At 45.1% G+C, this 49753-nt stretch carries 30 protein-coding genes, 1 pseudogene and 4 riboswitches; of the genes and pseudogenes, 15 read left to right on the plus strand and 16 right to left on the minus strand.

Going from position 1 to position 49753, the window contains the following annotated elements; genetic code table 11:
* The first annotated feature begins 47 nt into the window (after positions 1–47).
* Entirely contained in the window at positions 48–3011 is a 2964-nt protein-coding gene (locus DWY79_RS13820) for a glycoside hydrolase family 2 TIM barrel-domain containing protein (protein WP_122369548.1), read from the plus strand.
* 43 nt (positions 3012–3054) lie between these two features.
* Here DWY79_RS13820 and DWY79_RS13825 read toward each other — a convergent pair whose 3' ends face one another.
* The 6 genes from DWY79_RS13825 to DWY79_RS13850 all read right to left on the minus strand — a co-directional run bounded on the left by DWY79_RS13825 (position 3055) and on the right by DWY79_RS13850 (position 16565).
* Positions 3055–4050, minus strand: coding sequence for a GSCFA domain-containing protein (locus DWY79_RS13825; RefSeq protein WP_122369517.1), 996 nt, complete (start codon positions 4048–4050; stop codon positions 3055–3057).
* Positions 4051–4288: 238 nt separating this feature from the next.
* Entirely contained in the window at positions 4289–5086 is a 798-nt protein-coding gene (locus DWY79_RS13830; RefSeq protein WP_122369518.1) for a basic secretory protein-like protein, read from the minus strand.
* Positions 5087–5116: 30 nt separating this feature from the next.
* Positions 5117–7453: a GH92 family glycosyl hydrolase gene (locus DWY79_RS13835; RefSeq protein ID WP_122369519.1), complete on the minus strand. Its 2337-nt coding sequence runs from the start codon at positions 7451–7453 to the stop codon at positions 5117–5119.
* A gap of 181 nt (positions 7454–7634) precedes the next feature.
* On the minus strand, positions 7635–9230 hold the full coding sequence (locus DWY79_RS13840) for a RagB/SusD family nutrient uptake outer membrane protein (RefSeq protein WP_005867390.1): 1596 nt from the start codon (positions 9228–9230) through the stop codon (positions 7635–7637).
* A 29-nt stretch (positions 9231–9259) separates the two neighbouring features.
* Positions 9260–12322, minus strand: coding sequence for a TonB-dependent receptor (locus DWY79_RS13845; RefSeq protein WP_122369520.1), 3063 nt, complete (start codon positions 12320–12322; stop codon positions 9260–9262).
* Between the two features lie 202 nt (positions 12323–12524).
* Complete coding sequence (locus DWY79_RS13850) at positions 12525–16565, minus strand: response regulator (RefSeq protein WP_122369521.1); 4041 nt, start codon at positions 16563–16565, stop codon at positions 12525–12527.
* A gap of 217 nt (positions 16566–16782) precedes the next feature.
* On the opposite strand from DWY79_RS13850, the gene pflB reads away from it, so the two are divergent.
* The 8 genes from pflB (at position 16783) to DWY79_RS13890 (ending at position 27075) form a co-directional block, all read left to right on the plus strand.
* Complete coding sequence (gene pflB / locus DWY79_RS13855; RefSeq protein WP_122369522.1) at positions 16783–19023, plus strand: formate C-acetyltransferase; 2241 nt, start codon at positions 16783–16785, stop codon at positions 19021–19023.
* A complete protein-coding gene (gene pflA / locus DWY79_RS13860) occupies positions 19024–19758 on the plus strand; it encodes a pyruvate formate-lyase-activating protein (protein ID WP_005867396.1) in 735 nt (244 codons plus the stop codon).
* Between the two features lie 186 nt (positions 19759–19944).
* Entirely contained in the window at positions 19945–20535 is a 591-nt protein-coding gene (locus DWY79_RS13865) for a Crp/Fnr family transcriptional regulator (RefSeq protein WP_011967301.1), read from the plus strand.
* 107 nt (positions 20536–20642) lie between these two features.
* Positions 20643–21923, plus strand: a complete 1281-nt coding sequence (eno, locus tag DWY79_RS13870; RefSeq protein ID WP_005867398.1) for a phosphopyruvate hydratase — start codon at positions 20643–20645, stop codon at positions 21921–21923.
* A 220-nt stretch (positions 21924–22143) separates the two neighbouring features.
* A complete protein-coding gene (gene ahpC / locus DWY79_RS13875; protein ID WP_005867400.1) occupies positions 22144–22710 on the plus strand; it encodes an alkyl hydroperoxide reductase subunit C in 567 nt (188 codons plus the stop codon).
* 19 nt (positions 22711–22729) lie between these two features.
* Positions 22730–24283, plus strand: coding sequence for an alkyl hydroperoxide reductase subunit F (ahpF, locus tag DWY79_RS13880; RefSeq protein WP_121961575.1), 1554 nt, complete (start codon positions 22730–22732; stop codon positions 24281–24283).
* A gap of 85 nt (positions 24284–24368) precedes the next feature.
* A complete protein-coding gene (locus DWY79_RS13885; RefSeq protein WP_005867403.1) occupies positions 24369–24719 on the plus strand; it encodes a hypothetical protein in 351 nt (116 codons plus the stop codon).
* A gap of 46 nt (positions 24720–24765) precedes the next feature.
* Positions 24766–27075: a TonB-dependent receptor gene (locus DWY79_RS13890; RefSeq protein WP_122369523.1), complete on the plus strand. Its 2310-nt coding sequence runs from the start codon at positions 24766–24768 to the stop codon at positions 27073–27075.
* Between the two features lie 173 nt (positions 27076–27248).
* Here DWY79_RS13890 and DWY79_RS13895 read toward each other — a convergent pair whose 3' ends face one another.
* A complete protein-coding gene (locus tag DWY79_RS13895; RefSeq protein WP_009275330.1) occupies positions 27249–28241 on the minus strand; it encodes a sugar phosphate isomerase/epimerase in 993 nt (330 codons plus the stop codon).
* Between the two features lie 287 nt (positions 28242–28528).
* Between DWY79_RS13895 and DWY79_RS13900 the strand changes: the two genes are divergently transcribed.
* The 4 genes from DWY79_RS13900 (at position 28529) to DWY79_RS13915 (ending at position 34329) form a co-directional block, all read left to right on the plus strand.
* Entirely contained in the window at positions 28529–30910 is a 2382-nt protein-coding gene (locus DWY79_RS13900; RefSeq protein ID WP_122145071.1) for a TonB-dependent receptor, read from the plus strand.
* 63 nt (positions 30911–30973) lie between these two features.
* Complete coding sequence (locus DWY79_RS13905) at positions 30974–32389, plus strand: DUF4374 domain-containing protein (protein WP_044545610.1); 1416 nt, start codon at positions 30974–30976, stop codon at positions 32387–32389.
* Positions 32390–32398: 9 nt separating this feature from the next.
* Positions 32399–33229, plus strand: coding sequence for an alpha/beta hydrolase (locus DWY79_RS13910; protein WP_122145070.1), 831 nt, complete (start codon positions 32399–32401; stop codon positions 33227–33229).
* Positions 33226–34329, plus strand: a complete 1104-nt coding sequence (locus DWY79_RS13915) for a PepSY domain-containing protein (protein WP_057326156.1) — start codon at positions 33226–33228, stop codon at positions 34327–34329. The genes DWY79_RS13910 and DWY79_RS13915 overlap by 4 nt, the downstream gene beginning before the upstream one ends.
* Before the next feature lie 114 nt (positions 34330–34443).
* On the opposite strand, the gene fldA is transcribed toward DWY79_RS13915, so the two are convergent.
* The 4 genes from fldA to DWY79_RS13935 form a co-directional block, all read right to left on the minus strand.
* A complete protein-coding gene (gene fldA, locus DWY79_RS13920; RefSeq protein WP_005859688.1) occupies positions 34444–34953 on the minus strand; it encodes a flavodoxin FldA in 510 nt (169 codons plus the stop codon).
* Positions 34954–35071: 118 nt separating this feature from the next.
* Positions 35072–36409, minus strand: a complete 1338-nt coding sequence (locus DWY79_RS13925; RefSeq protein WP_008779144.1) for a threonine/serine exporter ThrE family protein — start codon at positions 36407–36409, stop codon at positions 35072–35074.
* Between the two features lie 49 nt (positions 36410–36458).
* Positions 36459–36656: riboswitch (cobalamin riboswitch) on the minus strand.
* A gap of 266 nt (positions 36657–36922) precedes the next feature.
* A complete protein-coding gene (nrdG, locus tag DWY79_RS13930) occupies positions 36923–37423 on the minus strand; it encodes an anaerobic ribonucleoside-triphosphate reductase activating protein (RefSeq protein WP_008772872.1) in 501 nt (166 codons plus the stop codon).
* Positions 37424–37456: 33 nt separating this feature from the next.
* Positions 37457–39664: an anaerobic ribonucleoside triphosphate reductase gene (locus tag DWY79_RS13935; protein WP_122145069.1), complete on the minus strand. Its 2208-nt coding sequence runs from the start codon at positions 39662–39664 to the stop codon at positions 37457–37459.
* Between the two features lie 262 nt (positions 39665–39926).
* Positions 39927–40129: riboswitch (cobalamin riboswitch) on the plus strand.
* A gap of 48 nt (positions 40130–40177) precedes the next feature.
* On the opposite strand from DWY79_RS13935, the gene DWY79_RS13940 reads away from it, so the two are divergent.
* Together DWY79_RS13940 and DWY79_RS13945 are read left to right on the plus strand one after the other, a co-directional pair.
* Entirely contained in the window at positions 40178–42361 is a 2184-nt protein-coding gene (locus tag DWY79_RS13940; protein ID WP_009275336.1) for a TonB-dependent receptor, read from the plus strand.
* 33 nt (positions 42362–42394) lie between these two features.
* Positions 42395–43324 carry a sirohydrochlorin cobaltochelatase gene (locus tag DWY79_RS13945; RefSeq protein WP_122145068.1) on the plus strand — a complete coding sequence of 310 codons (930 nt, stop codon included), beginning with the start codon at positions 42395–42397 and terminating at the stop codon, positions 43322–43324.
* 73 nt (positions 43325–43397) lie between these two features.
* Here DWY79_RS13945 and DWY79_RS13950 read toward each other — a convergent pair whose 3' ends face one another.
* From DWY79_RS13950 to DWY79_RS13970, 5 genes and pseudogenes are all read right to left on the minus strand, one after another.
* Positions 43398–44495, minus strand: coding sequence for a sirohydrochlorin cobaltochelatase (locus DWY79_RS13950; RefSeq protein WP_122145067.1), 1098 nt, complete (start codon positions 44493–44495; stop codon positions 43398–43400).
* A 22-nt stretch (positions 44496–44517) separates the two neighbouring features.
* Positions 44518–46581: pseudogene (locus DWY79_RS13955) on the minus strand (TonB-dependent receptor plug domain-containing protein).
* Between the two features lie 111 nt (positions 46582–46692).
* Positions 46693–46890: riboswitch (cobalamin riboswitch) on the minus strand.
* A 54-nt stretch (positions 46891–46944) separates the two neighbouring features.
* A complete protein-coding gene (locus tag DWY79_RS13960) occupies positions 46945–47742 on the minus strand; it encodes a TerB family tellurite resistance protein (RefSeq protein ID WP_008779150.1) in 798 nt (265 codons plus the stop codon).
* A 90-nt stretch (positions 47743–47832) separates the two neighbouring features.
* A complete protein-coding gene (locus DWY79_RS13965) occupies positions 47833–48450 on the minus strand; it encodes an HAD family phosphatase (protein WP_121961568.1) in 618 nt (205 codons plus the stop codon).
* Positions 48443–49036, minus strand: coding sequence for a sugar O-acetyltransferase (locus tag DWY79_RS13970; protein ID WP_121961567.1), 594 nt, complete (start codon positions 49034–49036; stop codon positions 48443–48445). The genes DWY79_RS13965 and DWY79_RS13970 overlap by 8 nt, the downstream gene beginning before the upstream one ends.
* Before the next feature lie 489 nt (positions 49037–49525).
* Positions 49526–49727: riboswitch (cobalamin riboswitch) on the plus strand.
* The last annotated feature ends 26 nt before the right edge of the window (positions 49728–49753 follow it).

A 49753-nucleotide genomic window follows, 5' to 3' on the forward strand; every position in this document is an offset into this window, starting at 1 on the left:
TTGATGTTGAATGTTTATGCAAATTTATAACGATAAATTATTATACAATGAAAGTACTTTATATGATTGGTTGTATATGCCTATCCTTGCTGGGGAACGTGTCCCAAGCGGTCGAGACAAAGGCGTATATTATACCGAAGACAGTCGCCGGGGTAGAGCGGCATCAAATGTCATTAAACGGGGATTGGTCGTTCCAATTTAGCCCGAAGTCTAAATGGAGCCCGATACAGGTACCGGGCGAGGCGGCCATGCAGGGATATGCCATTGAGCATGACAAGCCTGTGCTGTACAAGAAACAATTCGTGCTTCCCGCCGATTATAAGGGGCAACGTACCATCCTTCGTTTTGACGGGGTTTATAGCTACGCTCGTTTATGGGTGAATGGAACCTATGTGCGGGAACACTTCGGCGGATTTAGTCGTTGGGAGGCTGATATTACTTCACTGGTTAAGCCCGGCAAGAAAAATGAGATAAAGCTGGAGGTGACAGACCGGCTGGATGATATCTCGTATGCGTCCGGTTACGCGCATCACCCGATCGGAGGAATCCTCCGGGATGTTACGGTGTATGCCCTCCCACAGACGAATGTATCCGACTTGATGATAGAAACGGATCTGGATGATACGTATACGGATGCTTCTTTGAAGGTATCGTTCGATATCTCCCGGGACGCGCGGGTTCGTTATTCTTTGAGAGACCCGAAAGGCGAGAACGTGAATCTGCCGGTAGCGGTAAAGGAGGTGAAAGCCGGCCGGGTCAACCATGATTTTGCGGTAACCGCTCCTTTGAAATGGGATGCCGAGCATCCGCGTTTGTATACCTTGGATATTCATCTGGAAGAGGCGGGTAAAGAGGTTTGCCGCATCAGCCGGAAGGTTGGGTTCAGGGAGATTAAGATGGATGGCAATAGGATGTTGGTGAATGGTCTGCCCGTAAAGCTTCGCGGAGCATGTCGCCATGATATCCATCCAACCTTGGGCAGGACGATCACGGCTGAGCTGGATAGCTTGGATGCGGCTATATTCAAGCATACGAATATGAACTTTGTCCGTACTTCCCATTACCCCCCGACAGAGCGTTTCTTGGACTATTGCGACAAGATGGGATTGTATGTGGAATGTGAGACGGCTATTTGCTTCGTGAATACGCATCGGCAGAAGAACTATGCGCCGGCTGCCAACCAAGAGGATCCCCTTTTTACGGATCGCTATATGGGACAGTTGAAGGAGATGGTGAACAGCTTGCGTACGCATGCCTCTATCTTGTTTTGGTCGATCGGTAATGAGAGCGTATATGGTACCAATTTCCAGCAATCGTATGATTGGGTGAAAAAACAGGATACCACACGTCCTGCCATCTTCAGTTATCCGGGCTCGGTCGCTAAGGACGTTGCTTGCTACGATATATTGAGCATGCACTATCCCGGGGTGGATGGAACGATGAACCAATGGGGCGTGCAGACTTTTGGATTCCAAGTCGCTTCCATGCCTACAATCTACGATGAATGGGCGCATGTGCCTTGTTACACGTATACGACTTTGCAGGATGACCCTAATATTCGTGAGTTCTGGGGGGCCTCGCTGGATAAGATGTGGAGCAAGCTGTTCGACGCACAAGGAGGACTAGGCGGTGCCATCTGGGGGTATATCGATGAGACGTTCATGCTTCCCGAGCCTAAAAAAGGCGAGGCTTTCTGGATTGATTTCGCACGTACCGCCAAGCCGTTGGATTTTCAAGGCAAATGTGTAGGTTACGGTGAATGGGGTATCGTAGATGTTTGGCGTAGAGAGAAGCCGGAGTATTGGGGGACGAAGAAAGCGTACTCTCCGATTCGCCTGCTCCAGACGGATGCCAAGGAGCTCATCTCCGGCATGCCTTTGAGCCTGCCGGTCTATAACCGCTTTGACCATACGAACCTGGATGAGGTGAGTATTCGATATACGTACAAAGGAAAGGAATATACATTGGAAGCTCCGTCTGTCTCTCCGCATCGAAAAGGGATGTTGAAGATTCCGGCTCAGGAATGGATGGCGGGAGAGACGATACTTTTGTCGTTTTATGCGTCTGATGGAATGTTGATCGACGCGGAGGAGATTGCGTTGGGCAATGTGAACCCGGATCTGGCAGTCGTCCCTGCGGCGAAGTCCGCTCTGTCTTTGGAGGAGACTCCGGATCAGATCCTTATCAAGGGAGATGGCTTTACGGTTCCTTTCGATAAATCGACTGGTCTGATCCATAACGCCACCTCTCGCGGTAAGGTCGTTATCGAGAAAGGACCGTTCTTGAACCTTGATTTGAACGTGAACCATAATACGGGACCTGAGGTGCGCGAGAAAGCGAAGAATTATATAGTGGATGATGCGGATTGGAAAAAAGGATCGTTGGTATACCGCCGGGATTCCGAGGGAGCGATCCTCCTGGATTTATCCGGCACCTATAAGGGTATTGGCATGACGATGAATTTTATCTTGCGGCCGAATGGGGAATTGGATATTTATTACCAGACAGAGGGAGAACCGAACGGATGGCTCCGGGAATCTGGCGTCAAGTTCTATCTGCCCGAGGCCGTATCGCATCTTGAATGGACACGTAAAGGATACTGGAGTTATTATCCGGAGAATAGTTTCGCCGGGAATAAAGGAGCCGCGGCTTTGTATAACCCGAAAACAGTCGCCTATGGAGCCAACCCTGAGCAATCGTGGAATCTGGATACCCATAATTATTATTATTTCGCTGATCCGGGTGCTATCGGTGACCGTCCGTTGACGCAGATGGCTAAAGGCATGAAAGAGAATATTTTCAGTTACAAATTGTTGATAGAGAATAAGGAGGCGTTTAATATCGTCTCTCCGTCAGCATCATTGGCTTGCCGGCTTAACAAGCCGACCGGCGAGCAACTGATACTCTATGTAAATACTCGTTGGGACTATCCCGAAATTGCTTGGGGTGATTATTGTAAGGCATTAGACGTAATCCCCAATTATGGAAATATCAAGCTTCGATTGAAGTAAACCTGTATCCCGTGAGGATATGTCAATGCGGATAAATTGTCCGCTACTGGCATATCCTCATTTTTGCCTTCACGTATTCAATCTCTTTCGCTATATCGAACGAAGGGTTTTTCTCGCTAATTCGTTCCATTTTTAACAAAGTTTGAAGAATAAACCGCTTATATGCCTCGCTATCCGGTTGAAAGGGCTTATGGTTAATAGCTTTTTGAATATCACCCCATTCTTTAAGGATTGCCGAAGTGTCTGTGGATAAGAAATTTTCGATAAAACGTTGCCAAATATAATCAATGGCCAATGGGGAGGGATGGAGCATATCGTCCGCATAGAAACGATAATCCCGGAGCTCGTCCATAAGGATCTCATAAGCGGGGAAGTAGGCGATTCGGTCGGGATAATCTTTCTGTAAGGCGTCCGTGGCTAGCAATAGGGTGGCTTTGCTGAGTTGGTTCTCGTGCGCCCCGTCTTTCCAGTGGCGGATCGGACTTACGGTAAATAAGATTTTCAAGGCGGGGTTTTGTTCCCAAAGGGCTAGTAACAGAGGTTTCCAGTCCTCGACGATCTCTTGCGTGGATAATCGTTGCCGATCGAACATCTTTTCCGGTAGCTTATGGCAATTCGACACGATTCGCCCGTCGCTCTTGAGGCGGTAGACGAAAGCGGTTCCCAACGTGATTACCAACCGGGTCGCTTTTCGCAGGAAATCGGAGGATTCGGATAAGCGGCTGTTTATATGGCCTAGGCATTCTTCTTCCGAGGGAGCGGAGAAACGGCTATGATGGGTAAAACTATGGTATATGCCCTCATGCTGGAATAAATCGCCGGGAGTGAAACGCTCCGGGCGTAGTAGCATCCGCAATCCTTCCGCTACGGAAGCCGGGTTATACAGAGTACCGAATGGGTTTATATCTACGGAGAATTTATTCTCTTCCAGCTTCCGCCCGATATTCTCGGCGAAGCAGGAGCCCATCATCACGACCCGGTCCTCATATGAGAAAGAGAATCGTGCTTTCGGCAACAGGATTCGGGTATAAAGTTCCATATTTACTTTTTCGCAAAAGTAGATATATGTTTACGGAAATGCAAATAAGGAAGGTGTTTTAGGGGAATAATGTAACAATGCCCATTGTAAGGTTGTTAGGATGGGCAGTATAAGGAGCTTACGATGGGCATTGTCGCGACCTTATAATGCCTATTGGCGGAAGGTCGGGAGTGATACTATAAAAGAACGGCGGTAACTTGTTGAGTGTTACCGCCGTTGGTCGTAGCCTTTGCCGGGGCTACGCTTCATCTCCCATCGTTGCCATATATTCTTTCCATAAGGAGTCTATATCATGATCATTGCCGAGCGCATATTTCACGCCACCATCGAACGACCAAGGAATAACCTCTAATGTGCTTCGGTTGAACTTCCGCAGGAAATCCGGGCTCTTGGTTTGAGTAAGCCATGCGAGGAAGAAGCCTGTCGTGCGGTAACCATCCATATAATGGCCGCCTTTGGGACGATCTTCCAAGGTAAAACCGCCGTTTAGGTATCTTACGGCATCCGCCACACCTTCTATCATGGCCCAGAAAGTCTTATTAGTCCCATAGCTACCTATGCCTTGAGGCTCCAATTGGAAACCATGCGTCAGCTCATGGTATAATACGCCACGGGTCTCGTAATCCACTTTCGCGGTGTCGTTATTGGCAAAACTTTTCTCGATCCATTTCGTGCTGTATACGATACTGATGGAAGGGGGCGCTCCGTCTTTTGCGGATACCCCGTCGTATTCCTTTAATGTATAGTGGATCTCCTCGATGCCCGGGATACTATCTTCCGGAGTGAAATAAAGCGTCTCTACGACCTTGCGGGCGTGCTTGGTAATATAAGCTTCCGGATCTGGGATAACGGCGGCATAGATCGCCGAGCCCTTAGTCTCGGGGGAAAGATTCTCGAAACCGATCTTTCCGATGTAATAATTATCCCAAGGACTTGAGGTGGCTTCCGCTACCGTAGCCGCCTGTTCCTTTTTGCTGGAGCAAGCGATGCAAGTCCACAGCAGGAAAGCACCGCTGATTAATTGTTTATATCTCATAAGTCTCATCTGTTTTTAGGTGAAAATGGGCTAATCTGTCAGTGAATAAGGACGATCCTCTCCGTTGAACAATCGCTTTTTGTTCGGGCTGGAAGTCATCTCGAAAGTGAGCGTTCCACCGTTCATGATGTCATCCTGCGTGATGTATCCTTTGGTATAGGGTTTTCCGTTTAGCTTTACCGCTTTTACATAACGGTTCTTGTCGCTGACTTTATCGGCTTTTACCTCGAAAGTCTTACCATTCTCCAAGCGAACCTTCATATATGGAAGGTAGGGAGCGCCTAATACGTATTGATCCGTACCCGGGCAAACCGGATAGAATCCCATGGCGGAAAGGATATACCAAGCGGACATCTGGCCGCAGTCGTCGTTACCGCAAAGGCCGTCGATATTGTTGCGATACATCTTATTCATGATCTCACGTTGCCAGTATTGGGTTTTCCAAGGCTGGCTGGTCCATGTGTATAAGAATGGGATGTGATGGCTGGGTTCGTTGCCGTGTACATAACCTCCTAGTAATCCTTCTTTGGTTACGTCTTCGGTCTCGGCAAAGAACTCATCAGGAAGATGCATCGTGAATAAGGAATCCATTTTAGTGATGAATGCTTGCTCGCCTCCCATCAACTGAATCATACCATTGACATCTTGAGGGACATAGAAGGAATAATTCAAGGCATTTCCCTCGATAAACCCTTCACCGTGCGTGCTTAACAAACTGAAGTCCTCTTTGAATTTACCATTCGTATAACGGGGACGGGCATATCCGATCGAGGTATCGAATACATTCGCGTAATTGGACGCACGCTTTTTATAGGTATCGGCCACGGATCGGTTTCCCGCTAATAAAGCTGTATTATAGATTGTCCAATCATCATAAGCATACTCCAAAGTCAAGGAGCCTGCGCTACCGTTGCGATCTAAAGGAACATAACCTAATTCCATAAACTCTTTGGTTCCCTCATAATACGGAATCGTAGAACTGCTGATCATCGCTTTTAACGCGGCGTCTTTATCAATCGGTAATCCTTTGGCGATAGCATCCGCCAAGACAGAGACGGAGTGATAACCGATCATGCACCAGTTCTCATTTGCCATATGGCTCCAGATCGGCAAGGCATGATGAACGCTTTGCTCGCAATGTTTCAACATGGATTTGGCGATATCCGTGTTAACTTGTCGGTTGATGATATTGAACAGGGGATGTAGGGCACGATACGTATCCCATACGGAGAATACGGTATAGTTCGTGAATCCGTCCGCTTGATGGATATTATGGTCGAGTCCGCGGTATTGACCGTCAACGTCTGTGTATACGCAAGGATTGATCATCGTGTGATACAAGGAGGTGTAAAGCATAGCCAATTGGTCATCGCTTCCTTTTGCGTCGATGACGGAGAGCGCTTTATTCCAAGTATCGGAGGCTTTGGCGGCTAATTGGTCGAAGTCCGCTCCGGAAGCCTCGGCACGTAGATTTTTTAAGGCTCCCTCGGTGCTGACTCCGGAAAGGGCGACTTTCACTTCCAACTCATCAGATGTTTTCGGATCGAAATCAAAATAAGCGACGATCTTGCGTCCTCCGATATCCGGGAAGTCCTCTTTCATGTTGAACTTGGCATAACCGCCCCGATAATTAACTTTCGCTTTCTCTTCGCATCCGTAATGCGTGATCGGTTTGGAGAAAGACATGGCGAAATAAGTATAGTTGGTACGTGCCCAACCGTTTGTAATACGATAGCCGGTTACCAGCGTATCGTTCTCTACACGAATATTGGTCCAAAGAACTTTGCCGTCATAGTTATAGATCCCGTGAATCATATCAAGGATAATGCGTTGGTTCTCACTGTTCGTAGGGTATGTGTATTTGTGGATGCCGACCCGTTGGGTGGTGGTCAGTTGCGCCTTTACGCCATAATCGGCGAGCATCACCTCATAGTATCCGGGACGGGATATCTCGGTGTCATGCGAGAAGCGGGAACGGTAACCGCCATCGGGATTCGTGGCTGTACCGGGATTTAGCTTCAACGTTCCGGTGGTAGGCATAATCAAGATGTCTCCTAGGTCGGAGTGGCCGGTACCGCTGAAGTGGGTGTGACTGAAACCTACGATGCTACTATCCTTATGTTGGTAGCCGGCGCAATACTCGTAGGAACGTGGCTGGTATTTACCGTCTACGTTGTGCGGTATGGTATCCGTATCCGGACTGAGTTGCACGAGTCCGAAGGGTACGCAAGCGCCCGGGAACGTATGTCCCATTCCATTTGTCCCGATGATCGGGTTTACAAGATCAACTACATTGGTCTGTGCGATCGCTACTGTTGAGCTGGCTGCCAGAAAAAGGCAACACATCGATTTCTTGAGATTTATCATGTCGTATCAATTAGTTAGAAAAGGATGAAACATAAAAGGCCACCTTTGATAGTTCCAAGGATAACCTTTGATAGTGACAAAGGTAACCTTTTATATTTTCAGATCAATAAGTATAGTAGTCCTCTATCATTGTCAAGTGCTAATTTGTTAATAATGGATTTCTACTATACTTAGTTGATATTTAGAACAATGAGTTAGCCTCGTTCGGAGATAAGTTTGCGTTAGCATCCAATTGTCTTTGCGGAATAGGGAAGATATTACGCTTTGGTTCGTTGGATGCAGTCTTGTCCCACCAAGAAGTGGTTACGAACTTGTTGAAACGAACCAAGTCTGTACGGCGGATTCCTTCGAAAGCAAACTCTCTACCTTTTTCGGCCAAGAACTCATCCATGGTCAGAGTAGCGGTCGTATATTTCGCTTTCTCCCAATCCTCTGCCTTGAAAGAACGTTGACGAACGCTGTTGATCATATCTACCACTTCTTGCGTTGCTTTGCCCCCGTTCTTACGCATCAAGGCCTCCGCTTTGTTATAGATAACCTCGGAATAACGGAACATCACCCAGTCGTTGTTCATATCGCCGGTAGTACCCGGTTGGATCTCATACTTGATAGAGCGAGCGCCGCTGTTTTCTTCGCCCTCGGTCATGGACTTAATGTAGTTTACGAATACCAAATCCTGCCCATTGTACTCCTCTGAACCTTTCAAAGGCTCTGCGGTCGTGTCGTAGTAGTAATTACCGTTTTCATCCACTTTGCGAGGATATTGCTTACCGATCAAGAAGCCTTCCACCTTTCTCAAGTCGTTATCAGCAAATGAGTCATAGAAGGTAGGTTGTGTCACCAGACCGTTCCAAGGCCCGGATTGCAAATCCCAGCCAGTTTGGTGTGCGTAATGCAACCAACGTTGATACCAGCCCATTCCTTTGGCATATACTTCATCATACACGATTGACCAGATGATCTCGGTAGATCGCTTGTCGTTATCCGCACGGAAAGTGTCATTCCACTTCTTATCCAATGCGAAACCTCCCTTAGCTAATTCATCGCAAGCAGCGATACAATCATCCCAGCGTGCTTGTCCAGTATAAATTTCCGCATTCAAATAGAGACGAGCCAATAATGCGTAAGCCCCCCATTTGGATACACGTCCGTAGGTCTCTGTTTTACTCTCTGACAAAGAAGGAATACTCTCGTTTAACTCTTTTTCGATCCAAGCGAATAACTCTGCGCGAGATTTGGAGGAAGGATTGATTTCACCGATTTTCTCGCAAATTGGAGCCGTACCGAACATATCCATCACATACCAATAACAGTAAGCGCGATATACACGCATCTCCGCTTGTGCTTGTGCTTTAGACATTGGAACTTGGAGTGCTTCAAAATCTATATTCTCTGTATCTGTAAGGAAGTTGTTAGCATATCCGATACCTTCAAATAATTTTTTCCAAGCATCCACTACTTGACCATCCGTAGGAATCCATTGATGGCGGTGTAGGCGAATCCAGTCTCCATTGTCATAGCCGTGGCGACCTTTTTGAGGCCATGCGGCACCGTCGGAAGATAACTCGTTACATGACCAAGGCGATTGGGCTACTTGCATGGTTCCACAGAAGTGCCCCCATGGACGCATCATGGCGGCCATTACCTCGCCTGCATTGTTGTAATAATTTTCAGCGATTACCGAGCTATGTATTTCCTCTGTCAGGTCCGTACAAGAGGTAAATGCGGTAGCTCCCAGCAATAATGAAATTGCGCATATATTTTTTAAAGCTTTCATTGTATTGTCTTAAATCTATTGTTACTTAATTAGAATCCAAAATTAACGCCAAACGTGAAGGTACGGGTGGTGGGATAAGATCCGCGCTTCTCTATACCTGCTTGTAGTCCTGTTACGTTTACGTCAGGGGTTAAACCTGAGTATCCTGTAATAGTCGCAAGATTGGTGACATTACCATAAATACGTAAGTTGCGCACATATTTATTATTTTTGAAGTTGAATGTATAACCTAGTGTCACGTTATCGATCTTCAAGAAGTTCCCTTTCTCTAGATAATAAGAAGAGAACAATGGTTGCTCTGTTACCTTGTTCTTCAAGGCATCCTTATATACGTTTGTGCCAGACTGATCGATATTGACAGTCGTTCCGAAATAAATAGCACCCTCGTTCAATACGTCATAATCAAACATACCGCGCAGGAAGAAGCTGAAGTCAAAGTTCTTATAGGTAAACGTGTTCTGCAAACCAGCCTTGAATTTCGGCAAACCGTTACCGATAAAGGTACGGTCAGCGTCAGACAGACCTTCCTTTCCGTCTATGTCGCGAAGATTCCAAGTTCCGTCCGGGTTGATGCCATCGCATACATAACCGAAGAATGATGCGATCGGCTGTCCTTCTTGTAGGCGGTAAGCCTTGCCCGGGTTACCCGGAGAGGGCAGGTCATATTGATCCTCGTAAGAAGATTTGTACACGTCGTTAGACAAAGATGTCAATTTATTATTCTCGTATGAGAACGTGAAATTAGCCGTGTAAGAGAAATCCTTAGTCTTTACGACCTCTGCGTTTAATGCTAATTCTATACCTCTATTTCTCATCGTGCCTACGTTGGTGGTGATCGTGTTGTAGATCAAAGATGGCTGTTGGGCATTGTAGCTACTGATCAAGTCGCGAGTCGTACGACTATACCAATCGATCGTACCATTTAGGCGTCCACCTAGCAAGCCGAAGTCGAAACCTACGTTCAAGGATTCATTCTTCTCCCATTTCAAATCTGGATTCGGGTTGATATTCGGACCGTAAGTGGCGGTTAGCCATGAACCGGTGTAAGCGTTCCAAGCTCCAGCGCCTGTACCGTAGGTAGCGAGAGACATATACGGATCGGTAGGCAAACTACCCGTGATACCGAAACCGGCACGGAATTTCAATACGTCGAACACTTCTTGGCTCTCCATGAAGTCCTCACGAGAGATCATCCAGCCTGCGCTGACAGAGGGGAACCAAGCCCATTTGTTGTTCGCTCCGAACTTCGTGGAACCCTCACGGCGGATAGAGGCGCTGGCCATGTATTTACCGTCGTAATTATAGTTGGCGCGGGCGAAGAAGGCGATCAGTTTGCTGGTCTCTTTTTTACTCTTCATCTCGGCCTTACCATCTTTTAGGTAACCGCCGGCTTCTAGGTTATTGGTACCGAATACGTCCGTCAAGAAGTTCTTGTTCTCGGCGCTGAATTGCTCGTATTCAAAATCTTGGTAACTGTATCCCAGCAAACCGGTAATATTGTGTACGCCGTTGATGGAAGTATTGTAGTTTGCTGTCCATTCAGTGGTACGGTTGGTATTCTGATAATATTCTTTTTTGGCGCGTCCGTTTGTACCGTCTTTATGTTGGCTATATTCCTCACGCATACTATAATCGTTAGTTAACGCGTCGTTCTTCTCCATAGCGAAGAAAGCGGCGGCTGTCAAACCGGGGATAATCTCATATTGAGCCTTGAAGTTCGCCAATAAATTCTTGAATTCCTTTTTCTTGGTACGCTGGTATATGCGGGCTACCGGGTTGAAATCTTCGTAACCGCTGTAAGTTTCCCAGAAGGAGCCGTCTTCCTTATAAATAGGCATCGTCGGGTTGATACGGATCGCCTGGTATAATATGCCGTAATTAGGGATATCTCCTACCTTATCCACATCATCGGAAACTGCGTCCACTTTCACGAAAGAGTTTGCTAGATTGAAAGAAAGCTGTAGTTTATCATCAAACGCACGGTGGTTCACGGCGATAGAGCCATTGATCGTTTCACGGCTGGTGTTACGGATCATACCATCATTCTTTTTGTAATTTAAAGAAGCGCGATAGTTTGTCTTACCATTACCACCTGTAGCGGTCAAGTTGTGTACATGGGTGAAATTACTCTTATTCAATAAAGCGTCGTAATGGTTATCCCGTCCACCAAAGTCGCGGATATTGGCGTTGTTAGTTTCTTTGCCATAAGCGACGAACTCGTCTCCATTTAAGATTTCCGGTCGTTTATAAACCGCCTCGTGCATGATATATCCTGAGTAATCCACTTGAGTAGTTCCGGCTTGCGGACGTCTCGTGGAGACGATGATCACACCGTTATTACCCCGGGTTCCGTAGATAGCGGCTGCGGAACCGTCTTTCAATACGTCGATCGCCTCGATATCCTCGGGTGCGATAGCGTTCAAAGAAGTCATATTACCCGGCATACCGTCAATAATAACCAGAGGCTCATTGCTCCCTTTCAAAGAAGAGGCGCCACGCATCTGCACTTTTACCTCGCCATTCGGGTCGGTGCTACCACGTGATACAGTCAGACCAGCTACACGTCCTTCCACCAATTGCATCGGGTTCACTACCGGTGCCTTGTTAAAGTCGGAGGCTTTTACGCTGGTTACGGATGAGGTGATCTCACCTTTCTTTTGGGAACCGTAACCTACGACTACGACCTCGTCTAGTGTCTCAGAGTCTTCAGCTAAGACTATGTTCAATGTTTTTTGCCCGGTATAACGAACTTCTTGGGATTTGAAGCCGATGAAGGAAAATACCAATGTGCTGTTATCCGGCACATCCAAGGTGAAATTTCCGTCAAAGTCCGAAGCTGTTCCGTTCGTGGTTCCTTTCACAACAATACTAACGCCAATCAGAGGTTCACCCTTTTGGTCTTTTACTACACCTTTAATGGTTGAACTTTGCTGTGCGATCTGATGAATCTCCATGTTTCCCATTTCAGGAACAGTAGAATCTTCGGCCGCATAAGAGGACTGAAACATTAAAGATAAACAAAGTAACAAAGAGGTTCGTCCACCTAATAAAGTCAGGCATTTCCTCGTCTTACCTTCACTCTTTTTTTTCATAAAAACATTAAATTAAAAGTTAATAATGTGCTTCCCGAAGGAAGAATACACACAAGCGGTTTGCTTTGTTATTCGACAGCAATATTAATAGGTCTTAACGAATTGAAGAGTGCTTTGAAATACCGAAGAAGTGTCATGAAATGCATATGGCAGATTATGATACTCTTTTGGTTGATTATGACACTATTTAGGAATCAATGATTTATGCCTCTTTTGTGCGGTATTCTTTAGGAGTCATGTTATATTTACGGGCAAACTCCCTATAGAAGTATGATTTGTTAGAAATCCCTACATTATAAATAATTTCCTGAACGCTCATGTTGGTATTTACGAGTAATTGCGCTGCATAGTTTAACCTATAATCCTTTATAAAATCACTCGGCGTCATGGTAGATATTTTCTTGAAACGGCGATATAAGATGCGGGTGTTTATATTCAGTGCGTCCGCTACCAGCTCGGGACCGAGTCCTTCCTTGCTGACATTTTCTTTGATGATAGCGGTTACGGCGTCAAGGAATTCCTTGTCTTCTTGATGTAATAATTGCCCTTCCGTATATTGATAAGCACTTTCCGGAGAATAGAAATACTCTTTTAATTCTCTTTGATTTGTCATCAATCGGTTCACGACGGATAGGAGAACTGTTGGCGAGAAAGGCTTGGTTAGATAGGCATCCGCTCCTATATTAAGTCCTGCCGCTTGCTCTTGGTCTGATATTTTGGCAGATACGATAATAAGCGGGATATGACGGGTATATCTATTTTCCTTGATAAGAGAGATCAATTCCAATCCGTCGATATTAGGCATCATGATATCGGTGATGATAAGGGAGGGAGTGTATTGCTTGAGGAATTCCAGAGCCTCCTCCGCATTATAAGCTTCCTGAACCTGATATTCGGAAGAGAGGGTTTCCGTGATTAGCCAGACGATGTCTTTATGATCGTCGATAACGAGTATCATCGGTTTATCTTCCGTCTCTTTTTGTGCCGTATGTGAGATTTGCGGCTTTTGTATATCCGTGTTTGGGGAAGGAAGCGATACGGGAATATCTTCGTCTATCGTGTCGTCTGAGCTCTCCTCTACGATGCCAAAAGGTAAGGTAACTGTAAATTCAGCATATTGGCCGACCTCACTCTCTATGTCGATTTTACCACCTAAGGATTGTACGAGGCTGTGGCAGATAAATAAGCCGAGGCCATTCCGTGCCGTATTTTGCCTGTTATCGTCGTTATCCATCGTGCCAAGGATACGATATCGGTCGAAAATATTTTGCATGTCTGCCTCCTCGATTCCTTTGCCGGTGTTGTAAACTTTAAGGACGAGGAAGTTCTCCTCCTCATGTAAGGAGATACGAACCGTGCCCCCGTCTTCCGTATACTTAAATGCGTTGGAAATCAGATTTGCTAGGATCTTCTTGAAATAGACGGAATCCGTATTCCAATAAAGCTCTTTGGGAGCATCGATCTTGAATTGGATTTGGTGTTGCTCGGATAGTGGGTAAAACCATTCGAATTGAGTTCGCAAAAGAGAGGATACGGATACTCTCCGGATGTGCGTATGACTGAATCCTGCGTCTTCTGCTTTCCGGAAATCAAGGATTTCTTGGATAAGTCCGTTCAGTTCCTCTACATTTTCCCGGAGGACTGAAGTGTATTTTTCTAATGTCTTGTCTTTTGAGGTGGCGGCATAGGCTTGGATATAATTCTCCACGCCATTGATCAAGGTAAGCGGGGTGCATAGCTCATGCGTAATGTGGGTAAAGAAATTCAGCTTGGACTCGTATAGCTTCTCTTTTTGCTCCTCCTTGATCTTGTCTGCGATCTGCTTCTGTTTCTTTAGTATTTGGTGATGGATACGATAGGTGGCGATGATGAGCAAAACTGTACCGATAAAAAGATACGTGAAAATGGCTAACGAGCTTAGATAAATAGGAGGTAATACCTTGATAGGTAGAGTGTATTCTTTTGCCGACGAATCAATGACATCGTTGCGATAACGGACTTTCAGCAAATATTCCCCGTACGGTAGGTTCATGAAAGTTACCTTGTTTGTCTTTTGCAATTTTTCCCAAGAGGAATTATAGTTGACCAACTGATACGAATACTCGTAATTCTCCCCGTTGATGTAATCCGGAGCGACGAACGCAATCGTTAACGATTGCACATCAGCCGGAACCGTTACACCGTTCCGGCTGATGTCCTTATATAATGGAAGGATTTGTTTATCCATTTGCAACTCGAAGAAACTTAATTCGGGTTGATAGGTATGCTCCGGCTCCGTTTGTTTATTTACCCAGACTAATCCGTTGATGCCTCCAAAGAATAAACGCTCGGAGTATGGGCATTTCCAATAAGCGTCATCAGAGAATTCCGTGACGCTAAAGTAAGGCTGATGATAATTATGGAAAAAGTTGTTCCGGGGATTATATTTGGTGAGACCTTTATTGGTACTAAGCCAGATACAGCTATCGTTCCCCTCATGGATACCATGGATCATGTCGTTTACGATCCCGTCGCTTTTATCGAATTGGCGTAAACGTATCTTTCCCCCTCTGAATTTAATCCGGGTGAGACCGGAGCTGGCGCCTGCATAAAACGTGGAATCTTTGGTCTGGCATACGGAAAGCACATCTCCAATGGCCGGGTTTCTTAAATTGTTGGTTTGCAGGAATTCATATCCTTGATTGAAAATATTGAAACGAATGACTCCGTAACCGCCACGGCTCCCGAGGAACAGGGTAGAGTCGTTGTCATATACCATCGATTGGATTTCTTTACAGATGTTCTTTCCGTTTTTTAACGGGAAGGTTTGTACCTTCCCGATTGTAGGTACGGCTTTATCTATATGTAAGGTAACCTTTTGCAATCCGTTACCCGTTGTCGCTAGCCATAATGTGGAATCATCTACCTCGCAAATAGAGTGGACATAGCGTAGAGGGGTGGTGCCTTCTCGTTGCGGTATCGTTTTTATTCGTTTCTCTTTATACGAATAATAGGTCAGTCCCGGGCCTTCCGTGCCAATCCAGATACATGGATGGTACTCGCTTTTTTGGAAGCAATACACCCGGTTGCTGGATAGGCCGTCGGCGGTGGTAAAATGCGTGATAGCACTTTGTGGGATCATCTTTTTGTTATGGTAAGTGTCATACGCTTGTATCCGGACAATACCGTCTCCTTTTGTCCCGAGCCAAAGGGATTGATCGTCATCTGTATATAAAGAACGTATGGGGTTCTGTATATTAATCGGTAAATCCTTGAGTAAGATAGAGCCGAAAAGATCGGGTTTGTCATAAAACATCCGTATACCTTGCCCGTCTGTTCCCAACCAGAGAATCTCCTGCCTTTTATCGTTCATTAGGCAAAAGATACCGATGCCCATATTTATCGTGTTTTCCGGTTGGCTTAGGTCTAGAATATTGCCGTTACGGAAAACGATATACACATTGGATTGGAAGGTGCATATCTTGATGATGTTACCATATTGTTTTGTCATTTCAGGCAGATCGAACAGGAATTCTTTCCCCTTTCCGTCTACATGCTGTCGATATAATTTATTGTCGGTATCTACTATGAAAATATGATTATTCTCGTAAAATGCGGATAAGATCGGTTTATTATGGAATTGGCGTTCTTCCGATAGCAAATTAAAAGTAGTATCGGAGAAATCCGGAGTCAACTTTTTCAGTATGCCCGAGGCTAATAATAAATAAAAATGTCCGTCCGTCCCGGCGAATAAGGTACGTACGGTTTGAGGGCCTACTCCTTCTCTCGGCAGGTCCCGGAACCCATCGCTAGATGGGGTGTAGCAAGAGATTCTGTTTTCCTTACAAATAGCGAGCGTGATGCCGGATGAATCGGAGGCCAATAGATCGCATTCCATGTATCCGGGGAAAGACTCGGTGACTTTCCGTTCTTTTAGTGAGAATTTATTGATACCTAAAGAGGTTGATATCCATAAAAAGCCGGGTTCTGCGTCGGATATTTTGTGAATGATATTACTACAAAGAGAGTTTTTGTTATTTAATTCGAAACGATATACATACGTATCTTTTCCGTTGTATAAGTTAAGTCCGTCGTAAGTCCCGATCCACAAATAGCCATCCGGATCTTGATGCATGCAAATAATGGCATTGTTCGACAAATTAATCATATTTGCCTTATGCAAAGATTTAGACGCGAGTGAGATAGGAGATGCGATTAAAGATAGTATTCCTATAAATAAAACGGTAAACAGGATATTTCTCATGTGTTTGATCCAGATTAACTTTTACGTTCTGTAGGCAAAGATAGTGAATAAAATGGAGACTTCGTGCAAAGCATCGCATTACTATCCCGTTTCTTCTTGTATATTTTTAATACCTATTTATAGGGATTTTAGAGGGGTGTCGCAAATGTTACAGGAACATGAGGATAAAAGTTTTACCTTTGCGGCGGTAAAAATGTGGTATTAGATAAGATTGTTTATGAAATTTGAGAATGAGTGCTGGGATCACTTTAAGGGTGAGACCTGGAAAAGAGAGATCAATGTAAGAGATTTTATCCAGAGTAACTATACGCCTTATGAAGGGGATGATTCCTTTTTAGTCGCTTCTTCCGAGAAGACCCGTAAGGTCTGGAACAAGCTGACCGAGATGTTTAAGGTCGAGAGGGAAAAGGGAGTTTATGACGCCGAGACAAAATTACCTCAAGGGATCGATGTATATGGCCCGGGCTATATTGATAAGGAGAATGAGGTTATCGTTGGGTTACAAACCGATGCTCCGCTGAAACGTGGTATCTTCCCGAAGGGCGGTATCCGTATGGTCGAGAATAGCTTGGAAGCTTATGGTTATCATTTGGACCCGATGACGAAAGAGATCTTCACGAAGTACCGTAAAACTCATAACGAGGGCGTTTTCTCCGCATATACGGAAGAGATGATTGCCGCACGTCGTTCGGCTATTATCACCGGTCTGCCCGATGCGTATGGCAGAGGACGTATTATCGGTGACTATCGTCGTGTCGCTCTGTATGGTACGGCAATCTTGATCGAGGAGAAAAAGCGTTTCTTGAATCGTTTGGATATCCAAGAGATCACGGAAGAGATCATCCAGAGCCGTGAGGAGATTTCTGAACAGATCAAGGCTTTGAAAGCGTTCGAGAAAATGTGCGCTAGCTATGGCTTTGATGTGACTCGTCCGGCACAAAACGCTCGTGAGGCAGTTCAGTTTGTGTACTTAGCTTATCTGGCGGCGGTAAAAGACCAAGATGGCGCGGCGATGTCTATCGGACGTACTTCTACGTTTTTGGATATTTATATCGAGAAAGACATCCGTGAGGGTAAGTTGACCGAAGAGGAGGCGCAAGAATTGGTAGACCAGCTGATCATCAAGTTGCGTATCGTTCGTTTCTTACGTACGCCGGAATACAATGATTTGTTCTCCGGTGATCCGGTTTGGGTAACAGAGTCCTTGGGCGGCCAAGGAGTGGATGGCCGTTCTTTGGTAACAAGAACTTCCTATCGTTATCTCCATACATTATATAATCTAGGTCCGGCACCAGAACCCAATTTGACAGTTCTGTGGTTTAAGAACGCTCCCGAGAACTGGAAACGCTTCTGTGCCAAGGTCTCTATCGATACATCGGCTATCCAATATGAGAACGACGATTTGATGCGTCCGGATTATGGAGATGATTATGGTATCGCTTGTTGCGTTTCTCCTATGAAGATCGGTAAGCAGATGCAGTTCTTCGGAGCCCGTGCGAATTTGGCGAAATGTTTATTATATGCGATCAACGGAGGACGGGATGAGCGCAGCGGCGTACAGGTAGCCCCGATGTTCGAGCCGGTTCGCGGCGAGTATCTGGAATACGATGAGGTGATGGCTAAGTATGAGCAAATGATGCGCTGGTTGGCGAAAGTGTATGTGAACGCCTTGAAGATAATCCATTATATGCATGATAAATACGCATATGAGGCATTCGAGATGTCGCTTCACGATGGAGATGTAGAGCGTATCCGTGCGACAGGTATCGCCGGTCTTTCTATCGTTGCCGATTCGTTGGCTGCTATCCGTGATACGAAAGTACGTGTGATCCGTGACGAGCGTGGCTTGGCGGTTGATTTCGAACGTGAGGGAGAATATGTTCCTTTCGGTAATAACGACGATCGTACGGATAGTATCGCTGTAGAGATCACCGAGAAGTTCATGGAATATTTGCGTCAGCACGAGACCTATCGCCATGCGAAACCTACGCAGTCCATCCTTACGATCACCTCTAATGTGGTATATGGTAAGAAGACTGGTACGACACCGGATGGCCGTATCGGTGGAACTCCTTTCGCTCCGGGCGCGAACCCTATGAACAGTCGTGATACGAAAGGTGCTATCGCTGCGCTAGCTTCGGTAGCGAAGCTTCCATTCCAGCATGCGCACGACGGTATCTCTTATACTTTCGCTGTTTCTCCGGCTACGTTGGGAAAGGAGCGTGAAGTGCAGATCAATAATCTGGTTAGCTTATTGGATGGCTATTTTACTCCGGATGGAGGTCAGCATCTGAATGTTAACGTATTTGATAAGGATTTGTTGATCGACGCTATGGAACATCCTGAGAAATATCCGCAACTTACGATCCGTGTATCCGGATATGCGGTAAACTTCGTGAAACTGACTCGTGAACAACAGTTGGATGTTATTTCAAGAACCATTAACCATTCACTGTAAGTGATAAAAGGTAAGATACATTCATTAGAGAGTTTCGGGACCGTAGATGGTCCCGGAATTCGCTTTGTCGTTTTTATGCAGGGCTGCCCGTTGCGTTGCCTGTATTGCCATAACCCGGATACTTGGAACCCGAAAGGGAAGGTGAAATATCAGATGACTCCCGGCGAGCTATTGACGGAAGTCTTACGGTATAAGAGTTTTATCGCCCGTGGGGGGGTGACTGTTACCGGTGGGGAACCTTTATTGCAACCTGAGTTTCTGAAAGAGTTTTTCCGTTTGTGCCAAGAGCAAGGTCTTCACACAGCTTTGGACACATCTGGTTTCGTATGTACCTCAAAAGCTTGGGAAGTCTTGGATTATGCGGACTTAGTGTTATTGGACATCAAAACCTTAAACCCGGATTTACATCCGTTACTGGCGGGTGTCAAGCAGGATAATACGCTTCTGTTCTTGGATGAATTGGAGAGACGTGGCATAGATACTTGGATTCGCCATGTTATTGTCCCCGGATATACGGATAATGACGAGTGGCTGGAGGCGTTAGCTCGGTATGTCAGTTCATATAAAGTGGTTCGCAAAGTGGAATTATTGCCTTATCATACGATGGGAACCTATAAATATGAGCAATTAGGTCTCGATTATCCGTTAAAGGGGGTGGAACCCTTATCAAAAGAACGTTTAGATAATGCGAAAGCGATATTCTCTCGCTACAAACCAGAAAATAACAAGGCCTGATCTCTCGATCAAGCCTTGCGATTATGCAACAGCTAATCAGGGAAAACAATCTAATCCGATTAGCTTTTAAACGATAGTAATAATTTTTTGCCTAGACTAACCTTGACTATTTAATATGTGTTTGTTTTGTTATATGCAACAAATATCTATTTTTGTAAGGAGATAAAAAATGATATAGATCAGAAAATGATGAATAGTATGAAGACACCACAAGAAATAGCCGAAATGATATCCAAACGTTTTTATCCATTACCCGATGCGGATTTGGATTCTCTGGCCTCGATCATAGAATCAAGTAAGGCTGCGAAAGGAGAATTATTGTTGGATAACGGACAAATATCTAAATATTTATATTATGTGGAATCGGGATTATTACGCCAGTTTTACTATAAGAATAAACGTGATATTACCGAGCATTTCTCCTGTGAGGGAAATATCGTTATTTGTATAGCCAGCACATTCCAAAGAGAACCGACGCGTTTATTAATCGAGGCATTGGAACCGACGGTTTATCACCGGATCTCTTTTTCGGAATTTAGCGATTTATTGAAAACATCTTTAGCTATTAATAGATTGTACCAGAAAATACTGGAGTGGGCTTTGATGCTTTCGCAAGAGAAAGCGGACTCTTGGCGTTTTGAGTCGGCAAGAAAACGTTATCTGCGTTTTCAACAGGAATATCCGGAAGTAGCGAAGCGTGCTTCTGTCAATCATATCGCCTCGTATTTATTGATGACACCCGAATCTTTGAGCCGGGTACGGGCGGGAGTGTTGTAGCCTCTACCTACATTCAGGTATTATTGAGGCGAAAATAGCAATTTGTGGTGATTTCACGGTTCTAGTAATCCATCTATATTTGCGTCAGTTTAAAAAACGTAGAAGCAATGAAAATAGAAAAGATTACAGGACGTGAGATCCTAGATTCAAGAGGTAACCCGACAGTAGAGGTTGATATTTTACTAGAGTCCGGCGTTATGGGCCGTGCGTCTGTGCCTTCCGGTGCGTCCACCGGTGAGAACGAGGCTTTGGAGTTGCGTGATGGCGACAAGAAGCGTTATGGTGGTAAAGGCGTATTGAAAGCGGTTGAGAATATCAATACGATTATCGCTCCGGCATTAAAGGGGATGTCTGCCTTGGATCAGATAGGTATCGATCATGCGATGTTGGCTTTAGACGGTACGAAAACTAAATCGAAACTAGGTGCGAACGCTATCCTTGGCGTTTCTTTAGCTGTAGCGAAAGCTGCCGCAAATTATTTGGATATTCCTTTATATAGATATATTGGTGGAACGAATACCTACGTGATGCCTGTTCCGATGATGAATATAATCAATGGCGGTTCGCATAGCGACGCTCCGATCGCTTTCCAAGAGTTTATGATTCGTCCGGTAGGTGCCGCTTCTTTCAAGGAAGGCTTACGTATGGGCGCTGAGGTATTCCATGCGTTGAAAAAGGTATTGCACGATCGTGGGTTAAGTACCGCTGTTGGTGATGAGGGTGGTTTCGCCCCGAATTTGGAAGGTACGGAAGATGCCTTGAACTCAATTATCGCCGCTATCAAGGCGGCTGGTTATGAACCGGGCAAGGATGTGATGATCGGTATGGATTGCGCTTCTTCTGAGTTTTATAAGGATGGAATCTACGATTACACGAAGTTTGAAGGAGAAAAAGGAGTGAAACGTACTTCCGACGAACAAGTGGATTATCTGGAAAAGCTGATCAACGAATACCCGATCGATTCCATTGAGGATGGTATGAGTGAGAATGATTGGGCTGGTTGGAAGAAACTGACAGATCGTATTGGTAACCATTGCCAATTAGTCGGAGATGATTTGTTCGTGACAAATGTAGAGTTCCTTTCAAGGGGTATTAAAGAAGGTTGCGGTAACTCAATCTTGATCAAGGTAAATCAGATCGGTTCCTTGACGGAGACACTGAACGCTATCGAGATGGCTCACCGTCATGGATACACGACCGTTACTTCACACCGTTCCGGTGAGACGGAAGACGCTACGATCGCCGATATCGCTGTCGCTACCAATAGCGGACAGATCAAGACGGGATCATTAAGTCGTTCGGACCGTATGGCTAAATATAACCAGCTGCTTCGTATCGAGGAGGAATTGGGAGACCGTGCCGTATACGGATACAAAAGAATCAATTAAGTATATAAAGTAAATTATAATCGCTAATTATGTAGTAATCCAAAACCCAAGATATTGAAGGGCTTATCCGTGAGGATAGGCCCTTTTTATTGATTGATAAAGTATTATCTATAACCTCATAAAATATATCGATTAGGAAAATTGTTTTAATGAAGAAATATGTTATATTTTTGTATCGGAAATAAAAACAAATAGTATTCATTTAAAAATAGAAACAAGTATGGAACCGATTATTAATTCTCAACTTCCGGAGTTTAAAGTACAAGCTTTCCAAAATGGTAATTTCAAGACTGTAACCAACGAGGACGTCTTGGGTAAGTGGGCTATCTTTTTCTTCTACCCGGCCGATTTTACATTTGTTTGTCCAACAGAGTTGGTCGATATGGCTGAAAAGTATGAGCAGTTTAAATCAATGGGAGTAGAAATTTACTCTGTAAGTACAGACTCTCATTTTGTACATAAAGCTTGGCATGACGCTTCCGAGACTATCCGTAAGATCCAATATCCGATGTTGGCGGATCCCACTGGAGCACTGAGTCGTGCGTTTGGTGTGATGATTGAGGAAGAGGGTATGGCATACCGTGGCACTTTCTTGGTAAATCCGGAAGGAAAGATCAAAGTGGCCGAGATTCATGATAACAATATCGGTCGTGACGCTTCCGAGTTACTTCGTAAAGTTGAAGCCGCTCAGTTTGTCGCTTCACATGATGGTGAGGTTTGTCCCGCTAAATGGAAGAAAGGGGAGGCTACCTTGAAACCTAGCATTGACTTGGTAGGGAAAATCTAAATAATTAAGAGTATAGATCGTGTTAGAATCAACATTAAAAGAACAATTAAAAGGTATATTCGCAGGGTTAAATGCGAATTATACCTTTGATATATCGATCTCTCCTGCGCATGAAAGTAGACAGGAATTGTTGGATTTATTAGGTGATGTTGCCTCTTGTTCGGATAAAATATCTATGCAAGTATCTGATGGGGAGGAATTGGAATTCATTTTATTAAAGGATGGAGCGAAAACGGGGATTAAGTTTCGTGGAGTACCTAATGGACACGAGTTTACTTCCTTGCTGTTGGCGATCTTGAATTCAGATGGGAAAGGCAAGAATTTTCCGGACGAGAGCATTTGTAATCGTGTTAAAGCCTTGAATGGCCCGATACATCTGACGACCTATGTCTCTTTGACTTGTACGAATTGCCCGGATGTGGTACAGGCATTAAACGCTATGACGACTTTAAATCCTCAGATCCATCATGAGATGGTAGATGGGGCTATCAATCAGGCGGAAGTTGATGCCTTGAAGATACAAGGCGTCCCCTCTGTCTTTGCGGATGGAAAACTGATCCATGTAGGACGTGGGGAATTCGGTGAATTGTTATCGAAGCTGGAAGCTCAGTATGGAATCAATGAGAGCCTAACGGAGAAGACGGTAAAACGATATGACGTGGTTGTGGTCGGTGGGGGTCCGGCTGGTGCTTCTGCCGCTATTTATTCCGCACGAAAGGGGCTGAGTGTCGCTGTCGTGGCGGAGCGTATCGGCGGGCAGGTGAAGGAGACGGTAGGAATTGAGAATCTGATTTCAGTTCCGGAGACAACAGGTACCCAGTTGGCTGACAATCTGCGCTTGCATATGCGGCAATATCCGATTGACCTGCTGGAGCATCGTCGTATAGAGAAGGTAACGATAGAAGGAAACGAGAAGGTTTTATCTACGGCTGGAGGTGAGATATTCAAGGCTCCGGCGGTTATTGTCGCTACGGGCGCTAGCTGGCGTAAATTGAATGTACCGGGTGAGGCAGAGTATATAGGGCGTGGAGTGGCTTTTTGTCCTCATTGCGACGGTCCGTTTTATAAGGGAAAACATGTTGCCGTGGTTGGCGGTGGAAATTCCGGTATCGAGGCGGCTATTGATTTGGCGGGGATCTGTTCGAAAGTAACCGTTTTGGAGTTTATGGATGGGTTAAAAGCGGATCAAGTCTTGCAAGAGAAAGCGAAGAGTTTGCCGAATGTCGAGATCTTTGTTAGTTCACAAACAACCGAGGTGGTTGGAAATGGCGACAAGGTAACCGGTATCCGTACAAAGGATCGTAAGACTGGGGAAGAGCGTGTTATTCATTTAGACGGTATTTTTGTTCAAATCGGCTTAGCCGCTAATAGTGGTGTCTTTAAGGAGATTGTCGAAACAAATCGTCCCGGTGAGATCGTGATTGACGCACATTGCCGGACGAATGTCCCGGGTATTTATGCAGCGGGCGACGTTTCCACCGTACCCTTTAAGCAAATCATTATTTCTATGGGAGAAGGCGCCAAAGCGGCCCTTTCGGCCTTTGAAGATCGGGTACGTGGCGTACTTGATTGAGGAAAGTACCTACAAATAGGTAATTTTTGAACAGCGTATCTCTTTTATCGGTTATATTACTATATTTGCGATCGAGAGAAAAGAGATGGATAGATTAAGAAAATATCTGAGGATATTACTCCCTGCGCTGTTCATAGCCTATTTGGGATGTATTATTGCGTTTACTCACGTTCATATTGTCAACGGGGTAACGATCGTCCATTCTCACCCGTATCATAAAACGGACGATGGTCGTCCGGACCATGAACATGGCTACGCCGAGTTTCAGTTGCTTCATCAGTTATCTGTCTTGCAGATAACAGGTGCGGCTTTCGTCGCTATTCTGCTGGCGGCTTTTTATTCCTTTATCCGTAACTTATCTTTCGCTCCGGTCTATCCGGACTATATCGTTCCCTTCCGGGGAAGACGTACGCTTCGGGCTCCTCCCATATTCTGATATTGTGAGATTAATAACATTGTATTACTTATCAGAATAAATTAAAATGAATAAATTTTTCATCTTTATACTATGCCTGTGCTGTGCCCTAACGGTAGCTCAGGCCACGGGAGAGGACCGTCTAAACGACTCAGACGCAAATGTTTTCGGACATGTATTGGATAAGAAAACAGGGGAACATCTTCCCTTTATCAACGTATTGTTAAAAGGTACCACGATCGGTACGACCACCGATAACTCGGGACATTATTTCCTGAAGAATCTGCCGGAAGGTAAATTTACGCTGGAATATAAAGCGCTCGGGTATAAGACTGTCTCTAAAGAAGTGAGCCTAAAGAAAGGAAAAACCTTAGAGATTAATGTAGAACTGGAAGAAGACCAGATCGCCTTGGATGGCGTGGTGGTATCTGCGAATCGTGCGGAAACTTCCCGCCGGTTGGCTCCCACATTAGTGAATGTATTGGATGCGAAGGTTTTTACTACGACCAATGCGGTGAATTTGGCACAGGGACTAAATTTCCAACCGGGTGTACGGGTGGAGACGAATTGCCAGAATTGCGGTTTCCAGCAAGTCCGGATCAATGGATTAGACGGACCTTATACCCAAATACTGATTGATTCACGTCCCATATTCAGCGCTTTATCCGGCGTATATGGGCTTGAGCAAATACCGGCGAATATGATCGAGCGGGTAGAGGTGATGCGAGGAGGGGGATCGGCACTGTTCGGCTCGTCCGCTATCGCCGGGACAATTAATATCATTACGAAGGAGCCCTTGAGAAATTCCGGGGAATTGTCGCATACGTTAACCTCGATTGGCGGGACATCTGCTTTCGATAATAATACGACCCTAAATGCCTCTTTGGTTTCGGAAAATGGGAAAGCGGGCTTATATCTTTTTGGCCAGAACCGTCATCGTTCCGGTTTTGATCAGGATGGAGATGGTTTTACGGAGTTGCCTAAATTGAAGAATCAAACAGTTGGTTTCCGTTCGTACCTGAAAACGAGTACTTATAGTAAATTGACATTCGAGTATCATCATATGAATGAATACCGCAGGGGAGGAAATCTGTTGGATCGTCCGCCTCATGAAGCGGATATCGCCGAACAGTTGGAGCATTCGATTGATGGAGGAGGTCTGAAATTCGATCTTTTCTCCAAGGATTACAAACATAAATGGAGTGTTTTCACTTCTGCCCAAAATACGGACCGGGATAGTTATTACGGGACGAACCAAGATCCGAACGCTTACGGCAAGACTACGGACCTGATGGTTATGGCCGGTACGCAATATGCTTATAGTTTTGATAAATTTTTGTTTATGCCATCGGATTTGACTGCCGGTTTGGAGTATAGTTTCGATCATTTGAAGGACGAGATGATCGGGTATAATCGCTTTACGAATCAGAAGGTGCATATCGAGAGCGCATTTTTGCAGAATGAGTGGAAAAATAAGCGATGGAGCTTCTTGATTGGCGGTCGTTTGGATAAACATAATATGATGGATCATGTAATATTCAGCCCTCGTGCGAATATCCGTTTTAACCCGACGGAAGATATCAATATCCGGGCTAGTTATTCCAGTGGTTTCCGTGCCCCGCAAGCGTTCGATGAGGATATGCATATCTCGGCGGTCGGCGGAGAGGTCGCTATGATCCAGCGTGCGAAAGATTTATCCGAGGAGAAATCGCAGAGCTTGAGTGCTTCGGTCGATTTTTACCATCGTTTTAAGAATGGTATCCAGTTGAACTTCTTGGTGGAAGGTTTTTACACCAGCTTAAGTGATGTGTTTGTCTTGGAAGATATTGGGAAAGATGAGCAAGGCAATCTGATTAAGGAACGTCGTAACGGTTCCGGGGCGAAAGTGATGGGATTAACCTTGGAAGGAAAGTCGGTGTTAACTTCATGGCTATCTTTGCAAGCGGGCGCTACTTTCCAGCGAAGCCGTTATAAAGAGGCCGAGAAATGGAGCGATGACGAGAATGTGCCAGCCGAGACAAAGATGTTCCGTACGCCGGATATCTATGGTTATTTTACGGCTACTCTCACGCCTTTCAAACGTTTCACGGCTTCCCTGTCGGGAACCTATACGGGAAGTATGTTGGTGCAGCATTTGGCGGGATATATACCTTTGGATAAGGCGGTGGAGACTCCGGATTTCTTTGATATGAATATCAAGCTTGCGTATGAGTTCCCGCTTTACAAAGAGCTGAAACTAGAAGTAAATGGGGGCGTGCAGAATCTGTTCAACGCTTACCAATCCGACTTTGACCAAGGTAAGAACCGGGATTCCTCCTATATCTATGGCCCGGCTAGCCCGAGAAGTTATTTTGCCGGTGTAAAGATGAGCTTTTAATCATGTAATGCCCTTTGAAAAAACATGTACGTGTTTCGTGAAAAACACGTACGTGTTTCCGAAAAAAGACGTACGTGTTTTTTTGAAGGCAAAATAAATAAAAAGACAGTGTTCCCAAGCGTATGATCGCCCTACGGAAACACTGTCTTTTTTATGGGATAAATCGGGATGTTTTATTTAACGAACGGAGCGGCTTGCAAATAGGCGGCGCTCTTCTCTACGCCCTCGAACTGGGTACGGCCTTTTTTGTCACCTTCCAGTTCCACGTAGTAGCCGAGGATACCGATCTCGTACGCTTTTTTGAATATATTCGGGAAATTCATCATACCGGAATCACCGATGATCCAACGATCCTTGATGTGCAATAACTTAAAACGATTCGGATAATTCTCCATCCATTCCACGGGATCTTGCTGCCCCATAACGGCCCAATATACATCCAACTCGAACATAACCTTATCCGGATCGGTATTTTTTAGGAATAACTCCTCGATATAAGTACCTTTAGGAGGTGCCCACGGATTCGGGTTCTGTTCCGGTTTCTCGCCGGCTTTCAATACCCGTTTGAACTCATTGCTATGATTATGGTAACCCCATAGGATTCCGGCTTTCTTCGTGATCTCTCCGGCACGGTTGAAGATCTCCGATACTACTTTGGCGTCATCCTCGTTTTCGATACGGGGTAAACTCGGTTGTACCATACAACTAACACCTAGCTCGGCATGGATATCGGTTGCCTTTTTCCAGAACTCGTCGAATTTGGGCATATTCTCTTTCGTGTACTCACGAAGAGAAGGGGTCAGGTGTGAGCTACTGATTCTCAAACCGGCATCATCCACCATTTTCTTATAATCCTTGGAGGCGATGAATGTCGTATTTTTAGGATTATAATCACCGAATTTACCAGTGTCTTCCCTATATCCGAAAATCTCCAGATCGGTATATCCCGCTTTTGCCAATCGGTTCAACCCGTTAGGCATATCTTGCAGTAACTCCTGTCCGAGCGAATAGGTTTGCAATCCCATCTTTTTCCCGGCGGTTGCCGAGGATACCGCATCCGTGGCGGGTATGGATCTGGTGGGATTTGAAGCCATTACTTTTTGGCTGGCTATGCCCCCTAAAGTAAGTAATGAAATGTTTCTCAAAAATGTTCTTCTGTCTGTCATGGTGATAAAGAATTAAAATTAAACATCTGTTTCTCGCAAATATAGTTAACCTTTTTGAAGTTTATTAAGAAAATGTCTCTCAAAAACTTGCGATTGGGTTTAAATAGATTTAAAATTTGACATAACTCAATTTTACGAACTTACTCCATACATCCAATTACCTGAATAAGGGGATTGTTTGGTATACCTCCGTGGATTTTTAATGTGATTTTACCCATTCTTAGGTATTGTGGGGCTGTAGTCTCTGATCGTAACTTTGCAACGTTTTAAATAACATAATTGATTAAATGATGATGAAGAAAATCAGAGGGCTTTTCCTCTCCTTTTTACTGTTGCTTATTTCCATCTCGGCTTTTTCTCAACATAAAACAATGATATCGGGTAAAGTCCTGTCCACGGAAAAAACAACCGTGGATTTCGCTACCGTTTATCTAAAAGGTACGAATTACGGCGGGACTACGAATGAGGAAGGTATCTATCATCTTCAAGCTCCCGCGGGAGAATATACATTAGTAGTATCGGCTATCGGATATAAGACGGTAGAGAAACCCGTGAAACTGATGCGTGGGGAACGGACGAAGATGAATGTGGTAATCAGCCCTCAAGCTACGGAGTTGGATGAGGTGGTTGTCGTTTCTAATGGCGTGACCCGGCTCAAGCGTTCTGCGTTCAATGCCGTGGCCCTCGATACGAAAGCCTTGCAAAATTCAACCCAGAACTTGAGTGAAGCCTTGGCTCAAGCGCCCGGAATGAAGATCCGGGAGTCCGGCGGTGTCGGCTCGGATATGCAACTGATGATGGATGGATTTACCGGCAAGCATATCAAGATCTTTATCGATGGGGTTCCGCAAGAAGGTGTCGGCAGTTCTTTCGGACTGAATAACATTCCGGTGAATTATGCCGAGCGTATAGAGGTCTATAAGGGTGTGGTACCGGTGGGTTTCGGAACAGACGCTATCGGAGGTGTTATCAATATCATCACCAAGAAGAACCGGGACAAATGGTTCTTGGATGCTTCTTATTCATACGGGTCTTTCAATACGCATAAATCTTATGTGAACTTCGGACAAACTTTCCGGAGCGGACTCACGTATGAGATCAACGTTTTTCAGAATTATTCGGATAATAATTACTATGTGGATACTCCGGTGAAGGACTTTACGACCGGAGCGATCAATAAGAAAAAGATCGAGCATGTGAAGCGTTTTCATGATACGTATCATAACGAGGCCGTTATCGGGAAAATCGGTTTCGTGGATAAGAAATGGGCGGATCGTTTGATGTTCGGGTTTACCTATTCACATATGTATAAAGATATACAGACGGGCGTACGCCAAGAAGTGGTGTTTGGCGGCAAATATCGGAAGGGATACTCGATCATGCCGTCGTTGGACTATCGCAAGCGTGATTTCTTCGTTAGGGGCTTGGATGTGGTATTGACGGCGAATTATAATAAGAACATGACGAATAATGTAGATACCTCTTCCTATGAATATAATTGGCGTGGCGAGATGCGTCCGCTCCGGATGCCCGGTGAGCAATCTTATCAGAACACCCGGTCGGATAATAATAACTGGAACGGAACCTTAACAGCTAACTACCGTATCGGTAAGGCGCATACGTTCACGTTCAATCACGTGATCAACGCGTTCCGGCGTTCGAATCAGTCTCTTTTGAACGAGGACTCGGAAGCGAACGCTATTCCGAAGGAAACCCGTAAAAATATCAGCGGTCTTTCGTATCGCTTGATGCCGACGGAACATTGGAACTTGTCTGTGTTCGGTAAATATTACAACCAGTTTATTGCGGGGCCTGTCGCTACTTCCTCGGCTCAAGATGACTATATACGTACGACCAATTCGGTAAGCGCGATGGGATATGGGGCTGCGGGAACTTACTTTATCTTGAAAAGCTTGCAAGCGAAATTATCCTATGAGAAAGCCTATCGCCTGCCGACCAATGAGGAGATGTTTGGCGATGAGGACCTTGAGACCGGCGATATTTCCTTGAAACCGGAGAACAGCGATAACGTGAATCTGAATTTAAGCTACAACGAGACATTCGGTAAGCATTCCGTATATGTGGAAGGCGGATTGATCTACCGAAATACGAAAGATTATATCCAACGGAATATATCGGATTTGAGCGGCGGTAAATATGGCGCTACCTATGTGAATCATGGTCGTGTAGAGACCAAGGGTTACAATATCTCGGTTCGCTACGGTTTCGCTAACTGGGTAAGCGTAGGAGGAAACTTTACGCAGATGAATGTGAGGGATAACGTGAAGACGGTTACCAGTGGGACGAACCAAGAGAGCTTGACATATGGCGCACGTATGCCGAATCTTCCTTATCAGTTTGCCAACTCGGATGTGACTTTCTATTGGCGTAATTTGTGGAAGAAAGGCAATACGCTAAGTGTCACTTACGATAATTTATATATGCATAGTTTCCCGCTGTATTCGGAGGCAGTAGGCAGTGAATCCGAATTTGTGGTACCAACTCAATTCTCGCATAACCTGACACTCTCTTATGGTGTACAGAACGGGCGTTACAATATCTCTTTCGAGTGCAGGAATCTCACGAACGAGAAATTATACGATAACTTCAGCTTGCAGAAGGCTGGCAGGGCTTTCTATGGTAAGGTGAGGGTTTATTTCGGTAATTAATTTAAAGTGTGACTATCTTTTATTTATCAATAATTAATTCAAAACATAATAGATTAAAACAACATGAAGAAGAATTATTTAATGACAGGTCTTGCCGCCGCGTTATTGGTTGGGGGAGTATTTACTTCTTGTAGTGACGACGATCCTGTAAACCCGGATAACGGAGGCAACGGGAATGGAAATGGCGGAGGATCGACCTCGGAGGCGGTTTCGAGCTATGTAGTCGCCGCTTCTGTCGGTGACGCAAATTACTTGTTGACAGCCGATACGCTGGGTGATGGCTCTATCTCCGCTAAAAACAACGGACTCACTACGGAAAGCGGTACGCAATGGATCTTCTATAAGGATAAATATTTGTATCGTTTGGTTTACAATCAAGGAAATGCCGGTGTTACTTCTTCATACGTACTGAATGCGGAAGGTAAGATTAAAGAGCGTGATAATACTTACGAGATCAAGCGATTTACTTCTTATGGTATCTATGGCGACTATATCATTACATCTTCTACCGGTGATCTGGGTGAGGAATATGCGGACGAGAATGGTTATCTGCCTAAAGGCTTCTTGCTCTCTTATCTGGATGTGGCCAAAGAGACGTTTACGACAAACACGAATACGATCTTGTCGGAGAATTATTTGGGAAATGGCGAGTTCGTTACGTTAGCGGGTATTCTCCAAGCGAACGGCCGGATCTATTCCGCGGCTATCCCGATGGGATTGAGTAAGTACGGCGTGAAAGCGGAGGGAGGTAAATATGTTAAATACCCGGAGCTGGTAAAGACAGAATCCGGAGGAAGCGGTAGTGGCGCTTACGAAAAAGGGGAATTGCAATGGACGCAATATCCGAACGAGGCTTGGGTCGCTATTTATGCGAACGAGAAATTCGAGAACCCGAAACTGATAAAGACGGATAAGATCAGTTATGCTTGCGGACGTAACCGTTCTCAATACTACCAGACCATTTGGACGGCAGACAACGGCGATGTGTATGTGTTCTCGCCCAGCTATGCCAAGACGATGACCGCGGAGGTACAGAAAACGACTTTGCCGGCCGGTGTAGTTCGTATTAAGGCTAACGCGGAGGAGTTTGATCCTGATTATTATTGTAATTTGGAGGCACAGACGGGTGGTAAGGCATTCTTGCGTTGTTGGCATATCACGGAAGATTATTTCTTGTTGTTGATGTATGATCGTCCGTTGACTGAATCCGGATTCGCCGCGAAAGAGTTGGCTATTTATAAAGGAGAGGATAAGAGTCTTACTTACGTGAAGGGGCTGCCTTCCACGGATGTTATTTCCGGATTTGGCAATACTCCGTTCTCGGAGGATGGTATCGCTTATATGGCGGTTACGACTACCGATGGAAGTCAACCTGCCGTGTATCGTATCGATCCGAAGACAGCTACCGCAACAAAAGGTCTTACCGTTGAGGCAGAGCAAATCAGTGGTGTGGGTAAATTGACTGCCGCTCAAGAGTAATAAGCAAGTATGAGTCGGACTCACATTCTTTTAATATTCCTCCTGCTCCCGCTAATCCTGCGGAGCCAGGAGGATATTTGTATAGGAAAGGAACTGGCTTTGTACTCTACCGTATTGCAAGAAGAACGGAGTTATTGGATACACCTGCCGGAGCATTATAATATGGATACGAAACAACGCTATCCGGTTGTTTACCTGCTAGATGGAGATTCTTTCTTTCATTCGCTGGTAGGCATAAGGAAAACGTTGGCATCCGGTAGAGGTAAATATCTACCTCCCTGTATTATTGTCGGGGTATTAAATACGGATCGGACACGTGATTTTACGCCTACCGCTTCAGCCGCCGGACGGGATGGTAAAATCTCCATAGATGCGATTCCGCAAGGAGGGGGAAGTGAGGCTTTCAGTAAGTTTCTTACGGAAGAACTTCGCCCTGCTATCGATAGTGCCTATCGCACGAACGGCTGGAATATGCTTATCGGTCATTCGTATGCGGGGCTTTTCACCTTGAATACGTTTCTTCGTCATACGGAATTATTTGATACCTATCTAGCGGTCGACCCTAGTTTGTGGTGGGATCAGGGGCGGTTGGTCCGGGAGGCGGAGGCTTTGGTTGCAGGCCGGAATTTTAAAGGGAAAAGCCTGTATATCGGTGTCGCGTCTAAAAAAAGGACGGACCGGGTGGACATTCATCTTGACAAAGTGAGTTATCTTCTTTCGGAGGTTTTGCCACAAGCGGAGAACCTGCGTTTCTTTAGTAAATCATTTCCCGACGAGAACCATGGAACGGTAGCGGTTCCGGGTATATATGACGGGATTAAACAATTATTCGGAAAATGAGAAAATTCTTTGCGAAAGTACATTTATGGCTATCGATACCTTTTGGCATTATTATTGCGATTGTCTGCCTGACCGGGGCGATTCTCGTCTTTGAGACAGAGATATTAGAATTAGGCTACCCTTCCCGTTATTTTGTAAAGGAAGTAAAAGGGGAACCTCTCTCGCCTGCCGCCTTGATAGAATCGGCGCGCCAACAATTACCCGATTCGGTTCGAATAAACGGTATTCGGGTATCGTCTGACCCGAGACGAACTTATCAACTGGTATTACCGGGGAAAAAGGCTGCGGGTTTTATTGATCCCTACACCGGGGAGGTGACCGGGATGGATGACGGACAAGGTTTTTTCCTGAAAATGATGCGTCTTCATCGTTGGTTACTTGATGAGTATAAACGGGATGGAAGTTTTTCTTGGGGAAAATCAATAGTTGGCTATGCGACTTTGGTCTTGGCGATTATTATTATAAGTGGAATCGTAATTTGGTATCCCCGTAATAAAAAAGTATTGAGAAACCGGTTGAAAGTAAAGACCAAGGCTGGTTGGTTCCGTTTCTTCTATGATTTACATGTCTCCGGGGGATTCTATGCGGCATTGCTCCTGCTTATCTTAGCGTTGACCGGATTAACATGGTCGTTTGGTTGGTATCGAAATGCCTTTTATAGTGTCTTCGGTATTAGTGCAAACCCGCCTCAAGCGCATCATGCTCCAGCTTCTTCCGGCGCGAAGAAACCTGCGAAGAAAAAGACGGATTACACACAATGGGCTGAGGTGTTATCGGCATTGAAAAGCCATTATCCGGACTTTAACTCAATCACGATCCAAGATGGCTCCGCTACGGTTTCTACGGCCCGTTATGGGAATACAAGAGGAAGCGACCGTTACTCCTTTGATCCTGCTACGGGTGAGATTACGGAAGTTCAATTATATAAAGATCTCCCAAAATCGGGGAAGATAAGAGGATGGATTTATTCCGTACACGTCGGCTCGTGGGGGGGAATGACTACCCGTATATTGACTTGCTTAGTTTCCTTGTTGGGGACGATCTTCGCGATAACCGGCTATTATTTTTGGATAAAGAAACAATTCAGGAAACTGAGATGAAAAGAAAGAGGTATGTTTGACCCACATACCTCTTCATAAATCTAAACCAATCAAGTTGAATACGCAAACGTTGTAATATTAAGGTTAAACAGTTATGTATGTAAAAGTGTGCGTCTATTCAATTCCTTCTTTCCTTATAGATGCCAACCACTGGTCGATCCGCCCTTCTGTTTGATCGTCTTCATTCATTTCATCCAGAGGAAGTCCGACGAACATACCGTTTATGCAGGCGGTGGAACTGTCAAATGAATATCCCGAAGCATCTACAGCGCCAATGAATTTGCAACCTGTATTTCGCAGGTCGGAATAGATCGTACCGATGGCGTCACAGAAAGTGTCGCTAAAAGAGGCTGAGTCTCCGCAACCGAATAATGCGACGGTTTTCTCACTTAAGTCCAGCTTTTTCAGTTTCCCTAGATAACTATCCCAATCATCTTGCAAATCTCCGGCGCCCCAAGTGGAACAGCCCAATAACAAGATTTCATAAGGCGCTACATCAGCGGGAGAAGCGTTAGATACGTCATGAATATCTTTGTCTTCCACACCCAGCTTCTCTGCGATACGTTTCGCGATCCCTTCCGTCGTTCCTGTAGACGAGCCGTAGAATATTCCTATAGTCTTCATTTCTATTTGTTTTTATAGTTTGATAACGAAAGCAAATATCCGATATCTTATTAGTCTCGGCAATACCTATAAATATGTATTTTGACGGTCGGGAATACCCACGAATGGCCAGCTTAAATCACCACTCGATAAACTTACCTCTTTGCCTGCGTTTCTCCAATTCCTCTTGCAGATAACGTTGGCGGTCTTTGGCGATGTAACGACGGGCGAAGATATTGGGGACGGCTACGCCTAAAGAGATACAAAGGATGATGAGGGCGGAGTTAATACCATTGGAGAAGGCGTTCGTAACCTCGCCGATCACCCCGTGAAGGTTGATAAAACCTAATAACGAGCGATACATCAATACTCCCGGGATCATTGGGATAACAGAAGGGATCGTCAATACATGGTTCGGTACATGGAACCAATGAACCGCTTTCACTGCGATCAGGCTGACAACGAAACTTCCCATAAACGAGCCGATCACGGGACCATAGCCCAGCTCGAAGTTCACGAAGTTCCGGATGCATACGGCGATAATACCGCCTAAAGCAACCACCCATAATAAACGGCGTTGGATATTGAATATCATAGAGAAACCAACGGCGGATATGGCAGCCGCTATCGCATATACGTAATACGGATCATGCGGGACCATGCTTAGTTCGCTGAATTTATGGTCGATCGATACGTCGTTCATCACGAGCAGGCGCAAGGCGAAAGCGATACCGAAAGTCATTGCCGCTACCATCATCACCGTGTTTGCGGCACGGGTAATACCGACCAGCAAGTGATTATCGATCATATCGTCTACAAAATTAATCAAAGGTACGCCCGGTACGATGAATAGGGCACAAGCCAGTAACGGGAGATACGGAGTACCGGATATTCCCAGAAAAGATGAGGCATATGCTAGACAAGTACAAATAAAGGCGGCAAGAGCGATCCCCATGTAGGCGTTAAGGCCAGCCTCTACACAACGGGCACGCACCCTGAAACCGATAAAAGTACAGATCGAGGTTAACAAGAACGCGATCCAGTCTCCTCCAAATAACTTACAGAAACCTCCACAAGCGAATCCTGCTCCGATCGCTACGATATAAGGGGTATAATTCCGAGGTTGGCGAACTATCTTTTCCAATTCTTCCTCATATTTATCCAAGGAATAATCTTGCTCGATCGCCCGCCATGAGAGCTTACTGACCTGTGATATCGTTGTCATGTTAATACCATGTTTCTCGCATTTCTGGAATTTGGAGAATGAGTTTCGCTCATCGCTTACGTTCACCATAATCATGGTCCATCGGATATCGATATGCAATTTCTCCTCGGGAATCCCCATAAAGGCGGCCACCCGCTTCATGTTGCGCTCGATACGGTTCGTATCGGCGGCACTTTCCATCAACAATTTTCCCGTACGGAGCAAAAGATCCAATTTGCGCCGTAATAACAATACTTCCTTGTCTGTCATCATCTTCTTTTTGTTCTTATATATGTGTTCTCTATACCCTAACCCACGAGGATATGAATCTTAAATGAATGGCAGGTCTTCTGACTGACTCCCATTCTAATGCCTTCCCGGCTTACTAGGCCAGTGGCGAAAGTAGTATTAGAATGTTAAAGGAGTTTCACAGCAGCGGGACTGTACCGGATTCTCACCGGATTCCCTTTTAATCCGTATGCCCGAACGAGCGTACGGAACCAATTCGGATGCAAAGGTATGAAATCATGCTAATATCCGTCTCGCTTCAGTAAGAATAATTATCCGGATACTTATATATTCTCTGTTGGATATGCTTCTATTTTAGAATTCACGACGTGGTCTGTACGGATCACGCCGTGGATTTTATAAATCACGCCGTGGTTTGTACAGACCACGTTGAAAATTGAGGAATAGATGCTGATGCAATTCTCTTTATATATAAGAGAACGGATGTTTATTTCTTATTCCGTACAAGATTTTATGCATGTGTGTGCCTTAAAAGCCTTAAATAAAAGGATCGTACTTGTATTTTACGATTTCCTTTTTATTTAAAGAAGCTTGTACGTCAATTAACCGTTGGTTGCTGCTTCCCCGGAATAAAAGGCTCTCATCCCGAAGGGTTTGTTTGTAGCGGCCATCTACCAATACGTCGATATAGGATAATAAGGCGGCTTGTGCCGGGTTCTTTATCAGGTCCTCGAATTTATATCCCGTGTAGCACCAGATCGTCTTTTGGCTTTTTTCCTTGATCGCCTTGGCTACCTCGGTGAAGCCTTCCGGTTGGAACATGGGATCTCCTCCGCTGAAGGTGACATTGGCGAACTCGTCAGCCAGCACTTTCTCCACGATCTCTTCCGTTCTTACTTTCTTCCCTTTATGGATGTCCCATGATTCGGGGTTGTGGCAACCCGGGCATTTGTTCGGGCAACCCGCCGCATAGATGGCGGTCCGGAATCCCGGACCGTCTACGGTGGTATCTTCGATGATATCTATGATAGACAACATGGTAATTGAAAATTGAAAATTGACAATTGAAAATTAGTTGTGGGTGACACGGTCGTTCAACTCGGATAGCTTGGCGTTGTTCCAACGGTCGGTGGTTCCTACCAAGTAACCGGTGATGCGTTGAAGTTTGTCCAAGTGTTTGCTGCCGCATTTCGGGCAGGCTTCCAGATTCGGGGTGGAGTTCTCGTAGCCACAATCCAGACAACGGTTACGATTATGGTTTACGGAACCGTATCCGATATTGTATTTATCCATCATATCCACGACACGCATGATCGCTTCGGGGTTATGGGTAGCGTCGCCATCCATCTCTACGTAAAAGATATGGCCGCCACGAGTCAAATCATGATAAGGAGCTTCCACTTCGGCTTTATGACGGGCACTGCACTTATAATATACCGGGACGTGATTAGAGTTCGTATAATAATCCCGATCCGTGATACCGGGGAGCGATCCGAACTTCTTACGATCTTTTCCCGTGAACTTGCCGGACAAACCTTCTGCCGGAGTTGCCAGTACGCTATAATTGTGTTGGTATTGCTCCGAGAATTGGTTGGCACGATCCCGGATATACGTAACGATCCTTATGCCTAAGGCTTGCGAATCCTCATCTTCGCCATGATGCTTACCGGTAAGGGCCACCAGACATTCGGCCAGTCCGATAAAGCCGATACCCAAGGTGCCTTGGTTGATAACGGAGGCAATCGAATCGTTAGGCTTCAATTTTTCCGAGCCTAACCACAAGGAAGACATCAACAACGGGAATTGCTTTGCGTAAGCGGTTTTCTGGAACTCCATACGCTCATGCAACTGACGAGCCGTAAGTTCCAGCATATGATCCAGTTTAGCGAAAAATAGGGCGATACGCTCTTCCTTGTTCTCCACCTGCATGCACTCGATAGCCAATCGCACGATATTGATCGTCGAGAAAGAGAGATTACCTCGTCCGATAGAAGTCTTCGGTCCGAAACGATTCTCGAATACACGGGTACGGCATCCCATGGTCGCTACCTCGTGGATATAGCGCTGAGGATCGTCCGCTTTCCAATCCTCGCTTTGGTTGAAGGTCGCGTCGAGATTCAAGAAGTTCGGGAAGAAACGACGGGCGGTGACCTTGCAGGCCAATTGGTAAAGATCGTAGTTGCGGTCTTCCGGCAGATAGCTTACGCCTCGTTTCTTTTTCCATATCTGGATCGGGAAGATAGCGGTCTCGCCGTTACCTACGCCTCTGTAAGTACTTTTTAATAACTCCCGGATGATGCAACGACCTTCCGCCGAGGTGTCGGTCCCATAATTGATGGAGCTGAATACCACTTGGTTGCCTCCACGGGAATGGATCGTGTTCATATTATGGATAAAAGCCTCCATCGATTGGTGTACACGGCTTACCGTGCGGTTGATGGCATGTTGTATGACGCGTCTATCACCGCTTAATCCATCCAAGGTCTGTGTCTGGTAATCGTCGATAGGCTTATTATATAAGTGGGAGAAATCCTGTCCGTATAAATCCTCTAAGGTCTTTACTTCCTCGATAAAGCTATTACGTACGTAAGGAGCTAGGTAGAAGTCGAACGCCGGTATCGCCTGTCCGCCATGCATCTCGTTTTGGGCGGTCTCTAGAGAGATACAGCCAAGGATGCTTGCGGTTTCGATTCGTTTAGCCGGACGTGATTCGCCATGACCGGCGGAGAACCCGTATTTCAGGATGCGATCCAACGGGTGTTGTACGCAGGTCAAGCTTTTAGTCGGATAATAATCTTTATCATGAATATGGAGGTAGTTGTTAGATACGGCTTCCTTGACCTCTTCGCTCAATAAATAGTCATCGACAAACGGCTTGGTGGTCTCGCTGGAGAATTTCATCATCATGCCGGCGGGTGTATCGGCGTTCATATTCGCGTTCTCACGGGTGATGTCGTTGGATTTGATATTGATAATCTCCAAGAACATATCCCGTGTTTTCGCCTTGCGGGCTACGCTTCGCTGATTTCGGTAAGCGATATATTTCTGCGCTACGTCCTTCCGGCTACTGGCCATCAATTCCAGTTCCACGGCATCTTGAATCGCCTCTACGGTCATTTGAGGTTCTCCCTTGAATGAGATATGGTCTGTGATTTGGCGAATCAGTTGCATATCTTCTCCCTTGTCTGTATGCAACATGGCTTTACGGATAGCGGTTACTATCTTCTCCTCGTTGAAACCAACGATACGCCCGTCCCGTTTAACAACTGTCTGTATCATGATGTCGATTAATTTGTGATTGATTATGCGTGCAAAGGTATCTTATTACTCTATATGATTTTCTTTTTGGAAAACTTTTTGCTGATTAAATTATGTTAATATATTAATTTACAGTGAGTTGTAAAAAGTTTTGGAAAACTTTGTATCTTGCATGATTGCTTTTGTTTTCCTTTTTGGCGATGTGATGTGTTATAAGCTTCTCTTTGTAAAGCTATTAAAGAACATAAGCCGGGATATATTTTTGTTTATATAAAATAATTCATACTTTTGCCCCCGTTTTGGTGATGACGTAAAAACCATCCGGTTTCGTCATAAAGAGGGAATCCGGTGTGAATCCGGAGCAGTGCCCGCTACTGTAAGCTTTTGTAAAGTAGAAAACATTTCTCATACCACTGTCTGTAAAAGACGGGAAGGTCGTTCTCTACGAAGTAAGTCAGGAAACCTGCCAAGCGTTTTTATTGCTGTTTTTCTCGGGGTCAGGAAAGCGGAAATATACATAATAACAAATCGTTTATGAAAAGAAAGTGTTTGTGCGCGGCTTTAGCTGTAAGTTGTGCGATAAACGTATCATTTGCGCAGGTACGTTTACAGGGTAAGGTCGTGGATGAAAGTAATGAACCAATCCCGGGCGCGAATATCCGCGTGTCGGAATCCTTGAATGGTACAACCACGGATGCCGGCGGAAAATTTGAGCTGAACCTTCCCGATGGTAGACATCGTATTCGTGTGACTTACCTTGGCTATGAACAGGGCGTGTATCAAACGGATCACTCGGAAAAAGATGTCGTTATTAAGCTGAAAGAAAAGTATGTGAATATCGATCAAGTGGTGGTAACCGGTACCGGTTCGCATCGCCGCATGAGTAATTCTCCTATTCCCGTGAAAGTGCTTACGGGAAAAGACTTGAAAGAGGCGAGCGTAACCAATTTCCAAGATGCGATGACCAAGCTGAATCCGAGTATCGTATTTATGGAAAACGGACAGGGGGCTACGATGAATATGAACGGATTGACAGAGAAATACGTGGTTATCTTGGAAAACGGTAAGCGTTTGGCCGGCGATGATACCTATTCCCGTATCGATATGTCTAACGTAAAGCGGGTAGAGATATTGAACGGGGCCGCTTCCGCTTTGTATGGTAGCGATGCGATCGCCGGCGTTATCAATATCATCACGGATGATTCCCGTAATAAGGTGAACGTGACGAGCAATAGCCGTTATGGTAGCAAGAACCAATTCTTGCAGTCGGTCAATGCGGACGTGAATGTAGGGAAGTTCGGTTCATATACTTCTTATCAATATCAACGGGCCGATGGTTGGCAATTAAATCCCTATACGGAGAGTAAAGGCGAGTTGGTTCCTACCAATAAGCAAGCTTCCGAGGGATTTCACCGGAACGTGATCAACCAACGTTTCACGTACGACGCTACGGATCGTTTGTCTTTTTATGTGCGTGGTACTTTCTTCGGACGTTCCAGCGATCGTCCGATGCCAATGGATAAAGTGAATACGACCAACTATGATATGAGAAAAGAGACGTTCACTTATGGGGCGGGCGCTCAATACATGATTAATAAGAACTCTTATTTGAACGCTGATTATCTGTCGGACAATCATAGTACGTATAAGGATTTCTTTGATGGAAAGAAAAGCGGAGAGAGTGATATGACGAAACGGATTCATTACCATAACTTGAATGTCAAGGGAATCTTTCGTTTGGGCAAATATAATAAGCTTTCGGCTGGTGCGGAGTTCATTAAAGAGTTACTGAGTAGCGAGACGGATAACATAGCGGGTAAAAGTATGTACACGACTGCGCTTTATGCTCAAGACGAGATCAATATCAATGAGCATTTCCAAGCGTACGCGGGTTTGCGCTATATTTACCATGAGAATTTTAAGAGTTATGCGACTCCTAACGTGGCTTTGCTGTATAAGGTAGGCGGTTTTAATTTCCGCGGATCGTATGCGGCTGGTTTCCGTACACCTGAATTGAAAGAGTTGTATACGGAATCGGAGAAGAAAGCGTCCGGAGCGACTCGCCTTACGATCGGTAATCCGGATCTGGACCCGGAGAAGAGCGACAATTTTACGTTGAGCGCAGAATATACGATGCGGTATTTCTCTTTGTCCGTGTCCGCTTTTATGAATAACGTACGTAGCATGATTAACTATAAGATGTTGGATACGGCGGAACGGGATGCTTATAACACCGCCCATGGTACGTACTATGATGAGATACAGATGCGTGCGAATATCGATAAAGCGAAGATCAAAGGTATTAACGTGGCCTTCAATAGTTATCTGGGAGCGGGCTTTACCTTGAATGGTGGCTATAGTTTCATGGATGGAAAAAACGTATATGAGGATGAGCCTTTGGATAAGACCGTTAAGCATAGTGGTACGGTAGCGGCTATGTGGTCTCATACTTGGAATAAGTATAAGCTGAACGTGAATTTTAACGGACGTATCCAAGGGGAACGTTATTCTACTTCTTATGGATACGCACCGAAATATTCCTTGTGGAATCTCAATACGAGCCATACGTTTAGAGCCGGCGATTTCTTGTTGGAACCGGGAGTAGGTATCGAGAACCTTTTTGATTATGTAGATGATCGTCCCTTTAATTACAATTACGCTACATTGACCCCGGGCCGTACCTATTACGTCAGCCTTCTGGTCCGTTTCAAGCAGTAAACTGTCACATGTCAACTATTAACTAATATAATAATGTATAGGGGATTTTTACGATCCATGTTTGTTTGTTCACTCCTGCTCGGGCTCGCCTGTTCATTATGGGCGAAACCCGGGCGGGAGTTTTACGCTTCCGATATCCGGGAGAGCATGGAAAAGGGAGATAAGTTAGCGATCTTGATGGTACATTTCGGGAGTGCTTACCCGGAAGCTCGTACCCAAGTACTCGATGTGATGAACAAGCGTGTCAAGGAGGCTTTCCCAGACGTGGAAGTCCGGCAGGCTTATAGCGCCCGTAGCGTAGTGAGTCGGTTGAGGGTGCAAGGTGTTTGGGTTCAGTTGCCGGCGGATGCCTTGGTAGAGTTGCGTGATCAAGGGTTTACCCATGTGATAATCCAACCGACTATCATTATAGAGGGTGTGGAAATGGAAGCGATCCGCAAAGAGGCGGAACAGCGAAAAGGTTTGTTTAAGGATTTGCGTGTAGGTAATCCCTTGTTATATGATGATACCGATTATGAGGCGGTGATGAAAGCGGTTTCCTCACCTTCTGGAGTGACTAAAAATGGGGCTAAGTTATTGGTGGCGCACGGAACTTATCATGCCAGTAACTCGGCTTACGCGAAATTGGGGTATATGTTCCAGACCAAAGGAATGAAAGATTATTATACCGGAACCCGTGAGGGTTTCCCTACGATCGAGGATGTAGGTGAGCAAATGCGCCAAGCCGGTCATAAGCGTGTGCAGTTGATTCCTTTTATGTTCGTACTGATTCGAGGTACGGAAAATACGGTTACGGATTTCTGGCAGAAAGGGCTACGTCAACAGGGTTTCGATGTGGATATTTATTTAAAACCTCTAGGTGAGAATCCGGCGATCCGGTCTTTATTTATCGATCACATCCGTTTCGCCATGAAATATAAACGGGCGACGATTTTTGATCGAAAGAAATTATATACACACTGAACAATTGAAAATTGAGAATTGAAAATTGGTTCAGTAAGTACTCCCTAATTTTCAATTCTCAATTCTCAATTATTTACTGGTAGTCTTCTCCGGTTTCCCAAGCTTCCGCGTCATTATATAATGCTTTTAGGTGATTCACCCAGATCTGACGAATAGCGTCGTAATCGCCTAATCCTATGATCTTACAATTCTCCAAGCTTCCGTTATGGCTTTCTTCCGTGTCGATCTTGAAGCCCATCTTCAAAAGTTTTAGTCTCCAGCAAGCGTCGGCGTTAGGAGCGGCAGCGCTGAAATCATCACCCTCCTCGATACCCCAAAGGTCATTATGCGCATGGTCTCCGGCGATAGACATGAACGGAGCTAAGGAGATCGTGATCTCTTCCGGTTTTAAGTTATGATCCTCGCAGTATTTGGTAAGTTTGGAGTAGACACATTCCTCATTTGGTTCGCCTTCTTCCGGCCAGAACAACATATCTCCGTAATCAACGGTACCTACGAATACATTCTTGTTAGCGGCCAAGGCTTGCATAGCCTCTTCTGTTTCCGTGTATTTCGTATTTGCGTTATAGTTTTTATCCGGGTTACCATGTCCCATTAATAAAAGGATGTTCTTGTTATCAGCCAATTTATCACTGTAGTGGCTGTATAGGACTTTCGCTACGGCTTCCACATCATCCTCGTCGTATACCAAACAAGGGCTTTTTACGACTTGAACACTCGGGAAAGACTCGATCATGAATTTCTTCTTCACGTCCGTATTCATCAAGCTTAGGTATTCCTCACCCGGGATGATGTGTAAGGACTGTACCGCTACCTTCTTGTAACCGGCATTTCCTAGAGCTTGTAACCAAAGGTCCGGTTGGTAACGTGCGATACCGGTCTCTGCCTCTACACGATTCACGCAAGTACGGGAGGTAAATGACAAATAGATGTCCGCATCGGGAAATGCGTTCTGGAAATCGGCCAATGTTGCGTCGTAAGTCTTGATAGACTCTTTGAATGTGCTACCGAATGTACACAACAAGATCGCCGTGTCATGTTTCTTACTTGTCTTTACGACTTCTTCCGCCGGGTTTGCGGTATTGTCGTCGTCTCCATCATCACAGGAGGTAAAAACTGCGCTTGAGGCAAATAGACTCGCCGCAAGCAAAAGGTACTTAAATTTGTTCATCGCATTTAACTTTTAAGATTGTTTATAGTTTATGTTTATTCTGAAATTTCACGATAAAGGAGGCGTACCAAGTCCGTCCGGGAGACGTAGTTCCACGATGGCGTCCGAACGGGGTACGATCCACATAATCGAAGATATTATCGATACCGACATTGATATCTAGGTTCCATTTTTTCTTTTTCAATACGTTATGACGGGTATTCAATCGCCATAGCTGATAACTTTTTCCATCACCGTCCGTGATATAAAAGCGGGTGGATTGGTATCGGCCGAACAAGGTGACATCCAATTTATACTTTTTCCACGCATGGTTCCATGCTAGTTTCCAATTGGCATTATGGAATGAGGTTCCGTTGATCGGGGTGTAGAGCATATAATTCGAGTCGGCCGGATCATCCGTATATTGCGCTTTGGCATCCGTATAGCTATAGCCTCCACCAATAGCCAAGGAAGATAGGATTTGATAGGTGAGCGATATATCTCCCCCGAAAGAGCGGGCTTTGGATAAGTTCTTGTGTTGCATGCTGGCCTCGATCTCATCCAATCTGTCTTCGGCGCTTGTCGGGATCTCGGTCAAGGCGATCATGTTCTTGATACGGTTGTAGAATCCTGTTACCGTGATCTGCAGGTTCGACGCATGATATTCTACGCTCGCCGAATAATAATTGGACTTTTGCGGTTTTAAATCCTTATTACCATAATAATGTTTCCACGGGCCGCCGCCGATCTGCGTGATATAATCATCGTGCAACTCCTTTAAGGTAGGAGCCTTAAATCCATTTGAGTATGTGGCTCGGATATTGAAGTCGCCTAGTTTGTACATGGCGGAGACTTTAGGGGTAAACGTAGCCCCGAACTCTTGGTGCACGACGAAGCGCCCACCTACCGTCACATTCAACCGATCCGTCGGATTCCATTCGTCTTGTACATAAGCGGAAGCCGTAAATACGGAGGCTTTCCCGTTCTCGATACGCCGGGGAGATTTCAAATGATCGTATTGATATTCGAGTCCGGCGCTTAGGATATTGTTTTCCCCGAGGTGGAATACGCTTTTGGCTTGTCCTAGGAAACGTTGTTGAGAGGTTTCCAGAATATGTTCTCCGGGATAACGAGTGATACGTAAATCCGTTTCCGGATCGAAGAAGTTCGTAACATCTTTATGATGGTAATTATAGAAATAACTATAGTTACCATAAGTTAGGTCTACCGAAAGAAAATTCAGTCCTCCCAATGCGTATTTAGCTCCTCCGGCCACATCGAAGTTCCGGTAGAATTGATCATAGGTATAATACTTGAATGCGCCGTGCGGACGATAATTCCATTTCTGGTAAAAAGAGCCATCGGCCGAAAGGCTCAGCCGGTCGTTCACTTTGTAGGTTAAGTTCTCCCTTAACGTAAAGTTCGTGGATCGGTTTACGGTTCGTGTCACGGTTCCATTCATTACCTCGTGATGGTCCCATTCTTGGGTCGTATTTCGCCAGCCGTCCGTATGGGTCGTACTAAGTGAGGTGGTGGAATTCACTCTCTTATGCCCAATGCCGATTTGTACGCTTTCCAATATATCTCCATACGATCCGACACGAGTCGTATTCGATAGGCTCACTTTATCCCGGTTCTTTTTCGTGATAATATTGATAACACCGGCGATAGCGTCCGAGCCATACAGGGAAGAGGCGGCACCTTTTACGATCTCGATACGCTCGATATTGGCGGGGTTGATAATACTCAAGTCGTTTTGTCCGCCGGTATCTCCGTTGATCCGTTTGCCATTGATAAGGATCAAGATGTAATCGTTGCCTAATCCGTTCATCTGGATGCCACTACCCATGTCGCTCGGATTAAAGGTGATGGAAGCGTTCAGCCCTTCCAGAATATCTTACATACTGCGTCCTTGGTAACTGTCAAGGGCTTTGCCAGTGATTACCTCTGTTTGCACAGGGGCGTCTTTCAGATAGTGTTCGGTACCCGTACCGGTGACCACGACCTCGTTCAATAGCACGGAAAGTTCCTTCGGATCTTTCAATATGCTTTGGGCGCATACGGATTGTACGCATGCCACCAGAATAGCGAATGCTAAAAGCCTCATATAGTGTTTTATTTGTACACGAAATAAAACAACAAGCCTCTATCTGGTTATGTCTCAAAAAATAAATTGAATCGTTTTTTGTATGACACATACTTCTATCCTGGAAGCTTGATGTTATTGTAAGACTTTAGCAGGTATTCTGGCTCTCCTCTGGTTAGAAACCTTCCCATTCCGACTTAGGAACAGTGGCTTTTGAACTTCTAACCAACTTAATGAGGATTACAGCTGCAGGAACAGCTCCGGATTCACACCGGATTCCCTCTCACCAAACTATGTGATAGCTTGATTACTAAAATCGTGGGCAAAGGTAGGTCTTTTTAATTAAATAATACAGACATTGAGAAAATATTTCCATTTTCTTATTTACTTCATGCCTCTCGCTTTATAGATACGCTCCTTAGCCTCATTGATCTTTTGGAGTTTCTCATTGGCGGCCTTGCGGATATCTTCACCAAGGTTGGCTACTTTGTCCGGATGATGTTTGATAGCCATGCGGCGGTAAGCGGCACGCACCTCATCGTCCGTAGCCGTGGGTTCTATCTCTAATACTTTATAGGCGTTATCTAGGGAGTTTTCCTGAAGATTTAACATGGATTCAACTTCCTTTTCAGACATTCCCATCGCTATGGCTACCTCTTTTAAAGCGTTGATCTCGGTGGCGCAAACATTACCGTCGCTCTTAGCGATCTCGGCGAGGAACGCCAGCAGTTGCAGCCGCTCCTCATAACTTAGGTTGTATGCGATCTGGGTTCCGCATTCCCGGATGGTATTCTTGAATCCTATGCTATTCTCTTGCTCCATGCGTTTGGCTTGGTCGAAAAGCTTTAGCAATATCTCTTCACCTTGGCCTACGGCGATCTCGCCGAAGTTCCTTCGGAGGAATTGACGGACATATTCCATCTCGCTGTGCATGATTTTCCCATCGGCACGGATGATATAGGAGGCCATTACCAACATGGAGAAAAGGAAACTGTTACGCTCCCCGGCGTATGGGTCTCTTCGTGTATATTGATCATCGTAATTGGTTCTGCCACCGAAGGGCTGTCCCGTCATGTTTGCCTCTTCCTCAAAGAAAGAGCCTAATATAATACCGGCTAAAGCGCCCAGTGGTCCGAATGCCATAAACCCCAAGACACCGCCTATCCATTTTCCGATACCCATATTCTTCTTTGTTTTATTTGTCGTTAATCAATGGTGCGATATTCGCTATTCTCTAAACGCATCTCCGGCTGTTGCAATTTCTGGTATTCATCATTGTTCAATTTTGATACCGCAAATTCGCTCTATTTCAAAAATATATTCTTTGGGTGTTGTGAACAATACAGCTTCCATTCCAATCGCCTTTGCACCCAACACATTCACCATTCTGTCATCCGTAAACAAACATTCCGACGGTTTAAGGCTATATTTGTCACAAAGGCGAAGATAAATTTCCTTTTCAGGCTTGATGAAATGTTCCTCACACGATATTACCACACCGTCAAGCAACCGGAATATGTCGAATTTCTCCATGACCCGGTAGATTGTGTCGCTCCAGTTCGTCAACCCATATAGTTTGAATCCGGATTGCTTTAATTTTTTTAGAAGTACACGCATACCTTCAATCTCTCCTGTTATCTCTTCAAGATAATTATCTTTGAAAAACGTGAAGGCATCACTATATTCAGGATACCTTTTTATCGCTCCGTCAATCATTTTCTCAAACGGGATTATTCCACGGTCGCACATGTTTATAAATTCCGGATCTGATAGAATCTTGTGAAAACCGATTAGCGACACTTCATCATCCCCGAAATGTCGTTCAAGCAAGGGTTGCAAATCGTGATTTACAAGGACCTTGCCAAAATCAAAAATGAGGTTTTTAATCATTATCTTCGATATTTTTAATTACACGGAAAGGATTGCCGACAGCTATGGAATTGGCAGGAATATCTTTCACGACAACACTGCCTGCTCCGATGACAGAGTTTTGGCCGACAGTCACACCCGGAAGGATTGTAGAGCCGCCTCCTATCCATACACCATCTTCTATAAGGACAGGTCGGGCAATTGTGTCGCAGATGGACGCTCCGGGACATGTCCTTTCCGGCATCCTTTCCGCAAGGTGGACGGAATGAGTTGCGGTATATATTTTCACATCGGGGGCTATCATCACGTTGTTACCGATAATGATATTGTTATTATCGAGGAACGTGCAGTTCATGTTCACGATCACCTTGTTCCCGAAATAGATGTTTTTCCCATACTCGCATCGGAAGTCTATGTCGATGTAAACATCCTTGCCGATACTTCCGAACATCTGCCGATAGATGCGCTGCTTTGCCTCATTGTCGGCATAATCCGTTTCTCTGAGTTGGTGTAGTAGCCTTTTGTTACGGACAGTCATTTCCGTTATTTCGGGCGATGAGCCGTCGAAAGGCTCCTCATCCATACATTTTTGATATTCAGTTTTCATGTGTTCAATTCATCTCATTGTAGAGTCTTATTCTTTATTTGAGCCAATTATTACGACAAGGTAACGCAAGCAAGAATAGGCAGCTTCAAATTGATATGCCTTCAAGCATACGCAAAGTTACACAAAATAGCTGAGAACACGAACAAACGAAATGTATAAAAACTGTACTTGCCTGTTGACTCTACAAAAAGTAAGGCTTTTTCATTTAACATCTCATTTAAGTGGAGCTTCTTGTAAATTTTAGCATGCGCTATTGTTTTCGGTGGAAGGATTCAGGAAAACACGTACGACCTTTCCAGAAAACACGTACGACTTTTTTCAAAAACATGTATGTGTTTTCGCAGAAAGATTATCCTGTTTTTTTAATGTTGATTTTTAATGCTTTATGCATAAGCTTCTCTTGTGAGCTTATTGTACGGAATTTTACTTGGGATCCGTGTATTCCGTATATTCCGGCCTGGCTGAAGTGGATAGTTAAATAAAAAATACTATCTTTGCCCCCGAATCGGTTCCGCATATACCATTCGGGTATGTGGATTAAAAGGGAATCGGGTGTGAATCCCGGACAGTCCCGCTGCTGTGAAGCTCCGAAGAACATCTTGAAACAACACTATCGCCACTGGTTCTAGCGACCGGGAAGGCCTCAAGATGGGAGTCAGTCAGAAGACCTGCCATTCATTAAAGGCTGTTTTTGCTCGAGGGATTAGGAAAGCAGTA

The sequence above is a fragment of the Parabacteroides sp. AF27-14 genome (genome assembly GCF_003635425.1).
Lineage (GTDB): Bacteria > Bacteroidota > Bacteroidia > Bacteroidales > Tannerellaceae > Parabacteroides > Parabacteroides distasonis.

Coding starts and splice junctions, on each gene's coding strand:
- DWY79_RS13820 (WP_122369548.1), top strand. CDS start 48: ATGAAAGTACTTTATATGATTGGTTGTATATGCCTATCCTTGCTGGGG.
- DWY79_RS13825 (WP_122369517.1), bottom strand. CDS start 4,050: ATGGAACTTTATACCCGAATCCTGTTGCCGAAAGCACGATTCTCTTTC.
- DWY79_RS13830 (WP_122369518.1), bottom strand. CDS start 5,086: ATGAGATATAAACAATTAATCAGCGGTGCTTTCCTGCTGTGGACTTGC.
- DWY79_RS13835 (WP_122369519.1), bottom strand. CDS start 7,453: ATGATAAATCTCAAGAAATCGATGTGTTGCCTTTTTCTGGCAGCCAGC.
- DWY79_RS13840 (WP_005867390.1), bottom strand. CDS start 9,230: ATGAAAGCTTTAAAAAATATATGCGCAATTTCATTATTGCTGGGAGCT.
- DWY79_RS13845 (WP_122369520.1), bottom strand. CDS start 12,322: ATGAAAAAAAAGAGTGAAGGTAAGACGAGGAAATGCCTGACTTTATTA.
- DWY79_RS13850 (WP_122369521.1), bottom strand. CDS start 16,565: ATGAGAAATATCCTGTTTACCGTTTTATTTATAGGAATACTATCTTTA.
- pflB (WP_122369522.1), top strand. CDS start 16,783: ATGAAATTTGAGAATGAGTGCTGGGATCACTTTAAGGGTGAGACCTGG.
- DWY79_RS13865 (WP_011967301.1), top strand. CDS start 19,945: ATGATGAATAGTATGAAGACACCACAAGAAATAGCCGAAATGATATCC.
- eno (WP_005867398.1), top strand. CDS start 20,643: ATGAAAATAGAAAAGATTACAGGACGTGAGATCCTAGATTCAAGAGGT.
- ahpC (WP_005867400.1), top strand. CDS start 22,144: ATGGAACCGATTATTAATTCTCAACTTCCGGAGTTTAAAGTACAAGCT.
- DWY79_RS13885 (WP_005867403.1), top strand. CDS start 24,369: ATGGATAGATTAAGAAAATATCTGAGGATATTACTCCCTGCGCTGTTC.
- DWY79_RS13890 (WP_122369523.1), top strand. CDS start 24,766: ATGAATAAATTTTTCATCTTTATACTATGCCTGTGCTGTGCCCTAACG.
- DWY79_RS13895 (WP_009275330.1), bottom strand. CDS start 28,241: ATGACAGACAGAAGAACATTTTTGAGAAACATTTCATTACTTACTTTA.
- DWY79_RS13900 (WP_122145071.1), top strand. CDS start 28,529: ATGATGATGAAGAAAATCAGAGGGCTTTTCCTCTCCTTTTTACTGTTG.
- DWY79_RS13905 (WP_044545610.1), top strand. CDS start 30,974: ATGAAGAAGAATTATTTAATGACAGGTCTTGCCGCCGCGTTATTGGTT.
- DWY79_RS13910 (WP_122145070.1), top strand. CDS start 32,399: ATGAGTCGGACTCACATTCTTTTAATATTCCTCCTGCTCCCGCTAATC.
- DWY79_RS13915 (WP_057326156.1), top strand. CDS start 33,226: ATGAGAAAATTCTTTGCGAAAGTACATTTATGGCTATCGATACCTTTT.
- fldA (WP_005859688.1), bottom strand. CDS start 34,953: ATGAAGACTATAGGAATATTCTACGGCTCGTCTACAGGAACGACGGAA.
- DWY79_RS13925 (WP_008779144.1), bottom strand. CDS start 36,409: ATGATGACAGACAAGGAAGTATTGTTATTACGGCGCAAATTGGATCTT.
- nrdG (WP_008772872.1), bottom strand. CDS start 37,423: ATGTTGTCTATCATAGATATCATCGAAGATACCACCGTAGACGGTCCG.
- DWY79_RS13935 (WP_122145069.1), bottom strand. CDS start 39,664: ATGATACAGACAGTTGTTAAACGGGACGGGCGTATCGTTGGTTTCAAC.
- DWY79_RS13940 (WP_009275336.1), top strand. CDS start 40,178: ATGAAAAGAAAGTGTTTGTGCGCGGCTTTAGCTGTAAGTTGTGCGATA.
- DWY79_RS13945 (WP_122145068.1), top strand. CDS start 42,395: ATGTATAGGGGATTTTTACGATCCATGTTTGTTTGTTCACTCCTGCTC.
- DWY79_RS13950 (WP_122145067.1), bottom strand. CDS start 44,495: ATGAACAAATTTAAGTACCTTTTGCTTGCGGCGAGTCTATTTGCCTCA.
- DWY79_RS13960 (WP_008779150.1), bottom strand. CDS start 47,742: ATGGGTATCGGAAAATGGATAGGCGGTGTCTTGGGGTTTATGGCATTC.
- DWY79_RS13965 (WP_121961568.1), bottom strand. CDS start 48,450: ATGATTAAAAACCTCATTTTTGATTTTGGCAAGGTCCTTGTAAATCAC.
- DWY79_RS13970 (WP_121961567.1), bottom strand. CDS start 49,036: ATGAAAACTGAATATCAAAAATGTATGGATGAGGAGCCTTTCGACGGC.